The organism is Sorangiineae bacterium MSr12523, from assembly GCA_037157775.1.
GTDB classification, from domain to species: Bacteria; Myxococcota_A; Polyangia; order Polyangiales; family Polyangiaceae; genus Pendulispora; species Pendulispora brunnea.
Map to the genome: position 1 here is coordinate 4323973 of CP089982.1, position 57671 is coordinate 4381643.

Annotated in this window: 36 protein-coding genes (2 of these 36 only partly in view); 9 read left to right on the top strand and 27 right to left on the bottom strand. The window is 65.5% G+C overall.

Annotation, left to right across the window (positions count from 1 at the left end; genetic code table 11):
• The 7 genes in view from LZC95_17080 to nuoE are tightly spaced (at most 30 nt apart) and all read right to left on the bottom strand, a layout consistent with a single transcriptional unit that may run on beyond the window.
• Nucleotides 1-275: the 5' end (the start) of an NADH-quinone oxidoreductase subunit N gene (locus LZC95_17080; GenBank protein WXA98534.1), read on the bottom strand. 1216 nt of this gene lie to the left of the window's left edge; the window shows 275 of its 1491 coding nt (coding positions 1-275); it begins with the start codon at nucleotides 273-275; its stop codon lies beyond the left edge, outside the window.
• A 30-nt stretch (nucleotides 276-305) separates the two neighbouring features.
• Complete coding sequence (locus LZC95_17085) at nucleotides 306-2135, bottom strand: NADH-quinone oxidoreductase subunit M (GenBank protein WXA98535.1); 1830 nt, start codon at nucleotides 2133-2135, stop codon at nucleotides 306-308.
• A 12-nt stretch (nucleotides 2136-2147) separates the two neighbouring features.
• Entirely contained in the window at nucleotides 2148-4721 is a 2574-nt protein-coding gene (gene nuoL, locus LZC95_17090; protein ID WXA98536.1) for an NADH-quinone oxidoreductase subunit L, read from the bottom strand.
• Nucleotides 4722-4727: 6 nt separating this feature from the next.
• Nucleotides 4728-5030 (bottom strand): NADH-quinone oxidoreductase subunit NuoK, encoded by a 303-nt coding sequence (nuoK, locus tag LZC95_17095; GenBank protein ID WXB00348.1) that lies wholly within the window; start codon nucleotides 5028-5030, stop codon nucleotides 4728-4730.
• On the bottom strand, nucleotides 5030-5620 hold the full coding sequence (locus LZC95_17100; protein WXA98537.1) for an NADH-quinone oxidoreductase subunit J: 591 nt from the start codon (nucleotides 5618-5620) through the stop codon (nucleotides 5030-5032). Before LZC95_17100 ends, nuoK begins: the two co-directional genes overlap by 1 nt.
• Nucleotides 5617-6975 (bottom strand): NADH-quinone oxidoreductase subunit NuoF, encoded by a 1359-nt coding sequence (nuoF, locus tag LZC95_17105; protein ID WXA98538.1) that lies wholly within the window; start codon nucleotides 6973-6975, stop codon nucleotides 5617-5619. Before nuoF ends, LZC95_17100 begins: the two co-directional genes overlap by 4 nt.
• 6 nt (nucleotides 6976-6981) lie before the next feature.
• Entirely contained in the window at nucleotides 6982-7473 is a 492-nt protein-coding gene (gene nuoE, locus LZC95_17110) for an NADH-quinone oxidoreductase subunit NuoE (protein ID WXA98539.1), read from the bottom strand.
• A gap of 318 nt (nucleotides 7474-7791) precedes the next feature.
• Here nuoE and LZC95_17115 point away from each other — a divergent pair, with 318 nt between their 5' ends.
• From LZC95_17115 to LZC95_17130, 4 genes are all read left to right on the top strand, one after another.
• Entirely contained in the window at nucleotides 7792-9297 is a 1506-nt protein-coding gene (locus LZC95_17115) for a zinc-ribbon domain-containing protein (GenBank protein WXA98540.1), read from the top strand.
• Nucleotides 9298-9323: 26 nt separating this feature from the next.
• Nucleotides 9324-9680: a DUF2752 domain-containing protein gene (locus LZC95_17120; protein ID WXA98541.1), complete on the top strand. Its 357-nt coding sequence runs from the start codon at nucleotides 9324-9326 to the stop codon at nucleotides 9678-9680.
• Between the two features lie 126 nt (nucleotides 9681-9806).
• On the top strand, nucleotides 9807-10955 hold the full coding sequence (locus tag LZC95_17125) for a glycosyltransferase (GenBank protein ID WXA98542.1): 1149 nt from the start codon (nucleotides 9807-9809) through the stop codon (nucleotides 10953-10955).
• A 146-nt stretch (nucleotides 10956-11101) separates the two neighbouring features.
• Nucleotides 11102-13000, top strand: coding sequence for a M20/M25/M40 family metallo-hydrolase (locus LZC95_17130; protein WXA98543.1), 1899 nt, complete (start codon nucleotides 11102-11104; stop codon nucleotides 12998-13000).
• A gap of 54 nt (nucleotides 13001-13054) precedes the next feature.
• Here the strand turns inward: LZC95_17130 and LZC95_17135 are convergent, their stop codons facing one another.
• The 4 genes from LZC95_17135 to LZC95_17150 all read right to left on the bottom strand — a co-directional run bounded on the left by LZC95_17135 (nucleotide 13055) and on the right by LZC95_17150 (nucleotide 15970).
• The gene (locus LZC95_17135) at nucleotides 13055-13639 is read right to left on the bottom strand and encodes a hypothetical protein (GenBank protein ID WXA98544.1); all 585 of its coding nucleotides are present in this window, start codon (nucleotides 13637-13639) and stop codon (nucleotides 13055-13057) included.
• Between the two features lie 415 nt (nucleotides 13640-14054).
• On the bottom strand, nucleotides 14055-14930 hold the full coding sequence (locus LZC95_17140; GenBank protein ID WXA98545.1) for a hypothetical protein: 876 nt from the start codon (nucleotides 14928-14930) through the stop codon (nucleotides 14055-14057).
• Nucleotides 14927-15460, bottom strand: coding sequence for an SAM-dependent methyltransferase (locus tag LZC95_17145; protein ID WXA98546.1), 534 nt, complete (start codon nucleotides 15458-15460; stop codon nucleotides 14927-14929). The genes LZC95_17140 and LZC95_17145 overlap by 4 nt, the downstream gene beginning before the upstream one ends.
• A gap of 42 nt (nucleotides 15461-15502) precedes the next feature.
• Complete coding sequence (locus LZC95_17150; GenBank protein ID WXA98547.1) at nucleotides 15503-15970, bottom strand: hypothetical protein; 468 nt, start codon at nucleotides 15968-15970, stop codon at nucleotides 15503-15505.
• 99 nt (nucleotides 15971-16069) lie between these two features.
• Between LZC95_17150 and LZC95_17155 the strand changes: the two genes are divergently transcribed.
• Genes LZC95_17155 through LZC95_17170 form a run of 4 tightly spaced genes read left to right on the top strand, consistent with a single transcriptional unit; the run spans nucleotide 16070 to nucleotide 18741 of the window.
• Nucleotides 16070-17005, top strand: a complete 936-nt coding sequence (locus tag LZC95_17155) for a LysR substrate-binding domain-containing protein (protein WXA98548.1) — start codon at nucleotides 16070-16072, stop codon at nucleotides 17003-17005.
• A gap of 17 nt (nucleotides 17006-17022) precedes the next feature.
• Nucleotides 17023-17502, top strand: coding sequence for a hypothetical protein (locus tag LZC95_17160; GenBank protein WXA98549.1), 480 nt, complete (start codon nucleotides 17023-17025; stop codon nucleotides 17500-17502).
• A gap of 23 nt (nucleotides 17503-17525) precedes the next feature.
• Nucleotides 17526-18200 (top strand): hypothetical protein, encoded by a 675-nt coding sequence (locus tag LZC95_17165; protein WXA98550.1) that lies wholly within the window; start codon nucleotides 17526-17528, stop codon nucleotides 18198-18200.
• Between the two features lie 31 nt (nucleotides 18201-18231).
• A complete protein-coding gene (locus LZC95_17170) occupies nucleotides 18232-18741 on the top strand; it encodes a DUF3291 domain-containing protein (protein WXA98551.1) in 510 nt (169 codons plus the stop codon).
• Here the strand turns inward: LZC95_17170 and LZC95_17175 are convergent.
• Nucleotides 18722-19597 (bottom strand): GNAT family N-acetyltransferase, encoded by an 876-nt coding sequence (locus LZC95_17175; GenBank protein WXA98552.1) that lies wholly within the window; start codon nucleotides 19595-19597, stop codon nucleotides 18722-18724. The two genes, LZC95_17170 and LZC95_17175, sit on opposite strands and share 20 nt — an antisense overlap.
• A 36-nt stretch (nucleotides 19598-19633) precedes the next feature.
• Entirely contained in the window at nucleotides 19634-20437 is an 804-nt protein-coding gene (locus tag LZC95_17180) for an SDR family oxidoreductase (GenBank protein WXA98553.1), read from the bottom strand.
• Nucleotides 20438-20552: 115 nt separating this feature from the next.
• Here LZC95_17180 and LZC95_17185 point away from each other — a divergent pair, with 115 nt between their 5' ends.
• On the top strand, nucleotides 20553-21107 hold the full coding sequence (locus LZC95_17185) for a TetR/AcrR family transcriptional regulator (GenBank protein WXA98554.1): 555 nt from the start codon (nucleotides 20553-20555) through the stop codon (nucleotides 21105-21107).
• On the opposite strand, the gene LZC95_17190 is transcribed toward LZC95_17185, so the two are convergent.
• From LZC95_17190 to LZC95_17255, 14 genes are all read right to left on the bottom strand, one after another.
• On the bottom strand, nucleotides 21108-25136 hold the full coding sequence (locus LZC95_17190) for an amino acid adenylation domain-containing protein (protein WXA98555.1): 4029 nt from the start codon (nucleotides 25134-25136) through the stop codon (nucleotides 21108-21110). It abuts the gene before it with no gap.
• Nucleotides 25133-25912 (bottom strand): alpha/beta fold hydrolase, encoded by a 780-nt coding sequence (locus LZC95_17195; GenBank protein WXA98556.1) that lies wholly within the window; start codon nucleotides 25910-25912, stop codon nucleotides 25133-25135. The genes LZC95_17190 and LZC95_17195 overlap by 4 nt, the downstream gene beginning before the upstream one ends.
• A complete protein-coding gene (locus LZC95_17200; protein ID WXA98557.1) occupies nucleotides 25909-33792 on the bottom strand; it encodes an amino acid adenylation domain-containing protein in 7884 nt (2627 codons plus the stop codon). The genes LZC95_17195 and LZC95_17200 overlap by 4 nt, the downstream gene beginning before the upstream one ends.
• Before the next feature lie 103 nt (nucleotides 33793-33895).
• Complete coding sequence (locus LZC95_17205; protein WXA98558.1) at nucleotides 33896-34573, bottom strand: hypothetical protein; 678 nt, start codon at nucleotides 34571-34573, stop codon at nucleotides 33896-33898.
• Nucleotides 34574-34632: 59 nt separating this feature from the next.
• A complete protein-coding gene (locus tag LZC95_17210; protein ID WXA98559.1) occupies nucleotides 34633-35856 on the bottom strand; it encodes an MFS transporter in 1224 nt (407 codons plus the stop codon).
• The gene (locus tag LZC95_17215; protein ID WXA98560.1) at nucleotides 35853-36065 is read right to left on the bottom strand and encodes an MbtH family NRPS accessory protein; all 213 of its coding nucleotides are present in this window, start codon (nucleotides 36063-36065) and stop codon (nucleotides 35853-35855) included. The genes LZC95_17210 and LZC95_17215 overlap by 4 nt, the downstream gene beginning before the upstream one ends.
• Nucleotides 36062-37474 carry an argininosuccinate lyase gene (gene argH, locus LZC95_17220; GenBank protein WXA98561.1) on the bottom strand — a complete coding sequence of 471 codons (1413 nt, stop codon included), beginning with the start codon at nucleotides 37472-37474 and terminating at the stop codon, nucleotides 36062-36064. Before argH (LZC95_17220) ends, LZC95_17215 begins: the two co-directional genes overlap by 4 nt.
• The gene (locus LZC95_17225) at nucleotides 37471-38688 is read right to left on the bottom strand and encodes an argininosuccinate synthase (protein ID WXA98562.1); all 1218 of its coding nucleotides are present in this window, start codon (nucleotides 38686-38688) and stop codon (nucleotides 37471-37473) included. Before LZC95_17225 ends, argH (LZC95_17220) begins: the two co-directional genes overlap by 4 nt.
• Entirely contained in the window at nucleotides 38685-39584 is a 900-nt protein-coding gene (locus tag LZC95_17230; protein ID WXA98563.1) for a hypothetical protein, read from the bottom strand. Before LZC95_17230 ends, LZC95_17225 begins: the two co-directional genes overlap by 4 nt.
• 21 nt (nucleotides 39585-39605) lie before the next feature.
• Nucleotides 39606-41060 carry an argininosuccinate lyase gene (argH, locus tag LZC95_17235; GenBank protein ID WXA98564.1) on the bottom strand — a complete coding sequence of 485 codons (1455 nt, stop codon included), beginning with the start codon at nucleotides 41058-41060 and terminating at the stop codon, nucleotides 39606-39608.
• Nucleotide 41061: 1 nt separating this feature from the next.
• Nucleotides 41062-42285 (bottom strand): ATP-grasp domain-containing protein, encoded by a 1224-nt coding sequence (locus LZC95_17240; protein WXA98565.1) that lies wholly within the window; start codon nucleotides 42283-42285, stop codon nucleotides 41062-41064.
• Nucleotides 42282-43337, bottom strand: a complete 1056-nt coding sequence (locus LZC95_17245; protein WXA98566.1) for a cysteine synthase family protein — start codon at nucleotides 43335-43337, stop codon at nucleotides 42282-42284. The genes LZC95_17240 and LZC95_17245 overlap by 4 nt, the downstream gene beginning before the upstream one ends.
• Nucleotides 43338-43353: 16 nt before the next feature.
• Nucleotides 43354-54678 carry an amino acid adenylation domain-containing protein gene (locus tag LZC95_17250; GenBank protein ID WXA98567.1) on the bottom strand — a complete coding sequence of 3775 codons (11325 nt, stop codon included), beginning with the start codon at nucleotides 54676-54678 and terminating at the stop codon, nucleotides 43354-43356.
• Nucleotides 54679-54686: 8 nt separating this feature from the next.
• Nucleotides 54687-57671 carry the end of an amino acid adenylation domain-containing protein gene (locus LZC95_17255; GenBank protein WXA98568.1) on the bottom strand. Its footprint extends 3336 nt past the window's final position, so 2985 of the gene's 6321 nt are visible here — the last part of the coding sequence; the start codon falls outside the window, past its right edge; it ends in the stop codon at nucleotides 54687-54689.

The window sequence follows — 57671 nt, forward strand, 5'->3', positions numbered from 1 at the left end:
AGGGCGCCGCCCAGGCAGAGGAGCACGTTGAAGAACAGCGAGAACCGGTCGATGAGCAGCCACGGAGCGACGGGCGAAACGTCGAGCGACTCGGGGCCGTGCAGCCACACGGCGAAGGAGAAGGCGCCGGCCGCGAGGAACACCACGGTGGTGCCCATGGCGAGGCCGGTGGGGCGCTTGCCGGCGCCGTGCCGCGCGAATGCTTCGGCGACCATCAGCAGCATGGCGCCGAAGCCGAGAACGATGAGCGGTGAGAGTGCGAACGCGAGCTGCATGACGAAAACTCTTTCGGAAGGGGCGCGCTGCTACTGAGCGAGACCGCTCGGGGGGGAGGGAGGCGTGGCTTCGGCGGCGGCTGCCTCCGCCGTTTGGGGAGCTTCGGGCCGCCGCGCGAGCAGACGAATCGGGCCCTGGTAGAAGCGCGGCGCGGGGCTCTGCTCGACGCGCGCCTGCAGATCGCCCAGCACGCGATCCGTTGCGCCGCGCATGCGGGAGAGGAAGATGTTCGGGAACAACCCGATGGCGAAGATGGCAATGACCAGCGGCGCCAGCGCGATGATCTCGCGGTGATTCACATCGTGCAGCTTCTTGTTCTCCGGCTTGGTGATCGGCCCGAAGAACATCTTCTGCACCACCGAGAGCATGTAGAGCGCGCCCAGGATGACGCCGATGGCCGCACCCACGGCCTGGATGCCGTTGAAGTGCCCGAGTCGCGTGCTCACGAACGTGCCGGTGATGACCATGAACTCGCCCACGAAGCCGTTCGTGCCCGGAAGCCCGACGCTGGCCATGGTCGCGATGATGAAGAGCACCGCGTAGATCGGCATCACCTTGGTGAGGCCGCCGAACTCGTCGACCTGGCGCGTGTGACGGCGGTCGTAGATGACGCCGACCAAAAGGAACAGCGCGCCGGTGGAGATGCCGTGGTTGATCATCTGCAGCACCGCGCCCTCGACCGACGCCGGCGTGGCCGCGAAGATGCCCAGCATGACGTAACCCAAGTGCGCGACCGACGAGTACGCGACCAGTCGCTTCACGTCGTCCTGCTTGTACGCGCAGAGCGCGCCGTAGATGATCCCGCCGAGCACCGCCACTCCGGCGAGGTTCGCCGCAAGCTCCGTGGAGGCCTCGGGGAAAAGCCCCACGCAGAAGCGCAGATACCCGTAGGTTCCGAGCTTCAGCATGACGGCGGCCAGGATCACGCTGCCTCCCGTGGGCGCCTCGGTGTGCGCATCGGGCAGCCACGTGTGGACCGGGAACATCGGCACCTTGATGACGAACGACAAGGTGAACGCGCCGAACAGCCAGAGCTGGATGTGCCGCGGAAGCAGAACGCGCTGCAGCTCGAAGAAGTCGAACGAAGGCGTGCCGCCGTTCAACTTCGCATACGTGTAGGCGAGGTACAGGATGGCGGCCAGCATCAGCACCGAGCCGAACATCGTGTAGAGGAAGAACTTGATCGCCGCCTTGATGCGGTTCGTACCGCCCCACACGCCGATCATGACGTACATGGGGACGAGCATCAGCTCCCAGAAGACGTAGAACAGGAACAGGTCGAGCGCGATGAACGACCCGAGCATGCCCGCCTGCAGAAGCAGCAGCGAGAAGCACCACTCCTTCATGCGCGAGTGAATCGATCCGAACGACGCGTAGGCCGCGATGGGCACCGTGAAGTTCGTCAGGATGATCAGCCAGAGCGAGATGCCGTCGACGGCCACGTGCCAGTGGATGCCGAACTTCGCCAGCCAGACGATGTCCTGATTGAAGTGGAACGTGCGCCCCATGTCGACGCGCAGCAGCGGCAAGCTGACCGCGAGCGCCGCGAACATGAACCCGAGCGTGGCCCATTGAAGGACGCGCGGTGAGTTGCGCGGGAAGAAGAGCACGGCCACCGATCCGAAGAGCGGCAGGCCGACGATCCACGCGAGGAGCGTCGTCGACTCGGTCACGACTTCTTCGTCCGCGGCGGTGTTGGTCCACCACATGCGCGAGACGAAGATGACGATGAGCGCGGTGATGAGCGCGAGCGGCAGGCGAAGCTTGGACCCGCGCCCTTTCGGCACGAGGTACGCGACGAAGGAGGGGACCAGGATGGGAATCAGGCCGCCGAGCGCGGCGATCAATGCGGTAGGCATATCAAATTCGTCCTAGTTCGATCCCAGTTCCATCGGGTTCTGCGCCGCCGGCCGGTTGAGGGGGACCTCCACCGTCGCGTGCCGCCCGAATGCGTTGGTCACCTCGAGCTTGACCTTCAGCTCTTTGCCGGGATCGAGGTGCACTTTCACGGAGGTTTGGTCGGTGAATTCCGGCTTGTCCGGCTCACCGTTGCCATCGGCATCCCACCGGTACGAGTAGCCCATGCCCGGTGCAGCCGTGACGACGTAGTCACCGTTGGGCGAGGGCGTCGTCGACACCTGCGCGTGCGGGGCGACGAAGAACCAGGAGATGACCGCGATGCCCACGACCATCGCCGCCGCGTACACGTGCACGACGCCGGTCTGGAAGGTGCGCAGCACCGTACCGAGGGCCGCGACGACCAGCGACGAGAGCTTCGCCAGGATGCCGTCGACGAACCACTGATCGAACGCCGCCGCCGTCTCCGCGAGCGCGTCCACCGCCGAAAGGATGGTCGCCTCGTAGAACTCGTCGACGTACCACTTGTTGTACGCCGCGCGATGCAGCCGCGGAACAGCCTCCGCCCAGCGTTGTGCGGGCTTGCCCTCGGCCTTGACGTACACCGCGTACGCGAGACCCAAGCCGATGAGGAAGGCGAGAACGCCCGGCACCATGAGCGGGTACTCCAGGTGCTCTGCGGTCTCGGCGACCTTCACGCCCGCTTTCGTCGCTTCCTCGAAGACCGGCTCGAGCCAGTGCTCGAGGGGCAGATGCTTCGTGAGCGGCGCGGGATTGAGAAGGCCCGCGAATGCGGCGAACGCCGCGAGGATGAGCAACGGCACGGTCATCGGCAGCGGCGACTCGTGCGGTGCCGGACCGGGGACCGTCAGGTCTTCCTCGTGGTGGTGACCGTGATCGTCGTCATGGTCGTCGTGCGCATCGTGACCGTGAGCGTCGTGCTCCTCGTCCTTGGGCAGCACCTTCACTCCGTGCGCGGGGGTGAGGCCCGAGCCACGCCCGATGGCCCAACCGCGGAAGCTGCCGTGGAAGGTGAGGAAGAAGCAGCGGAACATGTAGAACGCCGTCATGGCCGCGGTGATGATGCCCACCGCGTACACCGCCTTGCCGATCCATTCGGGCTGCTGCCAGATCGCGATGTGGCGTGCGGCCATCTTCGCCGCGACCGGGCTTATCGAGTGGTTTACGTAAGCGCGGTAGAGGATCTCGTCCTTCGAGAAGAAGCCGCTGAGCAGCGGGCAGCCCGCGATGGCGAGCGTGGAGACGAAGAACGTCCAGTACGTGTACGGCATGTACTTCTTGAGGCCGCCCATGTAGCGCATGTCCTGCGACTTCACGTCGTCGTGGATGCGCGCGTGCATCGCGTGGATGACGCTGCCGGCCCCGAGGAACAAGCAGGCCTTGAAGAAGGCGTGCGTGAGGACGTGGAAGAAGCCCGCCGTGAAGGCGCCGGCGCCGACGCCCATGAACATGAAGCCGAGCTGGCTCACGGTCGAATAGGCGAGCACCTTTTTGATGTCGTTCTGCACCAGCGCAATCGTCGCCGCGAGCAGCGCCGTCGCCGCACCCACGCAGAGCACCGTGGTCATGACGAAGGGCGAGAGCACGAAGACGAACGACAGACGGCAAACCAGGTAGATGCCCGCCGTGACCATCGTGGCCGCGTGGATGAGCGCGGAGACCGGGGTTGGACCCGCCATGGCGTCCGGCAGCCACACGTAGAGCGGAATCTGCGCGCTCTTACCGGCGCAGCCGAGGAGCAGCGCCAAGCCCACCGCCGTCGCCGCGCTGATGGTGATCGGCGCCGTCGGTTGCAGGAACTTGAAGAAGCCCTGGTACTGCCCGCCGCCGAGCGGCCAGAGGTGAATCTGGTACGCGTCCGCCGGGTTGTCGGCGAGGATCGACGCGTTGTTCTGGATGCCCGTCCAATCGAGCGCGCCGGTGTAGTGCACCAGGAGGAACATCGCGCAGATCAGGCCGAAGTCGCCGATGCGGTTCGCGATGAACGCCTTCTTGCCGGCAGCCGCGTTGGGCATGTGCTCGTACCAGAAGCCGATGAGCAGGTACGAGCAGAGACCGACGCCCTCCCACCCGACGAAGAGCACGGGCAGGTTGTCCCCGAGGATGAGGACGAGCATCGAGAAGATGAACAGGTTCAGATACGCGAAGAACCTGTGATAGCCGGGGTCGTTCTCCATGTACGACGTCGCGTACAGGTGAATCAGGAAGCCGACGCCGGTGACGATGAGCATCATCACGCCGTTGAGCGCGTCGATGCTGAACTTCAGGTCGATGTTGACGACCGACCCGGCGCGTCCGCCGTTCGTGTGCATCCACTCCCACGCGGTGAAGTACAGGCGCGTGTGCGAGTGCTCGCCGCCGTGCGCCGCGTGATCGAGAAGCAGGAACGCGATCAGCGATGCGATGAAGCTCACGCCGACGGCGGTGAGGGTCATCATCTTCACGGCGGGCTTGCCGAGGCGGCGGCCCCAGATGCCGTTGATGAACGCGCCGAGGAGCGGCATCCCGAGGATGACCGCGATGAGGGAGAAGTCGTTGCTGGGAAAGAGCGATTCGAGCAGCTTCATGGCCCGTCAGTTCTTGAGGAGGTCCGCCTCGTCGGAGCGCACCGTCCGCCGAATGCGGAAGAGCGCCAGAACGATGGCCAATCCGACCGCTACCTCGGCGGCTTCGGCGGCGATGAGGAAGAACGCGAACATCTGCCCCGTATGCGACTCGGGGTGAGAAGCGTTGAAGGCGAGCAAAGTCAGGTTCACCGCGTTGAGCATCAACTCGATGCTCATCAGGGTGACGAGCACGTTGCGGCGGACCAAAAAGCCGATCCCCCCAATCGTGAACAGCAAGGAACTCAGCACCAGGTAGTGCGTTACCGGAATCATGGGTGCTTCTCCGCTTCTACGTTACGGACTGCGCTTGCCGCCGCGGCGTTCGATTTGGCGGCCAAAGCATCGGGGCGCTCGTGAGCTTGACGGCCGCGCGCGACAGCGACGGCGCCGACGATGGAGACCATGAGCAGCGCGCTGGCCAGCTCGAAGGGAACCACGCCGTCGGAAAAGAGCACGCGCCCGATGGCATCGACGGTGCCGAAGTCCTGGTCGACGCGGTGGAGCGGCTCGAAATCCACCTGCTTCGCCATCAGCAGGATGGCTCCGGCCGCGGCCAAACCGAAGACCACGCCCGCAATCGCACGCGGCACACGGCCGTGGTGATCACGCGGCGGGGCGGCGTCGGGCCCGAGGAGCATGATGACGAACAGGAACAGAACGACGATGGCGCCCGCGTACACGATGAGCTGAATGAACGCGATGAACTCGGCGTGCAGCGCGAGGAAGAGCCCCGCGAGCGAAACCACCGTGAGCAAAAGCCCCATCGCACCGCGAATGGGGTTCTTGTTCGTCACCGTCACCAGCGCCCCGAGCAGCGAGAGGGCCGCGAGCAGGTAAAAGTAAATCTGGCCGATGATCATAGGTTCACCAGAAGAGTCGCATCTTCGCGGGTGCGCTCCCCGAGGACGTAGGCTTCGAAGTCCTTGCGGAACTTCTGCAAAAAGCCGAGGGCGGGCATCGCCGTGCCTTCGCCGAAGGCGCAAATCGTATTGCCCATGATGTTGTTCGCGATGTCGTGCAAGTTATCGAGTTCCTCCATGGTCGCCTTGCCATCGAGGATCTTGGTGACGGTGCGGAAAAGCCAGGCGCCGCCTTCGCGGCAGGGGGTGCACTGCCCGCACGACTCGTGGCGGTAGAACTGCATCAAGTTCTCCATCGCCAGAACGGGGCACGTTCCCTCCGCCAGCACCGTCGCGCAGCACGTGCCGAGCATGGTGCCGATGCCGCGCATCGTGTCGACGCCGAGCGGCACGTCGAGAACGCTCTTGCCGTGCCACGGATGCAGCGGGCTCTTTTCGTCCGGTGCATTCACCTTTTCGTCGGCGCGAAGAATCGGTGTGGACGAGCCGCCGGGGATGACGCCGAGCAATTCGCGATCGCCCTCGATGCCGCCGCCGATGTCGTAAATCAGCTCGCGCAACGTGACGCCGACGCAAAGCTCGATGACCTGCGGCTTCTTGACGTGGCCGTTGACGCCGTAAAGGCGGCTGCCGCCGTCACGCAGGTGGTGCAGGGCGCTGAGCTGCGAGTAGTTGTCGCCGCCCATGAGGAACGCCGCCGGGACCATCGCGATGGTCTCGAGGTTGTTGACCGTCGTGGGGCAGCCGAAGGCGCCTGCCTGGGCGGGGAAGGGCGGCTTCAAACGAGGCTCGCCGCGCTTGCCCTCGAGCGAATTGAGCAGCGACGTCTCCTCGCCGCAGATGTAGGCGCCCGCGCCCGTGTGGACGTACACCTCGACGGGGTAGTCGATGCCGAAGGGCGTCTTGCCGAGGTAGCCCTTGGCCTTCGCCTCTTTGATGGCGCCCCAGAGCCGCTCCTTGGAGAGGTGCAACTCGTCGCGAACGTAGACGTACGCGACATGGGCTCCGATGCCGAAGCAGCCGATGATGCAGCCCTCGATCACGGAGTGGGGATTCAGCTCCATGATGGTGCGGTCTTTGTGCGTCCCCGGCTCGCCCTCGTCCGCGTTGATGACGAGGTAGGCGGGCTTCGTGGGGTGGGGCTTCATGAAGCTCCACTTGATGCCCATCGGGAAGCCGGCGCCGCCGCGGCCGCGGATGTTCATCTTCTTGGCTTCGTCGACGACCTGCTGCTGGGTCATCCGAAGCGCCTTTTTGGCGGCCTGGTAGCCCTGGACCTCGCGCTCGTACACGTCGAGCGTCCAGCCGTTCTTGATGCCGTAGACTTTGCTGAGGTAGTTGACGCGCTTGATCATCGGTCCTTACCTCGTGAGCCGATCGAGGATCTCGTCGACCTTCTCGAGGGTGAGGTTTTCGAAATATTCTTTGTCCACCTGCATCATCGGTGCGGTGCCACAGCTGGCGAGGCACTCGGCCGTGCGAAGGGTGACCTTGCCGTCTTCGGTCGTCTCGCCGGCGTGGATGCCCAGGCGTTTTTCGCAGTGCTGAAGGACGGTGCCTGCACCGCGCAAGGCGCAGGGAAGGGTGCGGCACACCCAAACTTGGTGCTTGCCGACCGGCTTCTGGTTGAACAGCGTGTAGAAGGTGACGACGCCTTGAACGTGCGAGAGTGGGAGATCGAGCGTGTGGGACACGTACTCGATGATCTCCGGGCTGATCCAGCCCTCCTGCTCCTGGCAAAGGTGAAGCACGGGGATGCAGGCACCCATCTTCGTCGGATAGCGGGTGAGAATCTCGCGAAAGGCGCGCTCACGATCGGCGGAGAGGGCAAAGCCTGACGGATGATGGGGCATCGGGGGAAGTCTTTGTTTCGGGTTCGTAAAGGGGGACGCGGGCGCCAATTAGCACGATTTCCCACGCGGCGGCGCGCGAACGCTAGTGTTGAGCAAGGAGGGGTGTCAAGACGCGTTTCGGCGCGCCATCCACCTCGCCTTTCACCTGAGGTGAGGGGGCGTAATATGCGCTTGAGAATTGACGATCCCGAGCGCTATGCTCAGGCCCTCTTTTTTCGGGGATCAGCGGCCCCTTCTTTCAGGTCGAGCCCATAAGCCGCAAGGCCAGCTAGCATAGAAAGCAAGAGCGCGGAGGCCGCCGCGCATGGAGGTAGCCGAGTGTTCTGCCCGAATTGTGGAACCCAGAATCCGGACAACGTGCAGACGTGCACCAAATGCGGGTTCAACATCAAGGGGGCGGCGGCCCCAAAGTTCAAAGGGACGATGCTGATGATGAATCAGCAGGTCCGTCCCGCGGCGGCTCCTCCCGGTGGTGGCCCTCCTGGTGGCGCTCCCCCCGGCGCTCCGCCGCCTGGCCAGGAAAGCTCGCAAAATCCGCCCCCTCCTCGCTTTGGTGACGTTGGGCCCGGTTCTCCGGGTGCCGGTGGCCCGCCCGGGCCGCCGCAGCGCCTCAAAGGAACGATGGTGGGCGTGGCGCCGATGAGCGCGGGCTCGGCCCCGGCTCCAGGTTTCCCGCCCGCCCCTGGTTTTCCACCTGCCGGCTCTCCAGGTTTCCCGCCACCGTCCCCCGGTTTTCCTCCTCCGCAAGGAGCTCCGCAGGGGGGCTACGGCGCGCCGCAAGGAAGTGCGCCAGGTTTCCCGCCGCCGCAAGGGGGCGCGCCGACGCCGCCCCTCGGATCGCCGGGTTTGCCTGGGCACTCGTTTGGTTCGTCCGAGGGCGTGAACGCCTTCAGCGGGACGGTCGTCGACGCGGCCCCGCCTTTCCCCATGCCGCCGGCCCAAGCTGAACCGTTCCCAGGAACGGCCCCGCAAGCGGGTCCTGGGGCGCCGGCCTTTGGCGGTGTCCCGCTTGGTGGCGGCCCTCCGTTCGGTGGCGGTCCAGGCGTACCCCCACCGGATCCGGGCGTATTTGGCGGCCCGCCGCCGGCCGACCCGTTTGGGGCACCGCCGCCCGCCCCCGGTGGCGGTGGTGGGAGCGGCAACTACGGTCCGCCTCCTGGCGGTCCCAGCTTTGGTGGCCCTCCGCCTGGTGGAAATCCTCCCTATGGAGCTCCGGGTGGCTTCGGCGGCCCTCCGCCGGGTGGTCCTCCCGGCGGTGCTTACGGTGCGCCTCCCGGCGGACCGCAAGACTTCGGCGGCCAACTGCAGCAGGGTTTCAACCAGGCTGCGGATGCGGTTCAGCAAGCGTTCAACCCGCAGCAACCGTACGGGGGTGCGCCCGGCGCGTATCCGAACCAGCCGTATCCCAATCAGGCCCTCGCGCCGATGGGCGCCTTTCCGCAGGGCGGCCCCATGGTGCATGCCCAGCCCGGACAGCATGGCCCCAAGGGCCAGGTGAAGAACCCGACGACCGAGTTGATCATCGGCCTCGTGACGTGCGGCATCTACCAGATGATCTGGTTCATCCGCTGCTGCAACGAGATGAAGGCCTTTTTGCAGCGTGACGAACCCAATTGGCTCAAGATCGCGGGCCTCTCGTTCATCACGTGCGGCGCGTACGGCCTCTATTGGCAGATCGTCGCGCTGGGGCCGCTCGTCCAGGAAATCCAGTACCGCGCAGGCGTTCCCAACCCGCAGAATCACGGCTGGATGTACATCATCCCGTACTACAACGTGATTCTATGGCAGCAGGAGCTCAATCGCGCGTGGCAAGGCCCGGCGTAAGATCGCCGATCGCACGCGTCCTGCTGGTGGCCAGCCTCGTTGGGCTGGCCGCTGTGCTTTTGTTCGTCACCTCGCTTCCGGCGATGTGCCCCATGCGCGTGTTGCTCCACACGCCGTGCCCTTCGTGCGGCCTCACGCGGGCGGCGCGGCTGGCCTTGGGGGGCGACTTCGCCGGGGCGACGCACATCCACCCGCTGTGGTTTCTCGTGCTGCCGTTCCTGGGGACCCTGGGCATCTTCCAGCTCGGGCACTACCTCGTGCGTGGCGATCTCGCGAGGCTTCACCGCCACTTCGGCCACGCGGGGTATGCGCTTCTGACGTTGCTCGTGATCGTCTGGGTTGCCCGGTTCTTCGGCGCCTTCGGCGGGCCGTGCCCGATTTGAATTCACGAACCGTTCACAGGCACGCCCCCGCGTCGCCTTTTCGGCCGTGGAAGATGCAGACTCGTGGGACCGGGGCAAGCCGTAGGGCTCTCTGCACTCGTCGCGTCGAGCGGCGCATACTCACTCATGATGGGCGCGTTCCTGCTGGCGCGGGCGCGAGCCCGAGCGCAGCGGCAACCGCCATCGCGCGCACCGCGCGTGAGTGTGTTCAAGCCGCTCGCCGGTGTCGATGACGATCTCGAGGCGAACCTCGAGTCGTTTGCCAAGCTCGATTATCCGTCGTTCGAGCTCTTGCTCGGCGTAGCCTCCACGTCGGATGCGGCGTACCCCGTCGCCAAGGCCTTCGTCGAGCGCCATCCGAAGGTGGACGCGCGCGTGGTGCTCACCGATCCCGATGCGGCGAAAAACCCGAAGGTCGCGCAACTGGTCGCGCTCGAGCGCGTCGCCACCGGCTCGGTGTTCGTCATCTCCGACTCGAACGTGCGCGTCTCGCCGCGCTATTTGGAGACGCTGATCGAGCAGCTCGATGGAGAGAACGTCGGCCTGGTGACCAGCTTGTTCGTCGGCACCGGCGAGAAGTCGTTGGGCGCCGCGCTGGAGAATCTGCAGATTGGCGCGTACGTCGCGCCTTCGATTGCAGCATCCGCGCTTCTCGCACCGCGTCCGTTCACCGTTGGGAAATCCATGGCCATGTGGCGGCGCGACATTGCGAAGATGGGCGGCTTCCGCACCATCGGCGACGTGCTCGCCGAGGACCATTTGCTCGGTCGCAAGGTTGCCGAGCAAGGCATGGAGATTCGTCTTTCGCTGGATGCCGTCGAGAACCGCAACGTGTCGTGCTCCGTGCGCCGCACGCTCGAGCGGCACACGCGCTGGGCGAAGATGCGCCGCGTGATCAGCCCCACGGGCTTTGCGCTGGAGCCGCTCGGCTCACCGCTCACGATTGCCACGGCGTTCGTGGGACTGTCGCCGGGCGGGCTCTCGTACGCGGCGTTCGTGTCGACGTGGCTTCTGCAAATGCTGGGAACCACCGTCGCGCTTCGCACACTGCGCGGTCGCGTACCGTGGCGCATTTTGGCGCTCGAACCTCTGCGCTGTTACGTGACCCTCTGGTGCTGGATGCACGCGTGCGTCAGCAAACGCGTGAGCTGGCGCGGCCACCCGATCGTGTTGGGCAAAGACTCGCGCATCGTGACATTGGCCGAGCGCCGCGCTGCGCGGGATCGCGCGCCATGGTCCACGCGTTTGCGCCGCGCGTTCGCGAATGTGGCGTAGTCCGTCGGGGCGCGCAGCGTTAGAGACGTAACGTGCGAGTTGCGCGCTGCAGCGTTGCGCGCTCAGCGGCACTTCATGGGTGACCCATCGGACGTGGCGTCCTATACGTTAGGCCTTCTTCCTTCCGACCGTGAGGAGAGGCCACCATGATGACCAAGAGAACACTAGGCTGCGCATCCATCATCGCCCTGATGGTGGGTGTCGCTTGTTCGTCGAACGACGACAATCCGCCCTCCAACAACCCCGCCGACGCGTGCTCGACCATCGAGAGCGACGTCAAGAACGACTTCAACACCCTGGCGAAGTTCGTCGCCATCGAGACGTACCGGACGGAGAACTGGGCGAACGAAGACAAGGTCACCGAGGGCATGGAGAAGATCTATGCCGAGATGAAGCAGCAGGTCGACGCCTTCAACGCCGGCCAGAAGACATCGAAGCTCACGCTCACGCGCTGGGATCAACCGAGCGTCGACGAGAACGGCAAGCCCCTATCGGGCGAGCCCCCGACATGGCGCGTGTTCAAGATCAGCCTTGGCAGCGGCCCGCGCCGCGTGGCGATCGCGACGCACTTGGATACCGTGGCGCCTGGCAATGACTCCTGGAAGCCGTTCACGCTCGAAAAGAAGGAACTCGACTACAACGGCAAGAAAGAGGAGTTCTGGGTCGGCCGCGGCTCGATCGACGACAAGGGACCTGCCGTTGCCACGTTGCAGGTCATCAAAGCCATCGCACGCAAGTACGACGGCAGCCCGCAGCTCAACGACGTCACCGTCGAAGTGATCTTCGATACGTCGGAAGAGACCGCAATGTCGATGCCGAACTACTTCCGCCTCAATCCGACGCAGGAGCCGAACCTCGCCGTCATCTTCGACGCGAGCTGGTGCGTGCGCGCCGAAAAGGGCGTGGAGCGACCGATTTTCACGGTGCCGAAAGACCCGCCCGGAACGACGAAAACCGGTGTGTGGATTGACTCGTTCAAGACGTCGACCGGTCCCGCGAACCAGATCCCCGACACGACGACGGCGATCATCAAGGCCGATGCTCCTGCGAAGCTCGACGCGCTCGCAGCGTCCATCAAGGCCGAGTACGACGCGTACAAATTCGACGATCCGAACTACCGCCATGCCGAGCTTGTCGTCACGCGGGAAGCCGACAGCGTGAAGCTGGTGACCAAGGTCGCGGGCGCCCAGCATGGATCGAAGCCCGAAGAGAACCGCGCCGATGGCGCGAATCCGTTGGTGTCGCTGGCCAATTTCCTAGCCTTCAAGGCCAAGGATGCCAACTGGCCGGAGAACGACATCGTCCGCATGCTGAAGTTCATCGAGTGGACCTGGGGCACGAAGGTGTTCGGCGAAGATCACAATCACCCGGCGCTTCAAGCGTCCGACGAGATCTTCCAGGCGCCGAACAACGGGACCACCTATGCGGTGACCCAGTTCAACGATTCGGGTGACGACAGCGCCTATCCGAACTCGATCGTGCTCAAGATCGACATTCGCTACGCGCAGGATCATCACGGCAGCGCGAAGTGGAATGGGCAGACCGAAGGCTTCATCGACCAGATGCAGAACAAGCCCAGTTACAGCAGATTCAAGGACATCTTCGGGACGCTCGTGAAGGAGTTCAACGGCGCATCGAATCCGCACCCCGTTTCCGTCACCGTGAAGGAAACGCGTCCGAAGGGACCCGAGTCTCCGGTTCCGCCGGACGTGCGCAAGACCGATGGGCCGACGTTCAGCCGCATCAGCAAGGCTTACGAACAAGTCGAGGGCAAGCCGTGCCCCGCCATCGCCATCGGCGGCGGCACCGACGCGAAGAACCATCCGAACTTCCTCGCCGCGGGCGCATTGTTCGGACAGAAATTCGGCCCGCCGATCAACTTCCACGGCTTGAGCGAAGGCGCACCCGTCTCCGAGCTCACGAGGAGCGCGAAGATCATTTGCCAATTCCTCGACGATGAAGTGAAGGGCGCCACGAAGCAAGAGGCCGGCGTCTCGACGACCGCCGCGTCGTTGTGGACGAAGTCGGACCACGAGCTGCACTGAGTAGCCCGCGAGGACGCGTGCAGCCGATCAACATCGGCTGCACGCGCGGTGCGGCTATTCGAGGGTGACGTTGCGGGAGACGGATGTCCCCGAGGTGCCTTTTGCGTAGGCGCGGGCGTGGACAGCGACGGATTTGCCCGCGACGAGTGTCGTTGCTTCGTTTCGGCTCGAGACGTTGATCTGGGCTTCGCCTTTGGGAAAGAGCCCGAGAACGGACGTCGGGAACGTGGCCGTCGTGGAGGACGATTCATACTCGCAGGATGCGCTCACGGAGGGCGTGCCCGGCGACGCCTCGACCGACGAAGAGAGGGCCACCCTCTTTTTATCGGGTATGGCCGACCATCGCAGTTCGAGTGGCTTGTCGCGTGGGATCACCATGGGCTCGTCGTCGCGAGGTACGGCGGGGGCTTCCAAAACGAAATCCGAGGGCGCAGAAACGGATAGCTCGAACGCGGGTACTCGGGCGCCGCTGCCCTTGACCGTGATGCGTTGTCCAGGTTCCCAGATTTTGCTGAACGCGGAGCGGAAGTAGCTATTGTCTTCGCGCGGCTCGACGGTGACGCCCGATGCAGGCAAGAGGCCGCCGCTCACCGTGAGCGTTCCCGCCGAACGCAAGGGGGTGACTCCGGCGTCGCCCACGGAGGGAGCGCACGTGGAAATCGTGCAATGGCCCTCACGCCGGCTCGTGCATCCAGAGCCTTCCGTCCCATCATAGAACCACGCTGAAACGTAATAGCTAGGTTGGCCAGCGAGGTATTCGCGGCTCGTGACGGTGATTCTACCCAATGTTGCTGCTGGTGGCGCTTCGACATCATCATCGCTGCCGCAGGCGGCGGCACCGAGCGTGAGAGCGGCGAGGGTGGTGGACAGTCCAACGATAATTGCAGTCTTCGTATGAAGTATTGGCATTGGAGTGACTCCGACGAGGGAAGATGTAGCCACGCGCACAGCGCCACGCAATCCACTCCAAAGGCGATCCGTCCGGTAGTCGCGACGTCGCGACTACCGGATCAATGAAGCGTCTCTCTCTCTCTCTCTCTCTCTCTCGACGAGATCACTCCGCGTGCGGGTCGACGGAGTGCGGGGCCCCATAAAGCAAGACGGCGCCCTCGATGTCTCGAGCTGTCAGATTGTAATCTCCGTGGTTCGTGCCGCCGCAATCTTTGTCATAGGGCGTGTAGTGCATCACGGATGCCGAGTCATAAGGCGTGAGGGCGCGCCAATTGTTGTCTTCGAAGCACGTGTCCTTCGCTTCCGGGCGCGTGTGCTCGTGTCGAAAACCGAGCACGTGACCAAGTTCGTGCCTCAACGTGCCCGACAATGTCTGCGGGGGCGGCTTTCCAAAGGCCGTAGTGTTGAGCAAAATGCGACGGTCCTTCCGAGTATCGCCGGGAAAGAACGCCCTTGCACTGTAAGGTTGGCCGGTGACCGGACTCACGTCGAAAAGGACCTTGGTGTTCGTCTCGTTGCACGCCCTGTCCTGTCCGGCGATGTGCCGGAAAGAAACACGAACATGGCTCGACCAAGATGAGGCAGCAGCGGCCATCGATGCCACGACGGTCTCGTACTTCGTGCCGAAGGTCGTGCTCACGCAGTAGCTCAGGTCGAGCTTTTGGGTGTCGTTCCATCGGCCATCGGCGCCATTGACCCTATTGACGATGAGAGCACCCTGGCTCACGTATTCGTCGAAATACGCCTTCAAGGCTTCGCGTGTTAGGACGGGAATGTCTCCTTCGACGATATAAATGCCCGTGCCAGATTCGCGCTGGACCGTGGACTCGAATCGTTCGAAGGTGATTTGCGTGCTTCCCACGTTTTCCGTTTCCGGATTGGTGGCCGACGCGTCTGCCGTGCAGCCGCTGCCCGAGAGCGTGCCGCCGACGAGAAGCACGCCGAGAAGAGGAATACGTGTGAAATAGGAATTCGTCATAGTTGGGAGTCTCCATGGATTGAGGTCCGGGTGGCGTGCAGGAGCCAGAGGCGCTCGTCGCCGTCCGATGGATTCAGAACGTGCGGTGCCTCGCGGCCATACGAGCGAGCGAGCTCGTTGCCGTCGGCGATGGTGGCATGCCATCCGCGGCGAGCCAGCCATGCGGCGGGAGTTTCGGTGCCCCATTGCCAGACGACGCCGGTGCGCTCGGTCATGTCGATCGTGCTTTTCAGGCGAGCGAAGCGCGAGAGCAGGTTCGGGTGGGCGAATTCGGCGGAGAGACGGCTTCCTCGTACGGACATGGTTGCGATGTCTTCGAAGATGCACTCGATGCTCTCGGCGCCGAGGTACATGAGCAATCCTTCCATGAGCCAGACCGTGGGCTCGTGCTTCCGAAAGCCCGCGCGGAGCAGCGGCGTCGTCCACTCGCCGCGAAGATCGACGGGGATTTCGCAGCGAACGCATTCCGGGGTGAAGCCACGTTCCACGATGACGCGTCGCTTGAACGCGAGAACGTCGGGAGCGTCCATTTAGTTGGCGACATCCCGCGCGCGTCGCGGCGAGCAACGCCATCAATAGGAGAGCTCCAGCCGATAGGCCTCGTTTGGCGTCCCAATGTCCGTGGCCCGCACGTGCCCGCGGACATTCGCGTACCGTCCGGTGCCTCCGGTAATGGCCATATCCAATGGGGTGGTGCCGTGATTCCAAAGCGCCTGTACTGCAATTTGCCCGTCGGGTCGTTCGATGGACATGACGCAATTCGTGAGAATCGCCGCCCCCGATACACCGGTAACCTGGCAGGAACCGCCATCTCGCCCGAAAGGCTGCCCATTCTGAAATAGCCGGTCCGAGAACACGTACATGTCTCCGACGCCAACTCCGGGCGCGCCCAAATCGATGAATTCGAACTGGTCATTGGCGACATGAAGGTCGATGGTCTCCGTGGGCCTCGATTCGGCGGCGCTCGGCTTCTCTGAGAATGCCGCAAAAGCAAACATGAACATCGCAACGCCAATGCCGCCGTTGAGGAATTTTCTCATGGATAGGCTCCCTCGATTCGAAAGGATCTGCGATGAAATTGACGAAAGTGCGCATAGAAGTCCAAGACATGATTCGTATATGAATTAGAATGATTCGTTATGGATCTCCGCCAGCTGGAATTCCTGGTCACCGTTGCGGACGAAGCGAATTTCACGCGCGCAGCCGCGAAATTGCGCGTGGCGCAGCCTGGTGTCAGCGCCCGCATTCGGCAGCTCGAGCAGGAGCTCGGTCACGAGCTGCTGGATCGATCGGGGCGTACCGTGCGCCTCACGGAGATGGGGGCCACGGTGCTTCCTTATGCGCGTGCGGCACTCGCCGCGGTCGCCGGTGCGCGATTGGCCGTCGACGAGGTCACCGGCTTGCTGCGCGGAGGTCTCCGTGTCGGAATGGTGGCACCGCATTCGAGCACCGAGTTCGACCTTGCAGGCCTCCTCGCGTCATTTCATCGCGCGCACCCCGCCGTGCGAATCACGTTGTCCGAGGGCACGGCCGACCATCTCGTCGAATCCCTGCAAACGGGCCAGCTCGACGTCGCCTTGATAGGCGTCGGCGCCAAGTCGCCCGTTGGTGTCGCATGGCACGTGCTCGTCGACGAGCCCCTCGTCGCCGTGGTCAGCTCCGACGATCCCCTGGCAGCCGGAGCCGCCATTCCCTTTGCCGACCTTCGTGCGCGAACCCTGCTCACGTTCTCGCGTGGAACGGGATTGCGCTCGGTCCTCGAGGCGGCTTCGGCCCGCGCGGCGACGCCATTGACCATAGCCTTCGAGGCCAGCGAACCGCGCGTGCTCGTGCAACTCGTGGCGCGCGGTCTCGGTGTCGGCATCCTCCCTGAATCGGCCGCGCGCGAGCACCCGAGGCTGCGTGCGATCCCCATCGTACGTCCCCGGTTGCGCGGTCGGCTTGCCCTCGCGTGGCGCAGCGAGGCGCCGTCCAGTCCCGCCGTTCGGGCGTTCGTGCAGCTGGCTCGCCACGGAGTTCGCCCCGTCACGAATTCCGTGACGGAAAAGCGCTCCAGGCGACAAGGCTCCTCGTGAATCAGGAGACGAGACCTATGACTTATACGTTGCGAGCGTTGTTTTCCGCGGTGGCGATGGCCGGGTTGGCGATAGCGTTGTACGGGTGTTCGGATGACGGCGATGCGTCAGATCCACGATGCGCGCAATTGTGCGCCATCGACGAGCCTTCCCTGGAAGGCGCATACGACGTTTGCAGCGAAAAGAGCGCGAGCGATTGCCGCACCGAATGTGCGGCGCGGTTGTCGGGCACGACCAGTGTATGTGCCCAATGCTTGCTCGAAGACGCGTCCTTCGGTATCGGCGCACAAGATGGCCTGGGGGTTTCGTGCGGATCCGGATCGGCGCAATGTGGCTCCCAATCCTGCACCATGACGGGGCGGGCGGGCTCGTGCACCTACTGCGGGGACAACAAACAGCAGACGGAGGACTGCATCCGCCAGGTCGAGCCGCGGCGCTCGGTGGAATGCAAAACGCGGTACCAATCGGTTTCCAAGTGCGCGCAGTTCTGCAAGTAGCCATCGGAATGTAGACTTGCCGCGTGAGTGACGACGACCTAGGTGCGCTGACGCAGTTGCATGATCCCGTGCGGCGGGCGTTGTACGAATTCGTAGCCCAGCACGGTGGCGACGTCGGGCGGGGGGAGGCGGCCGAAGCCACGGGGATTTCGCGCACCTTGGCGGCATTTCATCTCGACAAACTCGTCGAGGCGGGGCTCTTGGATGCGCGCTTCAAGAGCCCGGAAAAGAAGGGGCCCGGGAGCGGGCGCCCGGCCAAAGTTTACCGGAGGGCACCCACGGAAAAGGTCGTGAGCCTGCCGCCACGCGACTATGCGGCGCTTGCCTCGGTCCTGGCGGACGCCGTCGACCTGCTCGGGGGCGAGGAGCAGGCGGAAAAGGCGGCGCGCGCTGCCGGGGTACGGCTGGGAAAACGCGCCGTGAAGCAGAATGCCGCGGGCAAATCCCGCAAGGCACTGGCCGTGCTCGACGTGCTGCAAGAGCGCGGCTACGAGCCGCGGGTCGAGGGGTCGTGCATCCGATTGCGCAATTGCCCGTTTCACGTTCTGGCGAAGGAGCATCCGGTGCTGGTCTGCTCGATGAACCTCGCTTTGTGCCAAGGGCTCCTCGAGGGGCTCGGCGACGAGCCCAGCAAGGCCAGCATGGACCCGCGACCCGGGGAATGCTGCGTCATTGTTTCTAAAACAAATGGAAGTTGACATAGAGGCTGGGGATGCTTCACTAAGGGCCATGCACCTCGCCCAATTGAACATCGCGCACCTGCGCGCACCCATCGACAGCCCCGAGCTGGCCGCCTTCGTCGATGCGCTCGAACCGATCAACGCTCTGGCCGACGCGGCGCCCGGTTTCGTGTGGCGGCTCAAGGAAGATCCAAACCAGCCGCGGCTCACCGTGAAGCACGAATTCGGCGATCATTTGCTGATCAATTTCTCGATTTGGGAATCGCTCGAGAGCTTGTGGAACTACGTTTACAAGACGCAGCACCTGGATTTTCTGCGGCGCCGGCGCGAATGGTTCCAGCGCATGGCCGAGCCCACCATGGTGATGTGGTGGATTCCCGAGGGCACCATTCCGATCCCCGCGGAGGCCATGGAACGGCTCCAGCGGCTGAAGGCCGAGGGGCCGAGTCCCATGGCCTTCACGTACAAGGATTCGTACAGCAGCGAGGAAGCTCTCGCGTTCATGAATGCACCGCTTCGACAGGGGCAGGGGCCCGCCGCTACGTCGCGAAATTCGTAATACTCTTTGCTGCCGGTTCGAATGCAAACTCCGTGATATCGCAAACGAGGCGATATCCCATTCGCTGGTAAATCGAATTCGAGATGGGGTTGCTCGAATCGGTGAACAATACGACGTGGGAGGCACCCGCATCGAGAGCCCATTGCGAGGCCGCCGCGGTCACCGCGGAACCGTAGCCATGGCAACGATGCTCGGGCGGCGTGTAGACGGCACTCACGCGGGACATGCCATCGGCAACCGTGCTGGCGCGGGCCGAGGATACGGAGACCCCCTCGTGCTCCCAGATCATCGTGCCGCTGCCCAGTGCAAACCAGCGACGAACGACGGACTCTTCGCGACCGGCATCGCGCTGGCCGCCCATGGCTTCGATCGTGAAGGCACGGTACCAAGCGGCGAGCAACGGCACGTCGTCTTCCGTGGCCAAACGCGCGCGGCCCTTCGTCGTCGGGGCCGAGAGCGTGTCCAGCCGATAGAGATGCGAAAGCAGCGTCTCACGAAATGCGCAGCCTTGGCGCGCGGCCCATGCGCGCGCAAAGCGCTCCACCACAGCGCGCGGGCCGTTCACACCGACGATGCCCGGGTCGACCTCCGCAAGTGCCGCGGCCACGCTCTCCGCCGCATCCTCCGGGATCGCCCCGGCGGAGAGCGGCCGCCTCGTGGTGCGGAATGCGACCCCCGTCAGCGTGTCGCCCTCCCAAATGGAGACCAACAAGGGCGCCGGCTCGTTCGGATCCGGCAGCGCAATCCAATTGCCAATCACCGTGAGGGCCACGGTGTGACGCACGGGATCGGCCGCGTAGAGCGGCTTGGCCAATGCCCAGAATTCGCTCGTATCGTCATGGATGCGGACGCGCATGCTCGCACGCTATCCGCGAATTCATGCGAAGGGAATTCACTCCACTTTGTAGCGCGGGGCCGGTTTGCTGGTTTGCGTCGCAGCAAATAGCTCGGTGCGGGCAGCATCGTATTTGTCCCAAAGGCTTGCGTCGGCGAGCGAAGGCCACGTGATGGTCTCGCCCTGATCGAGACCTGCCAGAGCGGCGTCCACCATGTTTTCGGTCGTCATGATGGTGTCTTGCGGCAGTGCGGCAAGGGGGATGCCGGCGTTGTCCCAGATCTCGGTGGCGGTGGTGGCGGGAAGCACGACTTGAACCTTCACACCGGTGCCGGCCAGCTCTTGCTGGAGGCCGCGACTGAAGTTCAACACGTAGCCTTTCGTGCCGCTGTACACGGAGCTCACGGGCAACGCGTGAAGGGCCATGACCGAGGCGACGTTGACGATGACGCCGGCATTGCGCGAGAGAAACGCGGGAAGAACGGCGCGCGTCAGCCGGGTGAAGGCGACGATGTTCAGTGCAATCTGGGTCGCGGAGTCCGCGGAGGTGGACTGCGCGAGCGGCGAGACCCTCGCGAGGCCGGCATTGTTCACGAACATGTGCACGTCGGGATCGCCCGCGAGGATCTTCTCGACGCGTGCGAGGCCGGGCTCCGTCGTCAGGTCCGCTTCGACGACCTCGACCTTGGTGCCAGGGCTTGTCGTCGCGATCTTGGCCGCAAGCGCGTGCAGGCGATCGGCACGGCGTGCGACGACGACGAGATCGTAACTCCGCGCGGCGAGCCGCTCGGCGTAGACGGCACCGATTCCCGACGAAGCTCCGGTAACGACAGCGACTTTTTTCGAGCTGGACGCGGACATGAGCATCTCCTTGTGCCTGCAAGCATGATGGTCATCATGTTTGACACCACCATTCATGATGGTGATCATGTTTGAGGTCAAGGCGCATTCGACGCGCCGAAGTAGGAGAGCCCTCATGCGATACCCGCCCGCCGAAACGGCAGAGAAGCACCAGCGCATCTTGGACGAGGCTTCGAAGCTGTTTCGCGAGCGCGGCTTTTCGGGGGTCAGCGTGAGCGAGCTCATGGAGGCCACCGGCCTCACGCACGGTCCGTTCTACAACCACTTCGCCTCGAAGCAGGCGCTGATGGAAGCGTGCATTCAGCACATCGCGGCGAAAGCGATTGCCGAGTTGGAGGCCGTGCCATCGTCGGAGCGCGGCAAAGCGGAGTTCTTCGCGGCGTACCTCTCCACGGAGCATCGGGACGCACCGGGTGCGGGTTGCCTCAGCGCCTCGCTCGGTCCGGAATGCAGCCGAGAGGCGGGGCTTCGGCAGGCCTTCACGGAATACGTTCGAAACATCATCTCGACGAGCGCGCGCCACTTGCCTTGGAAGGGCAAACGCAGTGCGCGCAGCCAAGCGATCCACAGCATGGCGGCCATGGTCGGCGCCATCGTTCTCGCGCGCGGCGTGAGCGACGACGAGCTGTCCGAAGAGATCTTGAACGAGGTGCGCCGCAGCCTCGAGTGATCACCCGCTACGCGGGAATACTTCGCGTAGCTGCTCGATGGCCTCGGCCAGCTCAGTCAAGGTGGGCTTGGAGAAGATTTGGTGCAGGGGAAGGGAGATCTCGCAGGTCTCTCGGATGCGCCCTACGACTTGGGTGGCCAGCAAGGAGTGGCCTCCCAGCGCGAAAAAATTGTCAGCGCGCCCGACCCGGGCGACACCGAGGACTTCGACCCAAATTTCCGCGAGGGCGATTTCCGTGGTGCCGATGGGGGCTGCGTAGTCCGCCTGCGCGCTCGGGCGCTGCCCGGCCAGTTCGGACAGGGCTGCCACATCGCGCTTGCCATTGCGGGTCAATGGAATGCGGTCGACCAAGGTCCAGCGCGTGGGAAGCATGTAATAGGGGAGTTGCTCGGCGGCGAACGTGCGCACGTCGGCGAGCAGGCGGTTCGCACCGCGCCAGCGCGCAGGTGGTGCGCTGGAGCCGGCGGCCGGCGCATCGGGCCGGCGAGCGTAGACGTTGTAGAGGCCCGTGGTGGTGAGCTGCGGATCGCGAAGGACGGTGGTGCGGTATCCGTGGCGATGCAGCAGGGCCGTGACCTGCGCGAGGCGCCCATTCACATCGTGCACCTCGATGACCATTTGGGCGATCTTCGGGTAGTCCTCCTCGCGGATGCCGGCCAGCACATCGAGCTCGCTCTTCTCGACGTCGATTTTGAGCAAGTCGATGCGCGTGAGGCCGTGCTCGGCGATGACGTCGCTCAGCGGGCGGATGCGGCAGCGGTGCGACTCGGTGGTGAGGCGTTCGGCGAGGAGCTCGTCGAGGACGTCGTCGGCGAGGTGCACGCCCTGGGACTCCAATTGCTGCACGAGGAAGGCGCGGACGACGTCGCGCTCGTCGGCAGGATCGGCGAATTGGCCCGATAGCACCGTGGCATAGGGGTAGTAACCGAAGGTGACGGTGTCCTCGGCGGCGCCCAGACCGTACGGCAACATGGTGGCGGGGATGCCGTGCACCTCGAGGTTGCGTGCGAGCACCTCACGCAGCGGCGGCATGGGTTCGCAGGCGAAGATGCGGGGTCGTGCGCAGTGTTGGGCCACGAACAGGTCGAAGAGGCCGATGTTGGCGCCGACGTCGAGGACGCAGGCGTCGTCCGGCAAGGTGATGCCGCCCTGGAGGTAGACCGCATCGGTGAAGATTTCGCGGGCCATGAACTCCGTTTCGGAACGGTTCACGGCAAAGACGGTGCTGCCATCGGGCAAGTCGAGCGTGGTGTGCTCCTCGCGTTCGGTGAGGGCGCGCAGCCGGCGCACCGGGGACGCCTCCGGCTCGGAGGGGACGAGGAAGGCCAACAAGTGCGGCTCGCCATCGACGGTGTGCGCGAGCACGGCGGCCTCGCCGATTGCGGGGTGCTTGCTCAGGGCGGCCTCGATCTCCCCGAGCTCGACGCGGAAGCCGCGGATCTGGACCTGCTCGTCCAGGCGACCATGGAATTCCAGCGTGCCGCCGGCCCGGTAGCGGGCGAGATCGCCGGAGCGGTACATGCGCGCGTCGCGGTTCTCGGCGAAGGGATCGAGGCGGAATCGTTCGGCGGTGAGCTCGGGGCGATGCAGGTAGCCCGCGGAAACTCCAGGGCCACTGACGTGAATTTCGCCGACGATGCCGTCCGGCACGGGATTGCCGTACCGATCGAGCAGATGGACCCGCGTGCCGGTGATGGGCTGGCCAAGGGGCGTGTCGCCGTCGTCCGTAAGAACGTGATGCGTGACGTGCACCGTGGTCTCGGTGATTCCGTACATGTTGACGAGACGCGGTCGCTCGTGACCGAAGCGCGCGAACCAAGGCGCGATGTCGGCGGGGGCCAAGGCTTCGCCGCCGAAGATGACGAGGCGGAGGCGATGGGCGAAGCCGTCCTGGGCCTTGTCGATGGCGCGCACGAGGTGACGAAACGCCGACGGCGTTTGATTGAGCACCGTGACCCGTTGCTCGAGGAGGAGCTCGGCGAAACGCGGCGGATTTCGGCTCACGTCGAAGGGGACGATGACGAGCTTCGCGCCATGGACGAGGGCGCCCCAGATTTCCCAGACCGAGAAATCGAAGGCCGGCGAGTGGAAAAGCGTCCACGTATCACGGTGATCGAACGAGGTCCACGAGGCCGTGGCTGCAAACAGGGCAACGACGTTTCGATGATGGACGCGCACACCCTTCGGGGTGCCAGTGGAGCCCGAGGTGTAGATGACGTAGGCGAGATCGTCCGGGGTGGGAACGCTGCCGGTCCACAGCTCCTCCTCGCTGGGGGCATCGACGGCCAGCGTGGTGCCCGTGAAGGCCGGAAGGAGGCCGGCGGTGTCGGAATGAACGAGCGCGATGGGCGCGGCAGAATCGCGCAGGAGGAAGGCGAGTCGCTCGCTCGGGTTGTCGGGATCCAAGGGCAGGTAGGCACCGCCGGCCTTGAACACGGCAAGCAACGCGACGATGAGATCGATGCCCCGCGGCAAGCAAACGGCGACGAGCGTCTGGCGCGTGCAGCCGGCTGCGCGCAGGCGGTGGGCGAGTGCATTGGCGCGCGCATCCAATTCCGCATAACGGAGTTGCTCGGTGCCGGCCACCACCGCAACGACCTCGGGGCGTTCGCGGATCTGGGCCTCGACCATGTCGAGAAGGGTCACTTCCGGCACGGGCAAATCGGCGGGCTGGCGCCGGGTGAGCGCGGCGCGTTCGCTGTCGGTGAGCAGCGACAACTCGCGCAGCGATCGGCGAGGGCGCTGCGCCATGTTCCGCAGCAGGGTGCGCAGTTGATTCAGGACATGCTGCACCGAATCGCGGTCCAAACGCCGGGTGTCGTAGAGGGCGTGGATGCCGAGCTTCTCGTCGGGGATGAACAGCACCGTGAGCGGGTAGTGCGTGTGAAAGGTCCCACCAAGCAGACGCAAGGCCGGGCCGCTGTCGGTGCCGCGAAAGAGGTTTTCCCGCAGCGGGTAATTCTCGAAGCCGAGTAGCGTGTCGAACAACGGCGTTCCCGGGGGCAACTCGGCGCACGCTTGGATGCGCACCAGCGGCAGGTGCTCGTATTGGCGCGCCTTCGCTTGCCGCGCTTGCAAATCGCGCAGCCAATCGGCCACGCTCCGATCCGGCTGCAGCGATACACGAACCGGCAGCGAATTGATGAACGCGCCCACCATCTCGTCGGCACCGGCCAGCTCGGTGGGGCGTCCTGAGACGGTGGCACCGAAGACCACGTCGGTCTTGCCGCTATGGACCGACAAGAGGTACGCCCACGCCCCCTGCACGACGCTGTTCAAGGTGAGCTGCTCGGTACGCGCCATCGTGCGCAGCGCGGCGGAGGTCTCTTCGTCGAGCTCCACGCGCAGATCGGCGTGAATGCCCTCGGCGGCGGGCTGGCCGGGCGTTTCGCGCTGGTAACCGATGCGGGTCGGTCGCGTGAAGCCCGCGAGCTCCGTGCGCCAGAAAGATTCCCCCTCGGTCGTATCCGCGGCGCGCTGCCAGGCGATGTAATCGCGGTACGGCCGACGGCGCGCCAACGTCGCCTCGCGGTGTTCGTAGTACGCGCCGACCTCGCCCAGAATGAGCGGAAGGCTCCAGCCATCGACCACCAGGTGATGGATCGTCCACACGAGAAGGTGCTCGCGTTCGCCGGTGCGAAAAAGCGCGAGGCGCATCAGCGAGGGCTCGGCCAGAGGAAACGCGTGGGTACGGTCCTCCGCGAGAAAGGCTTGGAGGCGTCGCTCTCGTTCGGTCGCGTCGAGTCCGCGCCAGTCGCCGTGCTGCCATTCCGTGTGTGCGCTGGCGGCGGGCACGACGATCTGCATGGGTTCGTCCAGACCGTCCCAGACGAAGCCCGTGCGCAGCGCGGGGTGGCGCTCGATCACGCGGTCCCATGCTGCGCGCAATCGGGCCTCGTCGAGGGGCCCGGTCAGGGTCATCCAGAGTTGCTCCAGGTACACGCCGGTGTCCGGCTCGTAGAGCACGTGGAACAGCAGGCCCTGTTGCAAGGGAGAAAGCGGGTAAATGTCCTCGACGTCGGCGCTCACGGGCGACCTCCTCGGGGTAGTTCCGCGCGCACGGCATCGATGACCGCGTTGGGGTTCGCATCCAGAAAACCGTGGTCACCCTCGAAGACGGTGAGCCGCGTAGGCCCGGTGCTGAGCGCCTTCCACGCCTGCAGCGCCTCCGGCTCGAAGCGGCTATCGGTGCGGCCCGCGTAAAGGACGAGGGGGCAATCGAGCAAGGGCCTCTCGGGCCGTCCCTTGGCGCGAATGGACTCGCACAGCGCCGAATCGGCGCGGGTGGACGGCAGAATGAACGTGAGAAGCGCCGGTTCGGCGAGCATCTTCGGCGTGAGCGAGCCCCGCTGACGGAGCTCGCGGATCAGCGCTGCGTCGCCGAGGTGGCTCAAATCGTACGAGCCTCGTTCCTGCCAGGCGGGGATGACGGCCGAGAGCACCAGCGCATGCGGCTGGACGCCGTATTGCCGGCGGAGTGCCACCGCCAATTCGGCGGCGAGCAGGGCGCCCATGCAGTGCCCGAACAGGACGAACGGGGCATCCACCCAGGGCTTTACCGCAGGGACCAACTCCGCGAGCAGCGCGTCGATGTCCGCGATGGGCGTGTCGCGCAAGCGGTCCTCACGGCCGGGCAATTGAATCGCCGCCACCTCCGCGGCCTCGCCCAGGCGCGCCGGCCAATCGCGGAACATGCTGGCGCCCTTTCCCGAGTAGTGGAAACAGAGCACGCGCGGCCGCCCATCGGCGGGTGTGGCACGCGGCAGGCCCGCGGGGATCCACGGAGAGCTTTGCGCCGTGCTCATGGCTCCCCCGTCGGGCCGCTCGGCGCGGGTTGCTTCGGCGCCTTGTCCTGCCGCGCGCGCCGGAAGGAACCGAGCACCGCCTCGAGCCGGCGTTGATCCAATCCGGCCACCGGGAAGTCCGACGGCGAATAGGCGCCGGCACCTTCGCTCGTACAGTGCGCAATCAGGGCGCGCAAGGCTCCGACGTAAGCGTCAGCCAACGCCGAGGCGCTTGCCGGATCGTGGCGGTGAGGGTCATGCGTGATGGCGATTTCGAAGCGGCCGTGTCGCACGTGGCAATTGATCTCCAGAGGGTAGGGGCGAGGATTGGCGGCGCCTCGCCAGGGGTCGGCTGCCTCGGGGGCGAGGCGGAAGGTGGAATTTCCGACGCGATCGAGCTGTCCGAGGTAGTTGAATCCGATGTTCGCGGCGGGGAGCTCGCCCAAGGCGCGCTTGCCAGCGTCGTCGAGGTAGCGCAAAAGCCCGAAGTCGGCGGGCCCACCGGGCACGGCGCGGCGCTGCTCTTTCAAGGCGGTGAGTGCGCGCCCGGGCTCGGTCCAAGGGTCGATGCCGTGCAGGTCGAGCCGCAGCGGCGTGATGGTGGTGAACCAGCCGACCGTGCTCGATGCGTCGGGCATGCTCGACGGATCCATTTCACGGCCATGCCCCTCGAGATCGATGCGTACGCGGCGAATACCGGCCCAACGATGCAGCGCGCCCGCGAGCGCGGTGAGGAGAAGCTCGTCGGTGTGCGTGCGGTACGCGGTGTTCGCCCGGGTGAGCAGGCTCTCGGTCTCCGCCTCCCCGAGGGCGCGTCGCTCGGTGCGGGCCGCCCCTTCCGTGTTCGGACCATGTTGCCCCGGCAACGGATCCACCGGCCCCGAGAGCAGGCGCGCCCACTCCGGAATCTGGCGCGCGAGCTCGGGCCGCGCCGCCGTGCGCGTCAGTGCCTTGGCCCATCGGCGGAAAGAGGCCGGCGGAGCCGCGTTCTCGGTGCCACGCAGGGCCGAGCCCAGTTGATCCAGCAGCACCCACCACGAGACTCCATCGATGGCGAGGTGGTGCACGACGACGAGCAGCCGCCGGCACGATCCTTCGGCGGTATGAAACAGCACCACCCGGGCCAGCGGCCCATCGACCACATCGAGCTTGGCATTGTACTCGGCCGCGAGTGCCCGCACGTCCGCCGGCTCGAGTGCGCGATCGATGACGACGGGCAGCGCGTGCGGATCGTAGCGCGTGTGCCACCCCTCGCGATCCTGCCAGTAGCGCATGCGCAGGGCATCGTGCTGGCCGAAGACCTGCTGGACCGCGCGCTCGAGGCGCTCGACAGAGAAGTCCCCCGTCGCTTCGACGACGAAGGACTGATTGAAGTGCCCTGGCTGCGGCAGCTCCAGCCCGAAGAACCAATGCTGTATCGGTGTGAGCGGCAGCTCGCCTGCCTCGGTCTCGGTCTCCAGCGCATCGGTGCGAAGCCGCGCGCGATCCGCGGCCGCTGCGAGTTCCGCGATCGTCTGATGCTGAAAGAGATCCCGCGGAACCAAGCGGACGCCATGCCGGGCTGCCTTGGCGACGACCTGGATTCCAAGTATGGAGTCGCCGCCCAGCTCGAAGAAGCGATCGTGCACGCCCACTTGGGCGACCCCGAGGACTTCGCTCCAGATCTTCGCGAGCAAGGCTTGCGTGGGGTTCGTAGCCTGCACGAACTCCGTGTCCACGGCCGCGCGCGCGTCGTCGGGCTCGGGCAAAGCCTGCCGATCCAGCTTGCCGTTGCGCGTGACCGGGAGGCCATTGGGCAGAAGGACGAACGCGGAAGGAATCATGTATTCGGGCAGGCGCTCGCGCAGGTACTCACGCAAGGCCGCGACGAGTGTGTCCTTTTCGCGGTGCGCCGGCACGTTCGCGAGGGCGGACCAATCCAGTCCGGAGCCGATTCTCCTTTCGAGGAGAGCGCCCGCGGGGGCGCGTCGATCCGCCACCACGAGGTCGAACCGACCCGCGGCGCCCGACTCCGGCCAATGCGCCTCGGCGGACCACGACTCCGCACCGCCGGGCAGATGCTCCACCAGCCGACAGGCCGTCTCCGGATCGATGCCGGATGCGGCACGCATCGCGGCACGCAACCCCCCAACGGTCGCGGGCCGCTCCGCCTGGAGAACGTGCCGCGCGTGGCTCAATGTGGCGAGGCGATCGTCGGGCAGATCCGTGATGCGCACCTTTGCCGGCCGCTCCGAGGCAATTCGGGCTGCCATGTCGGTCAGCGCCTCGCCGTGCCACGCCCAGCGGGTCGGGGCCGGCGTCTCGCATGTCGACAGGATCGCATCGACACGGAACCGCGTGAGCTCGTTGCGGCTCGCGCCGCGTTTGAGCAGCACCTTGGCGGATGCAAGCCCGGGCAGGCGCACCGTCAGCTCGGAGAACAACGCCGGATGCAGGAGCAGCTCGCGCTCGCGTTCTTCGGCGGCCGTCGCATGCCGCAGCAGCGATTCGACGGGCATCGCATCGTCTGCGCGATGGAGTTGCACGGACAGGCGAAGTGCTTCTGCCAAAGCGAGATTGCGGACGTCGCCCAGGAAAATAGCGCCTCCCGGGGCCAGCATGGCCGCCGCCGCGCGCACAACGTCGACGAGGTAATCGAGGCTCGGGAAGTACTGCGCCACCGAGTTGATCACGACCAGATCGAAACGGCGCTCGCCGAGCGCACCCAATTGGTCCGCACCGAGTTGCTGCAGTTCGACGCGGGCTGCGAGCTCGGGGGTCAGGACGCGCTCGCGGACATGCGCCAGCGCGGTCGCCGATACGTCCGTGGCGAGGTAATGGCGACAGTGCGGGGCCACGCGCGCGAGCAAGAGGCCCGTGCCGCAGCCGATCTCCAGCACGCGCTGCGGTGCCAGCTCGAGGATCCGCGCGACCGTGGTATCGACCCATTCGCGCATGTCTTCGGAAGGAAAGGGCAGTCCCGTGTGTCCGTCGACCCACCCGGCCAAGTTGAACGATGGGTCCTCGACATCGGGTGCGCTGGCGTAGACGTCGTCGAAGACCTTCGTCCACTCATCGATCCGTGCCGCGGACGGACCTTCCGTCGTTTCCGCAGCGGGTGTGACGTAGGCGACTAGCTTGCTGTCCGTGCGCTCGCCCCGGGCCATGACCGCGGCCTCGCGCACGCGCGGATGCTGGTTCAGCAACGTCTCGATTTCGCCGGGTTCCACGCGGTAGCCGCGCACCTTCACCATGGCGTCGACGCGGCCGAGAAACTCGATGGTCCCATCGGCCCAGAAGCGCGCGCGATCGCCCGTGCGGTACATGATCGCATCGGGACGCAGGCCGTACGGATCGGGCACGAACTTCGCCGCGCTCAAGTCGGGATCGCCGGCGTAGCCCAGGGCGAGGCACTCGCCGCCGATGTACAACTCGCCGGGCACGCCGATCGGACACGGATGCCGATCGGCATCGAGCACATAGTAGCGCGCATTCTGGATCGGGCGGCCGTAGGGGATGCTCGGCCACGCAGGGTCGACGCGCTCGATGTCGTGGAAGTTCGACCAGATGGCGGCCTCCGTGGCACCGCCCAGGCCGACCACGCGGGCCTTGGGGAAGCGCGCGGCGATCTGGCCGGGCAAGGTGACGGGGATCCAATCGCCGGAAAGGAACACGAGCCGCAAACGGCTTTTGCTCCAGTCGTAATCTGCAGTCTCGAGGAAGGGCGCCAGTTGGCGCAAGGCGGCGGGCGCCGAATCCCAGAAGGTGATTTCACCGGAACAGAGCCAGTCGAGCAATCGCGTCGGATCGGTGACATCGCGCGCCGATGCGATTCGGATCGATCCTCCCGCCGCGAGCAAACCGAAAACGTCGTAGACCGACAGATCGAAACAGAGCGACGTGAGAAAGAGGACTCGGTCCCGCGCGCCGATGCCGTAGCGCCGATTGACCCAGTCGATGGTGTTGACCACCGGGCGGTGTTGCAGGACCACGCCTTTGGGCGTTCCCGTCGAGCCGGAGGTGAGGATGACGTAGGCTCGGTCTTCGGGACGCACGGGACATCCCGGGCTGGTCGCAGGGCGCCCCGCCAATGCGGCGCGGTCGTCGAGGCAAAGGATGCCGCATGGCTCGAGCAAGGCGCCCAGCCTGGGGGCGTGTTCGATCTGGGTGAGCACATAGCCCACGTCGAGCGCGCGGCAGGTGTCGGCGATGCGCACGTCAGGATAGGACGGCTCGATGGGCACGTAGGTGCCGCCGGCCTTCAAAATGCCGAGAAGGGCGGGCACCATCTCGAGGCTGCGATCGAGCACGACGGCCACAGGGCTTCCGCGGCCGATGCCCTGCGCCACGAGGTGGTGCGCAATGCGATTGGCCCACGCATCGAGCTCTCGGTAATCGAGGCGCTCGTTTTCGAAGAGCACCGCCGTGGCCTCGGGTGTGGCAATGGCGGAGGCTTCGAACAGCTCGTGCAGGCACCGATCCGCCGGGTAGGGGTGCGCGGTATCGTTCCAGGCCGTCACCATCTGGGCATGCTCGGCCTCGGCGAGCATCGGCAACGCGGCCACCGGGCGATCGGGTTCGCGCACGGCCGACTCCAGAAGACGAACCAAGTGCTGCGACATGCGCGCAATCGTGGCTGCGTCGAACAGATCGGTGCCGTACCGGATGGATCCGAGCAAGCCATCCGCCTCTTCGACGATCCACAGCTCCAGATCGAAGCGTGCCAGGTTTTGCGCCACCCCGCGGGATTCCAGCGCGAGACCGCCCACGTCGAGTCGCGCGCCCGGCTCGCCCAGCGCAAAACGCACCATTTGGCTGTCGGGCATGCGGTAGGGCTTCTGCACCAGGAATACGACGTCGAACAAAGGCGAGCGGCTGGCATCGCGCTCCACGCCAAGGCGGTCGACGAGCTCGGAGAGCGGGTAGTCTTGATGGGCGAGGGCGCCCAGCACCATGCCCTTCGTGCGCGCGAGAAGCTCGCGGAAGCTTGGCCGCCCGGAGAGATCGGCGCGCAATGGCACGAGGTTGACGAAGTAGCCGAGGGTATCGGCCAAGGCGGGATTGCGCCGCCCCGCCGTGGGCGAGCCGATCACCATGTCTTCGGCGGCGCCATGGCGGTGCAGGAGCGTTTGAAACGCGGCCAGCAGCGCCGTGTAAAGGGTGACGCCCTCGGCGCTTGCCAGTGCGCGGAGCGGCCCGGCGAGTGCGGCCGGCACGTGGAAGGTGTGCGCTGCGCCCCGGTTGGTCCAGACCGGAGGGCGCCGGGCGGCCGCGGGCAAGTCGATCACCGGCGGGCGGTGCGCGAGAGCCTCGCGCCAATACGCCCAATGCGTTTCGCCGGCGGGGCCCTCCAGCGCGGCATGGGTCGCGTGCACGTAGGCCGCGTAGCTCGGCGGGACCGGTCCCAGCTCGGGATCGCGACCCTCGAGCGCGGCTCGGTAACAGGTGCCCAATTCATCCACGAGGATGCCCAGGGACCAGAAGTCCATGGCGATGTGGTGCACCGCCAGAAGCAACACGGCCTCGCACGCGCCCCGGTCGATCACGCAGACGCGGAGCACGGGCCCGTCGATCAAGTCGAAGGGGCGATGCGTCTCCTCGGCAAGCTTGGCCTCGACGCGCGCTTCGTCCCAGGTGCGACCGTCCACGTGGGTGAAGGCCACCGGCAGCCGTTCGTGTACGCGTTGGAAGGGCTTACCTTCGCGTTCGCCGTAGGTGGTGCGCAGCACCGCGTGCCTCGAAACGAGGCGATCCAGCGCCGCGTGCAGCGCCTGCACATCGAGCGCGCTGCGGACGTTGGCCGCGAAGATCTGGTTGTACGAAGGGCTCTCGGGCTCGAGCTGGTGCAGGAACCAAAGCGCGCGCTGCCCCGGGGACAAGTCCGCCTCCGGCGTGGCTTCCATCGCCGCGACGGGGACGGCGGGCGCGCTCGCTTCCGTGCTCGTGCCGACGCGCGCCATCAGCGCGGCCAGGGTCATGCGATCCAACAGGTCGACCTGCTCGATGTGCATGCCGAATTCCGCGGCCAGCGCATTGCACACCTCGATCGACGTCAGCGAATCCAGACCCAACGCGACGAGGGGCGTCTGCGCATCGATCTCCGCCGTTTCCGCGCGCAGGGCTTGGCCAACGACACGGCGCACGCGCGACTCGATGGGGAGCTCGGGCGGAGCCGCCACCTCTTCGTCTGAAGACTCCTCCGTGTCCAGCGACTGCACGGCGAGCACCCGCAGTGCGCCCTCCAGGTAGCGGCTGCGGCACAAACGGCGCTGAATTTTGCCGCTGGACGTCTTGAACAATTCGCCGCGCGCGACCAGGGCCACCTCCGCCAGCCGCACCTCGCACTCTTCCGCGACGGCGATGCGAATGGCCTGCATCGCACGGGCGTAGTCCGCGTCGGTGCCTTCCTCGCGCACCTCCTGCAGGACGATCACGCGCGCATCGTCCTCGGTGGCAAAGGCGGCCACGCAGCCCAGACGCAGCATCGGATCGCTGTTTTCCGAGGCGCGCTCGAGGTCCTGCGGATAATGATTGCGCCCGCGGACGATGATCAGGTCCTTGTGCCGCGATGCCAAATACAGCTCGCCCTCGTACCGAAAGCCCAAATCACCCGTGCGCAGGTAAGGGCCTTCACCGGTCTCGGTGCGCGCGAGGAACGTGCGCTCATTTTCCTCCGGCCGATGGCGGTAGCCGCGGGTGACGGCGCGCCCGCGCACCCAGACCTCGCCAATTTCGCCATCCGCACACGCCGCCCGCGTGTCGGGATCCACGATGGCCAATTCCTGGCTGGGGACCACGGTGCCGCAGCTTGCGAGCTCCTTCGCGCCCGGCGCCGCGGGCGAGGTGACCGCGAGCCGTCCTTGGCCGAGTGCCTCGGCGTCGACCCAGAGCGTCCGACTGACCCGCGCCGGTTTACCGGCGGTGACGATCAACGTCGCCTCGGCGAGTCCATAGCTTGGATAAAATGTGTCGCGGCGAAACCCCGACCAGGCGAACGTCTCGGTAAACTTGCGGATCGTGCTCGCTCGAACCGGCTCGGCGGCGTTGAAAGCGGTTCGCCATCGGCTCAAATCCAACGTGTCGCGGTCCGCCTCGCGGACTTTCGCCACGCAAAGATCGTAGGCGAAATTGGGCGCGCCGCTGATGGTGCCGCCGAATCGATCGATGGCGCGCAACCAGTGCACCGGATTCGCCACGAAGGACAGCGGCGACATCAGCTGCGTGGGATTGCCCAGGTACAGCGGCAAGAGCATGCCCGCGATGAGTCCCATGTCGTGGAACAGCGGCAGCCACGAGACCATGCGACTCTGTTCGTCGAGCCGCCAAACCTCGCTCATGTCGGCGCAGTTCTCGAGCAGGTTGGCGTGCGTGACCATCACGCCCTTTGGATCGCCCGTCGATCCGGACGTGTATTGCAAATACGCGAGCCCCTCGGGCTCCTCGCGCGGGTCGAAGTGCGGCGCGGGATCGAGGCCGCGGTCCGTGACGATCCACCGCATCGTGCGCAGCGCCGGGGCCTGCTCCACGTAGCCCTCGAGCACCACGCGGATGTCGTCGGTGGTGAGCGCCAGTTCCGAGCCGGCGTCCGCCACCACCGCGAGAAGGCGCGGAAGGGTGCGCGACACGCGGCGCGGATCCGGTGGATAGAGCGGGACCGCGATGGCGCCGGCGTACAGGCAGCCAAAGAAGCCGGCCACGTAGTCCAACCCCGGTGGGTACAACAGCAGAACCGGTCGACCGAAGGCGCCTTCACGGCTCAGTCGTGCAGCGATGGCGCGGGCGCGCGCGTCCAGTTCGGAAAAGGTCAACCGGTCGGTCTCGGTCTCGCCATCTCCGAGAAAGCTGTAAGCCAAGGCATCTGGATGGAGCTCTGCGCGACGGCAAAGTACGCCACCAAACGTTCGGAAGTCCTCTCGCCGCATGGGCTACCCATTCCAGCTTGGCAAGCCAAGTCAAGCGGCCGACAGGAAAGTTTTTACCGGTCGTTCGATAGATACTGAAAAAGGGTGGCGCGCGCGAAAATCGTTATTTCCTCGGTGTCAATATGGCACGCGCCAGCGTGTCGGCTTCGTTGGCCAAGCGTGGGCAGTCGCGCGGTGCACGGCGCGCGAGATGCAGAATGGCGCGGTTCGTCGGCTGCGAAAGGCGAAGGCTGCACATGGCCAATGCGCACGTATGCCATTGCAGCCAGCGCACCACGAGGTCTTCCAGCTCGCCGACGATCCACGAGTAATCGAGCTCTCCAGCCTTCGGCGGCGCGGCCTGTTCGAGCACGCGCTTCTCCTGCCCCAACAAGCGAAAGGACGTGTCGCCGGTCTTCTCCAATTCGAGAATGCGATCGTGCTCGTCGCGCGGGGCACGGCAACGCAATCGGTAACGCCCCGGCTCGACGAAGCCGCTGCCGTTGGGAAGCGCGCCCGGCAGTCGGTAATAGAGATAACGGCTTTCGTCGAACAAGATGATTTCGCGGCCGCTGTAGATGCGCAACGTCGGATGGTGAAACTCCAGCAGGGCAAAGCTGTCAGGCAGGCCCGCGATGGGTTGCAATGCGGGGAGGATGCGCGGCTCGTGTTCGTGCAAGTCGCGCAGGTACCCGTACAATCGTGCCCATTGACCAGGCGCCGGCTCGGGGCCTTTGCGGTAAAGCCAATTGCGGGCGCGGGCCATCAGGGTGGGGGCTTGCGTGGATGGCGTCGTATTCATTCGGGCCTTACGGCCCTCATAGGCCTCATCTGCCATGGATCTCTCATTCTGCGACCGGTTCATGCGGGGACCTCCGGGTACGGTGCGGCCCTTGCGAAAGCGCAGCCCACGAGAATGCATGCCGCACCGGATGCGCGAATGGCGGAGGCGCCGCTCGTCCAATCGATGAGGGCTCCGCCGAGGAGCGTTCCAATGCCCATGGCGGCCATGGCGAAGGTTTGCATGGTGCTGCCCGCACGGCCTTGCAGTTCGTCGGGGATGAGTGTCAGTCGCAGGGCGAGGTTGACGCTAAGAAACGACGCGTTCAACGCGCTCGAGAGAAAGACGCCGGCAATGAGCGGCAGCGGCGATGTGAAATGACCAATGAACAGATTGACGAGGCCCGCGCCGGCCAAGCTCCCGAGCAGCACCGGTTTGGCGCGGCCGTGGGCAAGCTTTCCGCCGAGCGCATACCCCGTGGCGGCGCCCAGGCCACCCGCGGAGAGGATCGTCCCGAGCACGGCCGACGACATTCCATGGCGAACGACGTGCACCGTGATGGCCGTGACCAATGGCGCACTCGCCACGGACTCGAGCAGCACCAGCGACGTGAGCACGCGCATCGATGGCTGACGAAACGTGAACGCGACGCCCTCCCACAATTCACCGAGGATGCTCGGTTTCACGGAATCGAGCGCGTGGGCGGGGACCCGTAGGAAGGCGAGCAAGGTCACCGACACGAGAAACGTCATCGCGTCGATGGCCATGGTGGTGCCCGCGCCCAGGGTATGGGCCAACGCCCCGGCGAGGGCCGGCCCCATGATGTAGCCGAGGGTGACCGAGGCGTTGACATACCCGGCGGCCGTTCCGAGCTGCTCTTTTCGCACGAGGCTCGGAAGCGCCGCCTGGTATCCGGCTGCAAACATCGCACTGAGAAGACCGAGCGGTACCGCCACGAGATAAAGCAGCGGTACCACCGGCCGCCCGAGGATGCTGGCGAGGGGAATCAACGCGGTGAGCAGGGCACGCCCCACGTTGGATGCGAGCATCATACGACGCCGATTCCATCGATCGGCCAATGCCCCTGCCAGCAGACAGAATGCTACCTGCGGAATGAACTGCAGAAGGGCCACGATGCCGACCTGCGTCCCCGACCCGGTTTCCTGAATGACAATCAACGGAATGGCCGTCATCGTCACCGCGTCGCCGAGTGCCGATATACCTTCACCGGCAAAGAGCAGCAGGAAGCTCCGATTCTGCCAAATGTTTCCGCTGCCGGGCATGCGCAGGTCGTCTTGATTCATACGGCGCTCGCATTCTGCGCCGTGCGCAAACTCAGGGGACGCATGTCTGTCCACACCTCCTTGATGTACGCGAGGCATTCTTCTTTGGTGCCGACCTTTCCAGCGTCGTTCCACCCTAGAGCATTGTCCCGCGCATTCGGCCAAATGGAATATTGTTCTTCGTGATTGACTACGACTTTGTAGATTGATTTGTCGTCATCTCGACTCATGTTTTGGTTCCTTGTTCGTTCTCCTTTGGTTCGTCGAGTAGGCTTTCCAGTTCGTCGTAGAGTCGCGCCATGGCTTCCGAGCCGCAGGAGCCGGCGGAGTTCTTTCCACGGATGACACCCTCGATGGTCAGCTCGCGCACGTCGTCCGCGAAATGGGGGCAGGCGGCGCGGAGCTCGGCCAGCTCGAGCTCGGAGACGTCGACGCCGCGGTCTTCGGCTTTGCGCACCAACTCGCCGACGACGTGGTGCGCTTCCCGGAAGGGAAGCCCGCGGCGCACCAGATAATTGGCATATTCGGTCGCGAGAATGTGCCCGCTGCGCGTGGCCTCGCGCATTCGATGGGCGACGGGTTCCATCGTGCGAACGATGTCGCTCATGATGTCGACGCTGGAGACGCACGCATCCAAGGCCGAAAACCACGACGTCTTGTCCTCCTGGACGTCCTTGTTGTACCCGAGCGTCAAATTCTTCACCAAGGCGAGGAGGCTCATGGCGTCTCCCATGGCCGTTGCCGCCTTTCCGCGCACCAGCTCGAGCACGTCGGGATTCTTCTTTTGCGGCATGATGGAGCTGCCCGTGCAATAGGCATCCGCCAGCCGCAAAAAGCCGAATTCCTGCGAGGTGAAGATGATGATCTCCTCGGCGAACCGCGAGAGGTGGACCATGAGAAGCGCCGCGTGCGCGGTGAACTCCACCAGATAATCGCGGTCCGACACCGAATCGATGCTGTGCATCGTGGGCCGCCGGAAGCCGAGCTGCGTGGCGGTCTTCCAGCGGTCGATGCCCAGCGAGCTCCCGGTGGAGGCGCACCCTCCCAGCGGGCACTCGTCGGCACGGCGGACGCCGTCGAGGAGGCGCGTCCGGTCGCGGTCCAGCATGACCACGTAGGTGCTTGCCCAGTGCGCGTAGCTGGTGAACTCCGCGCGCTGCAAGTGCGTATACGAGGGCATGACCAGATGGCCATGTCGTTTGCAATGGTCGAGCAAGGTGCGCTCGAGGAGCTTCACGCGCTCGGCCAGATGCAACGTGGACTCTTTGAAGAAGATCCGCTGCGCCGCGGCCTGCTGATCGTTGCGGCTGCGCGCGGTGTGGACCTTCTTTCCCACCTCGCCGAGACGCTGGGTCAAAAGCATCTCGAGGTTCATGTGGATATCTTCGAGCTCGGGATCGAGCTCGATGCGGCCGGCGAGCCATTCTTCGCGGATGGCGCCGAGCCCCCGTTCCAGCGCCGCGCCTTCTTCGGCGGTGAGCAAGCCCGTCGCGCTCAGCATCGACACGTGGGCCATGGATGCGCGCACGTCGGCCTCGAACAGGCGGGTCTCGATAGGCAGGCTCGTGTTGAAGCGCACCAGCCTGTCGGACATGCCCTCGCGAAAGCGGCCCGCCCACGGATTCGAGGGCGCCTTCATCGACTACCCCGCGCCATACGGAGTTCGCGGTCGCCCTCGATTTGGTAGCGAAGGGCCATGGTGCGCAAAAAGCCGGTGGCATCGTCGCCGCTGAATTCCACGCCGCGATGCAGGGTGACCAAGTCGCGCGAATAGAGCGAATGCTCGCTGCGCACGGCGGCGACGGTGCACGATCCTTTGTAAAGGTCGATGGAGACCTCGCCGCTGACGTGGCGCTGGCTGTAGTCCACCATGGCTTGGATGGCCTTGCGCTCCGGCGCGAACCACAGGCCTTTGTAGACGATTTGGCTGTACTCGTTCACCACCAGATCGCGCACGCGGGCGACTTCGCCGCTCAGGGTGGCGCATTCCAGACCGCGGTGGGCCTTGTGCAGAATGACCAATGCCGGATTCTCGAATACGCCGCGCACCTTCATCCCGTTGATGCGGTTTTCGATGATGTCCTGCAGCCCCACGCCGTTGCGCGCGCCCGCCGCATTGAGCTTCACGATGATGTCGACCGGCGAGAGCTTCTCGCCGTTGACGGCCACCGGCACACCCTCGCGAAAATCGATGGTCAGCCGCTCGACTTGGTCCGGCGCCTTGGTGGGCGGGGTGATCCAGCTCGCGTGTTGCCATTGGAAGGCGTTCTCGATTTCCTCGAGGTATTCGCCCTCGGTGGTGAGGTGCACCAGGTTCTCGTCGTGCGAGAAGAGATCTTCTTTGCTGTGCTGAATGGGAATGTCGTGCTTGGCGCAATATTGAAGTAGGTCTTCGCGCGACGCGAGATCCCACAGGCGCCACGGCGCAATCGTGGGCAGCGACTTGTCCAGCAGGATGGCCGAAAGTTCGAATCGGACCTGGTCATTGCCCTTCGGGGTGCAACCGTGGGCCAGGGCATCGCCGCCTTCGCGCCGCGCATACGCGATCATGCCCTCGACGATGACCGGGCGCGCGAGGGGCGTCCCCATGAGGTAGTGGCTCTCGTACACGGCATTGGCCTTGAGGGCCGGAAAGACGAAGTTCTCGATGAAGTGGCCGCGCACGTCGTCGACGTAGAACACGTCGGCGCCGGCAGCTTTCGCGCGATGCTCCAGCTTTTTCCAGTCTTCGCGCTGGCCGAGGTTGGCGCAATACGCCGTGACCTTGCAGCCGAAGCGCTCTTTGAGGAAGCGAAGTGCCGCGGAAGTGTCCAGGCCGCCGGAATATGCAAGTACGATGTGATTGGGATTCATGAATTCGCTCCTGCCATGTTGCGAGACACGGCGGCGCTGGGCGACACCGTGAGGTTGGTGGACGTCGAGCGTTCCGCCGCATCGGACGATTTGGCGGGACGCTTCCCTGGAAGTGACGCAGCGGTGTCGCGCACTTCGCGGAGGCTCAAATTGATTTGGTACGTTCGCCCGTCGAGCGCAATCGTGCACCCGGCGCGCCCGGGAAAGGTGCATACGCGCAGCGTGTCGATGAGCTCGCGCGCCGTGGTGGTCGCATGCGGGTCGAGGTTGAGAAGGGCGCGCATTTCCCGCAGCTTGTGGTGCGTTCCGGGGTGGGCTTGCGGATAAAGTTTGTATTCCTCGTGCACGATGGCTGGCCAAGTACTTCGAAAAAGCCGAATGGCCTCGTCCTCGTGTTTTCGATACAGCGTCTCGCCCGTATCTTCGGGCGTCACCAGCACACGGGCCTGGGCAATCACATCGCCCTTGTCGACCTCCGCCACCATGCGGTGCAGGCTGACGCCGGCGGGCGTGCCGTCGAGCACCGACCAAACGTAATAATAGAATCCTTTGTTGTAAGGTAAATAGCCAGGATGCAGATTGATCGCGTCGATCTTGGGAAGGCTCAAGAATCGATCGTCGAGAATGTAATCGTAATAGATGCTGAGAAGGAAGTCCGGCTCCAAGTGCCCGACGAGCTCGTCGAATTCGAGCCGGGCTTCTTCGACGTCGAATACGGGGACGTCATGTTTCTCGCAGAGCGCGCGAATCTCCGTGCCCCAGGAAATGGTCTTCTCGGGGTGGACGATGACGGCGCAGAGCTCCGTTCCCTCGTTCGATAGAAGAATGCGCAATGCTTCGTATCCGACCCGATTGTCGACGCACGCAACCACGCGGCGTTTCTCGTCCGTTTTCATGAAGTAGGCTCCTCGTTCTCGTCATTCGTTGGAAAGGATGTGGGCTGCTGCACGATCGAGCGCGTGGTCCGCGTCTCTCCAGAATTGGGTTTTCGCTCGGAGGCGCGTGCGGTGCGTCCTCCAATGGGAAACGAGCTCCTGCAAAGCGAGCTTCGTCGAGCCGGGGCCGCCGCCGTATTGGGAGGCGAGGGCCACCGAAGCGGCGTCGAGACCGTCGGTGGAGACGCCCGCCTCGCGCAAACCGCGCCGGGCGACGTCCTCCAGCGGCTCGCCATTTTCCAGCGCCGTGCGCACGAACGCGCCGACGGTGTGGTGCGCCGTTCGAAACGGAACATGGCCTTGGCCCACGAGGCGATTGGCCAGCTCGGTGGCCGAGGTGTGACCGTCGCGGGCGCGCGCCTCCATGATGGGGCGGCGCGGCTCGGCCTCCGCCGCAATGAGGCGCAGAAGAATCACGGCCTCCGTGGTTTTGCGTAGGGCATCCCATACGGCGGACACGGCCTCGGTTCCTACGGCAATGGAGTTGGTGAATGGCTTGGCGTGGCAGGCGTGAACGGCATGGGTGAAGGCTCCGAGCGCCGCCGCCGCGCGGCCCTGGACGTGCTCGAGGAAGTACACGTTGCGCTTTTGCGGCATCATCGAGCTCGAGCCGACGAGGTGATCGGGAAACGAGAGAAAGTCGAATTCCGACGTGCTCCAGAGAAGGAAGTCCGCGGCCATGCGGCTGAGGGTCACGCCGAGAATCGAAGCGGCGGCGAGCACGCGAAGAACCCCGTCGCGCGCGGCGACGGCATCGATGGAGTGCGCCGTCGGGCGCGCGAAGCCGAGAAGATCGGCCGTGCGCTCGGCGCGAATGGGGAGCGACGTTCCTCCCACGGCGCCTGCCCCGAGCGGCGATACGTCGAAGAGCGATGACGTGCCCCATAGCGCGTCGAGATCGCGGTCGAGTGACGCGGCAATCCCGGCCAGATAGTGCCCATAGGTGATGGGGACCGCGGCCTGGAAGTGGGTATACGCGGGCATGACCACGCCGGCGTGTCGGTTTGCACGGCGAAGCAAGATGGTTTGTAGGTACAAGGATTCGCGCACGAGCCGCACCCATGGCGCGCGCAACCGGAGTTTCTGCGCGGTGGCATTGAGATCGTTGCGCGAGCGTCCCAGTTGCAGCATGCCGCCGACGGACATGCCGGTTTCGGTAATGAGGTGATCTTCGTAAAGCAGGTAAACGCCGCGCGGTGCGGTGCGGCCACGCAGGGGCTCGAAGCGAGTCCGCCGAAGCTGGTCGATGGCCGAAAGAAGGGCGGCGGCGGTATTTCGGTCGATCAGCGCGCTCTCCGCAAGCATGACCACGTGCGCGCGATCCACCTGTGCGATGAAGGGCAGCTCGGCATCGAGGGCGGCATCGGCCGTCGGGCCGAACAGAATGTCGCGCGCGGTGCGGCGGATGGTGCGGGTGATCCGTCCGGTGTTTTCCATGTCATTCGCCTCGGGCGACGGTGAGCCGCACCAGCTCGCGGGCCCGATCCGCCAGGGCCATGGCGTCTTCCGAGGTGGCGCCGGTGGCGATCACGTGACCGATGCGGTCGCGGAAATCGTGGCGGCACGCGAGCTGGGCGCCGACCGCAGCGTACATGCGCGCGTCCGCAACCCCACGCAGGCGCGCCGCCTCCTCGAGACCGTCGATACGTTCCAGCGTGCCCTCGGCCGGCGGAAGAAGAAAGCGCAGGGACGCATGCCGCCGATGCAAAGGCTCGCACGAATGCGCTTGCCGCGCGATGCGTGCGACGGTGTTTCGCACCAGATCCACACCGGTCGCGAGGCGGACGAGCTCGGGAATGAATCCGCCGGCCAGGCGCGGATTGACCTCGATGATCGCCGGTCCCGACTCCGTATATCGAGTTTCCGTGTGTGCCGGGCCGAATCCAAGGTTGAGTGCGTCGAGCGCGGCCCGCGTGATTCCCGCGAGGGCGTCGCGCTGCACGATGTGCAGTGGCGCGGGATGGTCGTGCCCAACTTCGACGAAGTAGGGAGGGCTCCCCAGGTGTTTCGCGGTGATGCCCACCACGGTGCGGTCGAATGTCTCCACGGAATACTCGGGACCCTGCGCGATGGTCTCCACCAGCACCGTGCGCGGGACTGGCTGACCGCGCTCGTTCACCCCGTGCGCGAGAAGCGCCGCCGCGTGCGCCAATACGCCGTCCGGCGATGAACACGAAGCCACGCCCACGCTGCCGGAGCCGCTGACCGGCTTGACGATGACCGGATATCCAAACGCGTCTGCCGCGCGAACGGCGTCCTCCGGCGTGTCCGCCCCACGAAAATCCGGGACGGCCACACCCGCGGCGCGCAGCCGCAGCCGCTGCACATGCTTGTCACGGCAGGCGGCCAGCGCCGCCGGATCGGGGCCCGGTAGACCGAGCTGCCAGGCCACCTGCGCCGCGGCCACCACGAAGTACTCGGAGCTCGACGTCACGCCGGCGAGTCCTCTTCGGGATAGCTCGCGGGAAGCCTCGAGCAGGGCCGCGGCATCGCTCGTGTCGAGGGTCACGACGTCGCAATCCTCGGCCGAGAGGTACGGATACCTTTCGGGCGTCGAGGTCAGCATCACCGGTTGGAATCCGAGCTCGCGCGCGGCTGCGAGGAACAGGCGCCCGGTACCGCTGGTGTTGCTCTCGACGAAGGCGATGCGCGGCCGGCTCATGGCGACACCGCAACCTGCGAAAACGTGGTGCCCAGGACGTGCTCGTACGATTTGCGATTCCACGAGAGGTACGACCAATCGGGGCCCGCGTCATGCGGGTGGTTCACCCGGCGTGGATTGTCCGGCAGGCCGTCTCTGTACACATCGTTCTCTCGAAGCCATGCGTCGTTGTAGACGGTGTCCTGGTAGCGGTAGCCTTCGTCGGGAAGCGTCACCACGACATTCACCTCCGGCCGCCGCGCCGCCCACCATTTTGCCACCAAGTACCCGGCGCCGCTCGTGGGACCCATGTACAATGCATGCTCGGCATGAAGCGCGCGCGTCCCGCTGAAGCCGTCGGAGGCGCTCACCCAGTGAATCTCGTCGAACGTCGTATGGTCAACATTGCGCGGCATCAAGCTATTGCCGAGACCGCGCAGCAGCCGTTTGCCGTCGGCCTGCCCGAACAGCGTGCTCCGATGCGTATCGACGCCGACGGCGGTCATTTCGGGAAAGACGCTTCGCAGGTACGACGTCGTACCGCACATCGAGCCGCCGGAGCCCACGGCCCCGACGAGAACGCCCACGTGCCCGACGCTCTCCGCGAGCAACTCCGCAAAGGGTGCGTAGGCGCGCGGGTTGTCCGGATTGTCGTATTGCGACGGCCAGAAGTGCCGGGGAAACTCCGCCTGCAATTCCGCCATGCGCGCGAGCCGCGCGCCTTGGTAGCCGCCCACGGAGGCGGGCGTGCGCACGATTTCCACCCGCGCGCCGAGTTGCTCCAGGCGGCGCTGCAGCGGAGGCTCGATGGCCGGATCGCTCACCAGAATGAGCTGGTATCCGCGCAGGCGGCAGAGCATGGCCAGCGCGAGCCCGAAGGTGCCGGAGCTCGTCTCGATGACGACGCCCCCCGGCTCCAAGATGCCCGCCGCGCGCGCCCTGTCCAGAATGAAACGGGCGGGCAAGAGCTTCATCAGGCAAAATGCAGCACCATACAGATTGGGCCCCAGGCGCACGATGCGCGGCAACACCAAGGCTTCGATGATATCGGACTGCGAAGTTCGAATCGCCATCGTTGGTAATCCCTCGTTATTCGGATGTTCGGAAATGCCAGGTGGTCCCAAAACCGAGTTTCGCGACTGCATTCTTGGCCCGCGCAATGCGCTCGCCATTGTGCGAGTCCTGCGGATCGAAGAGAAGGCCGATGACCGTTCCGCTGTGGGCGACTTGCAAGCCCAGGGCGCCAACGCTTCGGGCCAGCTCCTCGAGCTTTTTGAAGTGCGGTTTGGGAAGGTAACGCTGACTCACGCGCGCATCGGCCGTGGCCACGCGGGCGAGCAGTCGTGGATCGCCATCGCGCACGGCGCGCCGGAGTAAGCCGATTGCGACGCGGAAGCCCTCGATTTCTGCGCTGTCGTAGCGCGCTCGGGTCAGCTGCAAGGTATCGATCCCGGCCGTGTCGGTGTTGATGCCCAGGACCTCCAACGGGGGAAGCCTTCCGCCGAGATCCTCGATGACGCGCCCTTCGCGGTGGGCGAAGAGCACGGCGCGATCCGGAAACATGAGCGAGTCCGACGCCGTTTCGGCCTGCACGGCGAGCTTGGCGATGATTTCCGGCTCGATGCTCTTGCGTGTGGCGGCGGCCACCGCGCGGATGGCGGCCAGCACGTCGCTGGTGGACGATCCCAGTCCGCACCCGATGGGGATGTTGCTGCGCAGCTCGAGCCGCCCGCCCCAGTTCTCGCGCTTTGCCCAGGCCAGCGCGAGCTCCGCGGCGCGTTGCGCTTTGACCTTCCAGGCGGGTTCCACGGCCACGGCACCACTGCGGTCCGGCACGAACGACGCTTCGGATTTCATCAACGGGCAGGGCAGGGTGACCAGCACGCGGTGCAGCCTTCCATCCCGTTCGGTCACGCCTTGGAGGATCTCGCCGTGATGCCCGGTGCAGATACCTATGGCTTCTTCGCCCATGCCATCTACGGAGGGACTGGATGGCTTGACGCTGGGCGCCTCCTCGGGGGCGCGGGCCAAAATATGCTTTTCCAAGTCGCGAACGGTCCGTGCGAGGAAGAAGTCGCGCAGGCCGACCTCTACGCCAAAGGCGCTGGAGACTTTGGCCAGCATCTCCACCGCGCGGAGCGAATGGCCGCCCAGCTCGAAAAAGTCATCGGTAATGCCCAAACTCGGCACGCCGAGCACTTGGCTCCAAATGTCCGCCAGGCGCTTTTGCGTGCGCGTTTGCGCGGGCACCGTACGCTTTTCCCAGGTCTCGAGAAGCACGCGGGAGAGGGCTCCCTCGTCGACCTTGCCGCTGGACGTCAAAGGCATGGCTCCCACGATTCGGAAATGATCGGGAATCATGTAGTCCGGAACCGCGCGCTTCATGAACGAGCGCAGGGCGCGGCCGTCGACGTGCGTATACGTGTACACTTCGTCTTCGCGGAATGGGTGCGATACCCACACGCAAGGGTCGTCGTATTTGCCAAAGCCCGATTCGAGGTCGATGTGCACGGCCTGCAGGGTGTCGGGAAGGAGGTAATCGCCGGATTGCTCGAAGGTGCAGCCCGACCATTTCTCCCAATCGGCAATTTTCGCGCGGACGTGTTGCGATTCGTATTCCACGCGAAGGATGCTGCCGCCGATGCGCTCGTGTGCGCGCAGCCAGGGATCTTCGAGCTGACCATCGTCCCTGCGGCGCAGCGCCCATTCGCCGAAATCGATTCCCGGCTCGGTAATTTTGCCATTCGGGCGCACGGCCACCACCACGCGCTCGAAGCCCAAGCCGTGCCCGAGGCTCTTGTGCGCCCGGAGGATCGCCGCCGCGAGGCCGCGCCCCGTGGCCTCCCGCGAGGCGACCCCGGTGAGAATGAAGTACGTATTGGGAACGACCCCCGCCTCGGCGTCGACGAATGCGCGTTCGAGGCCGGCATCCCAGCCCTGCGGCAGATTCTCCGTGGTGCCGTCCCACGCCAGGGGAATCGCATTTCCCACGGCGACGACGGCATCGTTCGCGTCGGTGAGCACGAATTGGCACTCGGGGAACTCGTCGGCGAGGCGCGTCCAATAGCTCCGCAAGGTGCAATCGCCGGCAAAAAACGCGGGCCAGGCGTCCACGTGGAGGGCTTCGGCCGCCTTCCGCAGCTCGGGACGCTGCGCCAGCGTGAACAGGCGCAAGCCCGGGTGCGAAGGCCCAATGCCCAGGGCCGAGTCGCGCAGTTCGACGTGGGCCACCAGGGCATCGGCCGCGTCGGCCCGTTGGATCTTTTGCACCACCGAGCGACCAATGGCGGGGTGTGCGGCGAGCTGCACATCGATTTCCTCGAGCTCGACGCGGTTGCCGCGCACTTTGGTCTGCTTGTCGACGCGCCCGATGAATTCGACGTTGCCGTCGTCGCGGTAGCGGCCCAAGTCGCCCGTGCGGTACATCCGCGTGCCGGGCACCCGCGAGAACGGATCGGGCAGGAACGCCGCGGCCGTGCGTGCGCTTTCGCCAAGGTAGCCGCGCGCGAGACCGGGCGAGCTGACGTAAATCTCCCCGACCACGCCGATGGGCACTTGCCGCAGGTCCGTGTCGAGCACGTACATGCGCACGTTCGACAGCGGGCGGCCGATGGGCACGACGTCGCCGTCCACCTCGCCTCGGCAGTCGAATTCCGCGGCGTCGACGGACACCTCGGTGGGCCCGTAATGGTTCGAGAGCCGCGCCTCGAAGGCCCGCGCGAACCGATCGCGCAGGCTGCGCGACAGTGCGGCGCCGCCGCAGATGACCAACCAGAGCGACGGAATGTCAGGGAGCTCCCCGGCCTCCGCGGCCTCGATGAAGGACTGCAGCATCAGCGGCACGCATTGGAAGGCCGAAACTCCGTGCTCCACCATCGTTTCGGCGAGGCGCACCGCGTGTTTCGACGCGGCCGCGGGCGGCACCACCACCGCCGCCCCGACGGACAGCGGCCAAAAAACATCGAGCACCGACGCGTCGAAGTTGTAGGGCGTGAGGAACAACACGCGATCGTTCGCCTCGAGCGGATGCAGCCGCTGCGTGGCGCTCAGCAGGTTCACCACACCTCCGTGGCCGATCTCGATGCCTTTGGGCACGCCGGTGGTGCCCGAGGTGAAGATCACGTACGCGAGGTTCTGCGGCAGAACATTCGCATGCGCGACATCGCCTTGGGCTCCGATGTCCTCGACGTCCAGCCGCACGATCGTTTCGCACGCGATGCCCGATTCGGCCAGGGCACCCGTGGTCACCAGCACGCGCATGCCCGAGGCCGCGACGATGCGGTCCCTGCGTTCTTCGGGCTCGCTGGGCATGAGCGGCACGTACGCGCCGCCCGCCCGCAGAATGGCGAGCAAGGCGACGACCATGTCGACCGAAGGCTCGAGCAGCACGCCCACCCGCGACTCCGGCTGTACCCCGAGCGCCACCAAATGCCGCGCCAGGCGATTCACCGCGCGATCGAGCTCGCCGTACGTCAACGTGCGCGCCCCGTCGACCACCGCGCACGCGTCCGGCGTGCGGGCAGCCTGCGCCTCGAACAACCCGTGAACCGTGATGGTTCGATTCCACGGCACGTCCGTGGCATTGAACGCGGCAAGCGCACGCGCCTCCTCCGGCGACACCAGCTCGAAGGCTTCGATGGGTTGCGACGGAGACCGTGCCGCCTGCTCGGCCAGCGAAAGGAACTGCCGCAACATGCGCTCGGCGGTGGAGGGCTTGAACAAATCGCTATTGAAGTTCCAATGGGCGACGATGTCCGAGCTGAGTTGGTCGATGACCACGGTCAAATCGAATTTCGCCGTTTCGAATTCCGCGACCTGCGCCTTTTGCAAAAATTCGATGTTCAGACCATCGAACCGCAGGTCGTGCAAGAGCCTCGTTTTGTTGTTTTGAACGCCGAACATCACGGAAAAGAGCCTATTGCGCGACAGATCGTGCTCGGGATTGACCTCCTGAATCGCCAGGATGCTCGGATAATGGTGATGATCGTACGCTTCGATGGCGCCATCCCGGGCCGCGTGCAGCAGATCGCCGAAGGTCATCCCCGGTTGGATCGCGCAGCGCATGGGCATGGCGGTGGCGAACAGGCCGAGCATGGCATCGAGCCGCTCGTCGTCACGATTGGCGATGGGCGTGCCCACGGCAAAGTCGGACTGCCCCGAAAGCCGGTGCAGGTGCAACTGCAGCACGGCGAGGAAGAAGATGTTCAGGGTCAGCCCCTCGCGCCGGACGAAGGCTTCCACCTCCCGCGCGAGTTCGCCGGGCAGCCATTGCGAGACCGTGGACCCACGGAAGGTCTGCAACGCCGGACGCGGGTAGTCGATGGGCAGAGCGAGGGCCGGCGGCGGCGGTGATAGTTTGGAAACCCAGAACCGACGCTGCCGCTCGAAGCGCCCCGTATCGACGGCGCGCTGGATGGATTGCGCATACGCCGCGTACGACAGGGAAATTTCCGGCAATTGCGGCGTGCGGCCGGCACGGTGGGCGTTGTAGATCTCCGCCAGCTCACGGGCGAAGTTCATCGTCGAGGTTTCGTCCCAGACGATGTGGTGAATGGCAAACAAGAGCTGGAAACGCTGATTCGGAAACTCGACGAGCTTTGCGCGGAAGATGGGCCCGCGTTCGAAGTCGAAGGGCGCGCTCCCTACCTCGGCCACGAGCTTGCGCGTCTCGGCCTCGACCTCGTCGGGGGCGAGGTGGCGCCGGTCGATGTACACGTCGGCGATCTCGAGCGGATAGGCCGGATCGACGACCTGCACCGGGACCCCGCCCTGGTTGATGAATCGAATCCGAAAGACGTCGTGCCGTTCGATGAGCGTCTGCCAGGCGCGGACGAAGATGGGCACGTCGACGGGGCCGTGCAGCACCACGTCGCTGATGGTCACGTTGTAGAATGGATTCGTCGGCTCCAGCTCGTGCATGTACCACTCGGGCAATTGGTACGGTGCCAGCTGGTAATGCGTCGGCGGGTTGGCCGTGGTGGCCGCGGCGTCGCGGAGAATGCTCTCTAGATCGAGCAGCGGCTCCGCGCGCGCAACCTGGGCGTGGGCGCGGCGTTCGTCGATGACCGCGGCCACACCGGCCACGGTGGCGCGCTCGAACAAGGTGCGCACATTGAGCTCGACGCCAAAGGCGCTGCGAATGCGCGCAATGGTGCGAATGGCAATCAGCGAATGCCCACCAAGCTGGAAGAAGTCGTCCGTCCGGCCAACGCGGGCCACATCGAGCAATTCGGCCCATATTTCCGCGACGGCGCTCTCGGTCTCCGTTTCCGGCGCCACGAAGTCGTCTTGGAGCACGGAATCGGCATCGCGCGGGGCCGGGAGAGCCTTGCGATCCACTTTGCCATTCGGCAACAGCGGGAACGCTTCCAGGAGGACGAACGCGCTCGGAACCATGTACGCGGCCAGGCGTTCGCCCAGGTGCCGGGCCAGTTCGGCACCGCTCGCCGGCTCGCGCGCGACGACATACGCGACGAGCTTCGCCTCGGTTCCGCCGTCGGTTCGGGCGACCACGATGCATTCGCGCACGGCGGCATGCGCAGCCAGCGCTGTTTCGATTTCGCCCATTTCGATGCGGAAGCCGCGAATCTTGACTTGATGATCGATGCGGCCCAAAAACTCGATGCTGCCGTCGTGCCGGTAGCGCACCGTATCGCCCGTGCGATAGAGGCGTCCGCCGGGCGTGTCGCCAAAAGGATCGGGCACGAACGACGTGGCCGTGCGCTCCGGATGGTGCAAATAGCCGCGGCCGACGCCGCTGCCGCCAATGTAAAGTTCGCCCGCGACGCCGGTGGGAACCGGCTGCATCTCCGCGTCGAGCACGTACACGCGAAGGTTCGGCAAGGTGCCGCTGATGGGAACGTACTTCCACGGCCCGGACGGGGGCGCCGTCATCTTGTAATGGGCAATGTCGTCGGAGCACTCGGTGGGCCCGTACGCATTGATCATGGGCACGTTCGGATACAGTGCAAACCAGCGCGCGCACAGATCGGGCAGGAGGGGCTCGCCATTGACCACGAGCCAGCGCAGGCCGGACAAATCGTAGCGTTCGGGCGCCGACTCGAGCTCGTCCAGAATGAGCACCGTGTGCGTGGGCACCGTCTCGAACACGGTCACCCGGTCGCGTGCGAGCTGCGCCATGAGGCGCGACGGCTCCCAGGCGCTCTCGTCGCGGAAAACCGAGACGCGGCCGCCCACCATGAGCGCCGTGAGAAACTGCCACACCGATACGTCGAAGCTTTGCGTCGCCGTTTGTGCGAGGCAATCGGCCGCCGTCATGCCCAGATCCGCCACCTTAGCCCGCAGGTGGTTCAACATGCCGCGGTGCTCGATCATGGCGCCCTTGGGCACGCCGGTGGAACCCGAGGTGAAGATCACGTACGCCAGGCCGCTCGGATCGATGGCCAAGCCGGGGTTCGTCGACGAGACCGGCATGGCCAGCGCCTCGGTGACGTCGAGCACCTGCGCCGTGTCGCCCGCAATCTCACCGCCGAGCGCTGCATGCGCAGGCTCGGTGATCACGAGGGGGCAGCCGGCGAGCAGGAGCATGCTCTCCAGTCGCGCACGCGGCAGCGCGGGATCGAGCGGCACGTACGCGTGACCCGCCTTGAATACGGCCATCATCGTCACGAGAAACTCGATGCTTCGATCGAGCAAGACGCCAACGATGGCCTCCCGATGGGGCAACCGCGCGCGCAGCACGTGGGCCAGCCGATTCGCCCGCGCGTTGATCTCCGCATAGGTCGCCGTGGTGCCATTGCACACGATGGCCACGGCCTCCGGCGTGGCCCGCACGTGCTCCTCGAAGACATGGTGGAAGCACACGGAGGTGTCCCAATCGATGTCCGTGCGATTGCGGTCCAAAAGGAGATGCGTGCGCTCGGCCGCAGGCAAAAGCTCGAGGCGCGACACGCGCTCTTCGGGCCTCTCCACGGCCGAGGCCAGCAAGGTCTCGAGGTGCGTGGCCATGCGCGCGATGGTCGCGGCCTCGAACAGGTCCGTGTTGTATTCGAATACGGCCGTCACGTCTTCCGTGGTTTCGCGGAAGACGAGCAACAAATCGAACTTCGCCGTCTTCGTTTCACCTTCGACGGTGGTAAGGGATAGCCCGGTCAACGCAAGATCGCTCGCGAGCAAGTTTTGCAGTTCGCACATCACCTGGAAGACGGGCGACCGGCTCGGATCGCGTGGAGGCTGCAATTTCTCCAGCAGCAGCGAAAAGGGCACGTCCTGATGGGCATAGGCGGCGAGGGCCGACTCTTTCACGCGGCCGAGCAATGTCGCAAACGCGGGATCGTCGTCGAGGCGCGTTCGGATGACCAACGTGTTGACGAAGTGGCCAATGATATTCTCGATTTCGGTGCGCCCTCGATTGGCCACCGGCGTTCCCACGACGATATCGCCCTGGTGCGTATATCGATGCAAGAGCACATCGAAGCCCGCCAGGAGCGTCATGAACAAGGTCGCGCCATGGCGGCGCGACAAGGTGCGCAATCCTTGGAGGAGAGGGCGCGGCAAGGTCACGGTGTGCGTGGCCCCTGCGAACGTCTGCACGGACGGACGCGGACGATCCGTGGGCAGATCCAGCGCGGCCGGGGCGCCAGCCAGGCTCTCCGCGGCCGATTCCACGAGCTTCTGCAAGGCGGGACCGCGAAGGCGCTCGCGTTGCCACACGGCGTAGTCGGCATACTGTGTCCCGATGGCGGGGAGCGACGGCGTTTTTCCTTGTGCGAAGGCCTCGTAAAGCGCCCCCAGTTCTCGCACGAACGGCTGCATGGACCAGCCATCGGCAATGATGTGATGCATCGACGTGAGAAGAACGTGGTCCGTCTCCGAGAGCCGCAGAAGGCGCGCGCGGAACAAGGGCCCTGCGGCCAGATCGAAGCCGGTGCGCGCGTCCTCGTCGAAACGTGCCCGCACCGCGGCCTCGCGCTCGTCTTCCGGCAGGGAAGATAGGGTGACCACCGGCAACGCCACCGCGCTGGGTGGCGCGATCACCTGCGATGGCTCGCCATCGACGATGGCAAACGTGGTGCGCAACGATTCATGGCGCGCCGAGAGCTCGAAAAGGGCGCGCTCGAGCGCCGGGAGATCCAGGGCACCCTGCATGCGAATGGCGCAGGGCATGTTGTACGTGGCTTGTCCGGGTGAGAGTTGCTCGGTGACCCAAAGGGACTCTTGCTCGTAGGAAAGCGGCAACCGGCGATCGCGTGCGACGGGCACGATGGGCGGTGTCTGCGCGGTCGCGTCCACGCGTGCGATGCGTGCCGCCAGCCCCTCGACGGTGGGCGCCTCGAAGAGCCACCGGATGGGAACCTCCTTGCCGAACACCTCGCGGGCCCGCGCAGCAATTTGCACCGCGAGCAACGAATGCCCGCCGAGCTCGAAAAAGTCGTCACGAATGCCGACGGTGGAACTCCCCAGCACGTCGCCCCAAATGGTGGCCAGGAGCTCTTCGGTCGGATTGCGGGGACCGCCACCCCTTCCGGTGGCCTGGCCGCCGCCGAAGTCCGGTGTTGGCAGCGCGCGCACATCGAGCTTTCCACTCGAGGTCAGAGGCAGCGCGTCCAGGAACACGAAGGCCGACGGCACCATGGCCTCGGGCAAGGTCTCGCGCAGGAAGGCGCGCAGGCTCGTGGTGTCGAGCTCGCCCTCGGACACGAGGTATGCGACCAGGCGCTCGCCATGCACCAGCACCACCACCTCGCGCACAGCGGGATGCAATCGCAACGCGGTCTCGATTTCTCCGAGCTCGATGCGTACGCCCCGAAGCTTTATCTGCTGATCGACCCTTCCGACGAAGGAAATTCGGCCATCGGCCGTGTAGCGCGCCAGATCGCCGGTGCGATAGAGACGCCCGCCCGGCCCCTCGCTGAAGGGATCCGGCAGAAAGCGCTCGGCGGTGTGATCGGGCCGGCCAAGGTAGCCGCGTGCGAGGCCTGCTCCGCCAATGTACATTTCGCCGACCACGCCCACGGGCACCGGGGCCTGGGCGCGATCGAGCAGGTGCACTTTGACGTTTCCAATGGGGCGGCCAATGGAGATGCTCGCGCTGGATTCGCCGGCGTCGTAATCCTGGTACGTCGTATCGATGGCGGCTTCGCTCGGGCCGTAGACATTCACCAACTTGGCGTCGGAGCATGCGGCGAACGCGTCGCGCAGGGAGGGGGAGAGCGCCTCGCCCCCGCAGAACACGAGCCGCAAACTGGGCAATTTCGCCCCGCGCGCTTCGTCGAGCATCACTTGGAGCAGCGACGGCACCACGGTCATCGAGGTGATGCGCGCAGACTCGATGGCCGAGACCAAATGGGCCACGTCCTTCTGCCGATCGGAGGGCACGAGCACGAAGTTCGCACCGCCCGCGAAGGTGGCAAAGAACTCCCACATCGAAGCATCGAATCCAATCGAGGATACCTGCAAGACCCGATCGGCCGTGCCGAGCGGGTGCTCGAGTTGGCCCCATAGGATCCGATTGCAGATGGCCCGATGGGTCACCAAGATGCCCTTCGGCGTGCCGGTCGAGCCCGAGGTGTGAATCACGTACGCCACGTCATCGGGCGCCGTGATGCAGGGGAGGAGCGCGTCGGACTCGCCCGCGAGCGACGCGGCCTCCGTGTCGAGGCACAGCACCGGGCAGGGCAAGCCTTGCACCTTTCCGGCCGTTTCGGTGCTCGCGAGCACGAGGCGCAGCTCCCCGTGTGCGGCGAGCCGCCGCGCCGGCGCGCTCGGATCGAGCGGCGCAATGGCGCCACCCGCCTTCAAAATCGCGAGGTAGGCCACGGGGAGCTCGAGCCCGTTCTCGAGGCAGACACCCACGCAGGCGTCGGGGCCGATGCCCGCGCGCCGCAACCTGTGCGCGAGCCGATTGGCCCGCGCGTCCAATTCGGCATACGCGAGCTCCGTGCCCTCGTAGGTCGCGGCCACGGCTTCCGGCGTCTCTCGGGCTTGGCGCTCGAAGATCTCGTGCAACGCCTCGATGCGGGGAAGCTCGGCTTGGGTGGCATTCCAGCCTTCGACGATTTGCGATTGCTCGGCCGCCGAAAGCAGGGAAATGCTATCAATTGCCACCGAAGGATCACGAACGATGGCGCCGAGCAGCGTTTCATAATGCGCGGCCATGCGCGCGATGGTTGCGGCGTCGAAGAGGTCGGGGCTGTAGTCCCAGGCCAGCGCGAGCTCGCCATTCCGCTCCGTGACCGTGAGGGTCAGATCGAACAACCCGGTGTGCGTGTCCGAGTCCGTCACCGTCAACGTCACGCCAGGAAGTTCGAGGGTCGATGCAGGCGCATTCTGCAGGGCGAACATCACCTGAAATACCGGCGTCGTGCCCGTATCCCGCGAGGCGCGCACCGCCTCGACGACCTGCTCGAAGGGAATGTCCTGATGGGCATATCCCTGAAGCGCCACGTCGCGAACGCGCTCGAGGAGATTCAGGAACGCCGGATTTCCGCCGAGATGCGTGCGAAGGGCGAGGGTATTGACGAAAAAGCCAATGAGGCCCTCGATTTCCGAGCGCGTGCGGTTGGCAATCGGGGTGCCGACAACGATGTCTTCCTGGTGCGAATAGCGGTACAGGAGCACCTCGAACGCCGCGAGCAACGTCATGTACAGTGTGGCGCCAGCGCGCTTGCTCAGCGCGCGAACCTCGCGTGCGAGCTCCGCACCGACGACCGCGGAATGGCGCGCACTCTGCGTCGTTCGCGTATGGGGCCGCGGGCGATCCGTCGGCAAATCGAGCTGCGCCGGTGCGTTGGCCAAATGCTCGCGCCAATAGTCCAGATGCACCCGCGCTGCGTCGCCGGCCAGCCAATCGCGCTGCCATACCGCGTAGTCGGCATATTGAATCGGGAGTTCGCCGAGGGTGGCCGCGGTGCCCGTCGTATGGGCGCGATAAAGCTCGGCCAGCTCGCGCACGAAGATGCTCATCGACCAGCCGTCGGAGGCGATGTGATGCATCGTGAAGAGCAGCACGTGGTCGGCGGGGCCCGTGCGAAGCAGTTTTACCCGGAGCGGGCGTCCTTCGGTCAAATCGAAGGGGCGTGACGCTTCCTCATCGGACAGGCGCCGGACCTCGGCGGCGCAGGCGTCCTCGTCGAGGTGCGTGAGGTCGACGATGGGCATGGCCAAACTGGCGTCCGGCAGAATGACTTGACGCTCGGAAACGATGGCCGTGCGCAGCACCTCGTGCCGCTCGACGAGGGTGCGCAAGCTCGCGTGAAACGCGTTGGTATTCAGCGCACCTTTGATTCCAACCGTGCACGGCAGATTGTAAACGCTGGTGCCGGGTTGGAATTGCTCCCAGAACCAAATTCGCTGCTGTGCGCTGGAGAGCGGCGCGGTTTTCGGCGTTCGCTTCCGCCCCTCGAGAAGCTTTCGCAGCGCCGCGCGTTTGTCTTGAATCGAAATCGATTTCATCGCCTGACTCATTGGGCCGCATCCTCTTCGCGCTGCAGGGCTTCCAGCGCTTCGTCGAGCTCGCACTCCGGGAGATTCTCCAGCCGTGCGAGCAGGTCCTCTGTTTTGGAAATCGTCCGTACGATGGTTTCACGCGGCTCGGTGGCGCGCCGCGTGAGCAAGGCTGCAATGGCGGAAACCGTGGGCGACTCGAACAGCTCGCGCAGCGGAAGATCGATGGCCGTCTCGTCGCGCAAGCGGGCGATCGCGCGGGTCGCAAGCAGGGAGTGCCCTCCCAGCGCGAAAAAGTCATCGTCCGCCCCCACCCGCGGCACACCGAGCACCTCTTCGAACACGCGGGCCACCAGCGCTTCCCGCGCATCGCGCGGGGCCACGTATGCGTGCGCCGACTCGGCCGGGCGCGGGAGCGCCGCATGGTCGATTTTACCATTGGGCGTTCTCGGCAGGGCATCGAGCGGTGTGAGGACGCTCGGAATCATGTACCCGGGCAGCTGCTTCACGAGCGCGGCGCGCAGGCTTGCGGCCTCCGTTGGGCCGCCGGGGCGGGGGACCCAGTACCCGAGAAGGCGCGCGCTGGTGCGTTCGCCGCGTTCGACGATCACGGTGGCCTCGCGGGCGTGCGCCATCAGCGCCGTCGAGACGTCGCCCAGTTCGATGCGGTGTCCGCGCACCTTCACTTGGTCGTCGTCGCGGCCAAGGAATTCCAGCACGCCGCCTGCACGCCAGCGGACCCAATCGCCGGTGCGGTACAATCGCGCACCGGGGGTACCGCTGAACGGGTCCGGCACGAACCGCTCCGCGGTCAGCTCCGGTCGGCCAATGTACCCCGGCGAGAGTCCGATCCCGCCCAGGTACAATTCGCCGGGCACCCCCTGCGGCACGGGCTCGCCGTGCGCATCGAGCACGTAGGCACGCATGTTGTCGATCGGCGCGCCAATCGGAGGGGCATTCGCTCCGGGCTCGACCCTCGCCCACGTGGCCACCACCGTGCCCTCGGTGGGGCCATAGTGATTGAACAATGCAAACGGCAGCGCGCGGTGTACGGGATGGAGGCGATCGCCACCCGTGAGCAAACTTCGCAGGGCGAGATTTCCGGGCAGCTCCTGCGCGAGCACCTCCTCGGCGAGCGGTGTGGGCAAAAACGCCATGGTGATGCCCTTTGCCGCCAGCCACGCGACGAGCCGCTCCGGCGAGGTGCGAATCTCCTCGTCGGGAACGTGCACACTCGCACCGGCGGCGAGGTAAGGCCAAAGCTCCCAAACGGAGGCATCGAACGCGGGTCCCGCAATGAGCGTGGCCCTATCGGCCGCCGTCACCGTATGCACGCGAAGGTGCCATGCGACGAGGTTGCCCAGCCCCGCATGGGCGATGGGCACGCCCTTGGGACGCCCCGTCGAGCCCGAGGTGTAGATCACGTATGCGAGATCCGTCGCCGAGGCGGCGCGATCGACGGGCGCGGTCGGCTCCGAGAGCGTTTCGTCCGAATCGACGAAAAGAGTTCGCGGCAGCTCCGCGGGCAGCCCTTCTCGCATGCCAGCGCCCGTGATCAAGGCGGCCATGCCGGTGTCGCGGATCACGGCATCGTGTCGCTCCGAAGGATGCGCGGGATCCATGGGAACGTACGCGCACCCCGCTTTCAGGACGCCGAGGGCGGCCACGGCCAGGCGCGCGGAACGCGGAAGGCAAATGCCCACCAGCGATGCGGGATTCACCTTCTGCCGCACCAGCCAATGGGCCAGCCGGTTTGCCCGTGCATCGAGTTCGGCGTAGGTGATGGTCTCCGACGCATCGGAAAGCGCGACCGCGTCCGGCGTGAGGCGAACGCGGGCCTCCACCCAGCGATGAACGCACGCCTCCCGAGGGAGCGCCACCGCTGTATCGTTCCACGTCTGGAGCAAGGTGCGCCGTTCCTCGGACGAGAGAAGCGGGAGCTCCGAAAGCCGCTGGCCGGGATTCGCCATCGCCGATCGCGCGAACCGCTCGAAATGCACCGCCATGCGCTCGACCGTCGCGGGCTCGAACAGATCGGTGCAATAGTCGAAGCTCGCGAGCCATTCGCCGTGGCCATGATCGGATATCGACAGCGAAAGATCGAACTTCGATGTCGTGGTGACGTGTGGCAGCACCTCGAGCTGCACGTTCCCGAGCTCGAGGCGCGGAAACGGCGTGTTTTGGAGGGCAAATGTCACGTTGAACAAGGGCGTGTAGCTCGGATCGCGCGCGGGCTGCAGGGCCTCGACGAGCTGCTCGAATGGGACATCCTGGTTCTCGTAGGCGCCCAGCGCGGTCTCTCGAATGCGATGCACGAATTCGAGGAACGTTGGATCGTGGGCTGCATTTGCACGGAGTGGCAATAGGTTGACGAAGAAGCCAATGAGCCCTTCCGTCTCGGCGTGGGTGCGGTTCGCCACGGGGCTGCCAATGACCAAATCGTTCTGGTGCGTATACCGATGGAGCCAACCGGCAAACATCGCAAACAGCACCATGAAGGCGGTGACGCCATGCTTTCGCGCCAGGGCTTCCACGGCGTGCCGCATCCCTGCATCGAGGGCCCAATCGAGCCGTGCGCCGCGTGTGCTCTGCACGGCCGGCCGCGGGCGGTCGCCCAGGAGGGCAATGGAAGAGGGCGCTCCTTCGAGAATCGATTTGAAATAGTCTTTTTGCGCATCCAGCGCGCGCTCGCGCGAGGGATCGCGTTGCCAGCTCGCATAATCGGCATATTGAATCGGCAGCGGCGGAAGCGCGGCCGACGTATAGTGGGCCGCTACCTCCCGCAGCAGCACACCGAGCGACCAGCCATCGGCGACCAGATGGTGCAACGTGAGCAAGAGCACGTGCTCTTCGGGCCCGAGGCGCACCAGCGTTGCGCGCAGCAGCTCGCCATCGGCCACGCGAAAGACGTGGTTCGCATGGGCGAGCGCGAGGTGCTCGACTCCGCCGTCTTCGATATCGACGTGAAAATCGATATCGGCGGCCGGTACCTGAAACGGCCT

What these genes read in the sequence shown, in the direction of transcription:
- LZC95_17225 (WXA98562.1), bottom strand. Translation starts at nt 38,688, where the DNA reads ATGAATCCCAATCACATCGTACTTGCATATTCCGGCGGCCTGGACACT.
- LZC95_17200 (WXA98557.1), bottom strand. Translation starts at nt 33,792, where the DNA reads ATGCGGCGAGAGGACTTCCGAACGTTTGGTGGCGTACTTTGCCGTCGC.
- LZC95_17215 (WXA98560.1), bottom strand. Translation starts at nt 36,065, where the DNA reads ATGAGTCGAGATGACGACAAATCAATCTACAAAGTCGTAGTCAATCAC.
- argH (WXA98564.1), bottom strand. Translation starts at nt 41,060, where the DNA reads ATGGAAAACACCGGACGGATCACCCGCACCATCCGCCGCACCGCGCGC.
- LZC95_17185 (WXA98554.1), top strand. Translation starts at nt 20,553, where the DNA reads ATGCGATACCCGCCCGCCGAAACGGCAGAGAAGCACCAGCGCATCTTG.
- LZC95_17245 (WXA98566.1), bottom strand. Translation starts at nt 43,337, where the DNA reads ATGGCGATTCGAACTTCGCAGTCCGATATCATCGAAGCCTTGGTGTTG.
- LZC95_17155 (WXA98548.1), top strand. Translation starts at nt 16,070, where the DNA reads ATGGATCTCCGCCAGCTGGAATTCCTGGTCACCGTTGCGGACGAAGCG.
- LZC95_17210 (WXA98559.1), bottom strand. Translation starts at nt 35,856, where the DNA reads ATGAATCAAGACGACCTGCGCATGCCCGGCAGCGGAAACATTTGGCAG.
- nuoL (WXA98536.1), bottom strand. Translation starts at nt 4,721, where the DNA reads ATGAAGCTGCTCGAATCGCTCTTTCCCAGCAACGACTTCTCCCTCATC.
- LZC95_17160 (WXA98549.1), top strand. Translation starts at nt 17,023, where the DNA reads ATGACTTATACGTTGCGAGCGTTGTTTTCCGCGGTGGCGATGGCCGGG.
- nuoE (WXA98539.1), bottom strand. Translation starts at nt 7,473, where the DNA reads ATGCCCCATCATCCGTCAGGCTTTGCCCTCTCCGCCGATCGTGAGCGC.
- LZC95_17180 (WXA98553.1), bottom strand. Translation starts at nt 20,437, where the DNA reads ATGTCCGCGTCCAGCTCGAAAAAAGTCGCTGTCGTTACCGGAGCTTCG.
- LZC95_17125 (WXA98542.1), top strand. Translation starts at nt 9,807, where the DNA reads ATGATGGGCGCGTTCCTGCTGGCGCGGGCGCGAGCCCGAGCGCAGCGG.
- LZC95_17170 (WXA98551.1), top strand. Translation starts at nt 18,232, where the DNA reads ATGCACCTCGCCCAATTGAACATCGCGCACCTGCGCGCACCCATCGAC.
- LZC95_17140 (WXA98545.1), bottom strand. Translation starts at nt 14,930, where the DNA reads ATGACGAATTCCTATTTCACACGTATTCCTCTTCTCGGCGTGCTTCTC.
- LZC95_17250 (WXA98567.1), bottom strand. Translation starts at nt 54,678, where the DNA reads ATGAAATCGATTTCGATTCAAGACAAACGCGCGGCGCTGCGAAAGCTT.
- LZC95_17230 (WXA98563.1), bottom strand. Translation starts at nt 39,584, where the DNA reads ATGAAAACGGACGAGAAACGCCGCGTGGTTGCGTGCGTCGACAATCGG.
- LZC95_17175 (WXA98552.1), bottom strand. Translation starts at nt 19,597, where the DNA reads ATGCGCGTCCGCATCCATGACGATACGAGCGAATTCTGGGCATTGGCC.
- nuoF (WXA98538.1), bottom strand. Translation starts at nt 6,975, where the DNA reads ATGATCAAGCGCGTCAACTACCTCAGCAAAGTCTACGGCATCAAGAAC.
- argH (WXA98561.1), bottom strand. Translation starts at nt 37,474, where the DNA reads ATGAAGGCGCCCTCGAATCCGTGGGCGGGCCGCTTTCGCGAGGGCATG.
- LZC95_17150 (WXA98547.1), bottom strand. Translation starts at nt 15,970, where the DNA reads ATGAGAAAATTCCTCAACGGCGGCATTGGCGTTGCGATGTTCATGTTT.
- LZC95_17205 (WXA98558.1), bottom strand. Translation starts at nt 34,573, where the DNA reads ATGAATACGACGCCATCCACGCAAGCCCCCACCCTGATGGCCCGCGCC.
- LZC95_17195 (WXA98556.1), bottom strand. Translation starts at nt 25,912, where the DNA reads ATGAGCACGGCGCAAAGCTCTCCGTGGATCCCCGCGGGCCTGCCGCGT.
- LZC95_17085 (WXA98535.1), bottom strand. Translation starts at nt 2,135, where the DNA reads ATGCCTACCGCATTGATCGCCGCGCTCGGCGGCCTGATTCCCATCCTG.
- LZC95_17240 (WXA98565.1), bottom strand. Translation starts at nt 42,285, where the DNA reads ATGAGCCGGCCGCGCATCGCCTTCGTCGAGAGCAACACCAGCGGTACC.
- LZC95_17100 (WXA98537.1), bottom strand. Translation starts at nt 5,620, where the DNA reads ATGATCATCGGCCAGATTTACTTTTACCTGCTCGCGGCCCTCTCGCTG.
- LZC95_17130 (WXA98543.1), top strand. Translation starts at nt 11,102, where the DNA reads ATGATGACCAAGAGAACACTAGGCTGCGCATCCATCATCGCCCTGATG.
- LZC95_17145 (WXA98546.1), bottom strand. Translation starts at nt 15,460, where the DNA reads ATGGACGCTCCCGACGTTCTCGCGTTCAAGCGACGCGTCATCGTGGAA.